The sequence below is a fragment of the Aliikangiella sp. G2MR2-5 genome, from assembly GCF_015687155.1.
Lineage (GTDB): Bacteria > Pseudomonadota > Gammaproteobacteria > Enterobacterales > Kangiellaceae > Aliikangiella.
This window is the reverse complement of the sequence record NZ_JADPQF010000002.1, coordinates 692,058-749,728: the sequence shown is the minus strand read 5'-3', so window position 1 is coordinate 749,728 and position 57,671 is coordinate 692,058. Positions and strand designations below refer to the sequence as shown.

General features: G+C 41.9%; 54 protein-coding genes (2 of these 54 cut by a window edge). 29 read left to right on the top strand and 25 right to left on the bottom strand.

Annotated elements, in window-relative coordinates:
- Window positions 1-979 carry the 3' portion of a sensor histidine kinase gene (locus IYN84_RS10575; RefSeq protein ID WP_196139162.1) on the top strand. It extends 74 nt beyond the left edge of the window, so the window shows 979 of its 1,053 coding nt (coding positions 75-1,053); its start codon lies beyond the left edge, outside the window; its stop codon occupies window positions 977-979.
- A gap of 110 nt (window positions 980-1,089) precedes the next feature.
- Window positions 1,090-1,815, top strand: a complete 726-nt coding sequence (locus tag IYN84_RS10570; protein ID WP_196139161.1) for a LytTR family DNA-binding domain-containing protein — start codon at window positions 1,090-1,092, stop codon at window positions 1,813-1,815.
- Window positions 1,816-1,913: 98 nt separating this feature from the next.
- On the opposite strand, the gene IYN84_RS10565 is transcribed toward IYN84_RS10570, so the two are convergent.
- The 6 genes from IYN84_RS10565 to IYN84_RS10540 form a co-directional block, all read right to left on the bottom strand.
- A complete protein-coding gene (locus IYN84_RS10565) occupies window positions 1,914-3,188 on the bottom strand; it encodes a heme biosynthesis HemY N-terminal domain-containing protein (protein WP_196139160.1) in 1,275 nt (424 codons plus the stop codon).
- Window positions 3,185-4,582: a uroporphyrinogen-III C-methyltransferase gene (locus IYN84_RS10560; protein WP_196139159.1), complete on the bottom strand. Its 1,398-nt coding sequence runs from the start codon at window positions 4,580-4,582 to the stop codon at window positions 3,185-3,187. The genes IYN84_RS10565 and IYN84_RS10560 overlap by 4 nt, the downstream gene beginning before the upstream one ends.
- Before the next feature lie 3 nt (window positions 4,583-4,585).
- Window positions 4,586-5,335: a uroporphyrinogen-III synthase gene (locus tag IYN84_RS10555; protein WP_196139158.1), complete on the bottom strand. Its 750-nt coding sequence runs from the start codon at window positions 5,333-5,335 to the stop codon at window positions 4,586-4,588.
- A 221-nt stretch (window positions 5,336-5,556) separates the two neighbouring features.
- Window positions 5,557-6,483, bottom strand: coding sequence for a hydroxymethylbilane synthase (gene hemC, locus IYN84_RS10550; protein WP_196139157.1), 927 nt, complete (start codon window positions 6,481-6,483; stop codon window positions 5,557-5,559).
- A 142-nt stretch (window positions 6,484-6,625) separates the two neighbouring features.
- Window positions 6,626-7,009: a DUF3135 domain-containing protein gene (locus IYN84_RS10545; protein ID WP_196139156.1), complete on the bottom strand. Its 384-nt coding sequence runs from the start codon at window positions 7,007-7,009 to the stop codon at window positions 6,626-6,628.
- Between the two features lie 391 nt (window positions 7,010-7,400).
- Window positions 7,401-8,717, bottom strand: a complete 1,317-nt coding sequence (locus tag IYN84_RS10540) for a short-chain fatty acid transporter (RefSeq protein WP_196139155.1) — start codon at window positions 8,715-8,717, stop codon at window positions 7,401-7,403.
- A gap of 205 nt (window positions 8,718-8,922) precedes the next feature.
- Between IYN84_RS10540 and IYN84_RS10535 the strand changes: the two genes are divergently transcribed.
- From IYN84_RS10535 to IYN84_RS10520, 4 genes are all read left to right on the top strand, one after another.
- A complete protein-coding gene (locus tag IYN84_RS10535; protein WP_196139154.1) occupies window positions 8,923-9,153 on the top strand; it encodes a YheV family putative zinc ribbon protein in 231 nt (76 codons plus the stop codon).
- A gap of 4 nt (window positions 9,154-9,157) precedes the next feature.
- On the top strand, window positions 9,158-9,724 hold the full coding sequence (locus IYN84_RS10530; protein ID WP_196139153.1) for a hypoxanthine-guanine phosphoribosyltransferase: 567 nt from the start codon (window positions 9,158-9,160) through the stop codon (window positions 9,722-9,724).
- A gap of 27 nt (window positions 9,725-9,751) precedes the next feature.
- Window positions 9,752-10,486 carry a hypothetical protein gene (locus tag IYN84_RS10525; RefSeq protein ID WP_196139152.1) on the top strand — a complete coding sequence of 245 codons (735 nt, stop codon included), beginning with the start codon at window positions 9,752-9,754 and terminating at the stop codon, window positions 10,484-10,486.
- 260 nt (window positions 10,487-10,746) lie between these two features.
- Window positions 10,747-11,508, top strand: a complete 762-nt coding sequence (locus IYN84_RS10520) for a hypothetical protein (protein WP_196139151.1) — start codon at window positions 10,747-10,749, stop codon at window positions 11,506-11,508.
- A 73-nt stretch (window positions 11,509-11,581) separates the two neighbouring features.
- Here IYN84_RS10520 and IYN84_RS10515 read toward each other — a convergent pair whose 3' ends face one another.
- The gene (locus tag IYN84_RS10515; protein WP_196139150.1) at window positions 11,582-13,486 is read right to left on the bottom strand and encodes an ATP-binding cassette domain-containing protein; all 1,905 of its coding nucleotides are present in this window, start codon (window positions 13,484-13,486) and stop codon (window positions 11,582-11,584) included.
- A 134-nt stretch (window positions 13,487-13,620) separates the two neighbouring features.
- Between IYN84_RS10515 and IYN84_RS10510 the strand changes: the two genes are divergently transcribed.
- On the top strand, window positions 13,621-14,568 hold the full coding sequence (locus IYN84_RS10510; protein WP_196139149.1) for an aldo/keto reductase: 948 nt from the start codon (window positions 13,621-13,623) through the stop codon (window positions 14,566-14,568).
- Between the two features lie 22 nt (window positions 14,569-14,590).
- Here IYN84_RS10510 and glsB read toward each other — a convergent pair whose 3' ends face one another.
- Window positions 14,591-15,556 (bottom strand): glutaminase B, encoded by a 966-nt coding sequence (glsB, locus tag IYN84_RS10505; protein ID WP_246722775.1) that lies wholly within the window; start codon window positions 15,554-15,556, stop codon window positions 14,591-14,593.
- Between the two features lie 127 nt (window positions 15,557-15,683).
- Complete coding sequence (locus tag IYN84_RS10500) at window positions 15,684-16,310, bottom strand: hypothetical protein (protein WP_196139148.1); 627 nt, start codon at window positions 16,308-16,310, stop codon at window positions 15,684-15,686.
- A 213-nt stretch (window positions 16,311-16,523) separates the two neighbouring features.
- On the opposite strand from IYN84_RS10500, the gene IYN84_RS10495 reads away from it, so the two are divergent.
- Together IYN84_RS10495 and IYN84_RS10490 are read left to right on the top strand one after the other, a co-directional pair.
- Window positions 16,524-17,060, top strand: coding sequence for a GrpB family protein (locus IYN84_RS10495; protein ID WP_210330378.1), 537 nt, complete (start codon window positions 16,524-16,526; stop codon window positions 17,058-17,060).
- Window positions 17,042-17,707, top strand: a complete 666-nt coding sequence (locus IYN84_RS10490) for a hypothetical protein (RefSeq protein WP_196139147.1) — start codon at window positions 17,042-17,044, stop codon at window positions 17,705-17,707. The genes IYN84_RS10495 and IYN84_RS10490 overlap by 19 nt, the downstream gene beginning before the upstream one ends.
- A gap of 134 nt (window positions 17,708-17,841) precedes the next feature.
- Here the strand turns inward: IYN84_RS10490 and IYN84_RS10485 are convergent, their stop codons facing one another.
- Together IYN84_RS10485 and IYN84_RS10480 are read right to left on the bottom strand one after the other, a co-directional pair.
- Window positions 17,842-18,552, bottom strand: a complete 711-nt coding sequence (locus IYN84_RS10485; RefSeq protein ID WP_196139146.1) for an alanyl-tRNA editing protein — start codon at window positions 18,550-18,552, stop codon at window positions 17,842-17,844.
- 87 nt (window positions 18,553-18,639) lie between these two features.
- Window positions 18,640-19,893: an acyltransferase family protein gene (locus IYN84_RS10480; protein WP_196139145.1), complete on the bottom strand. Its 1,254-nt coding sequence runs from the start codon at window positions 19,891-19,893 to the stop codon at window positions 18,640-18,642.
- Window positions 19,894-20,061: 168 nt separating this feature from the next.
- Here IYN84_RS10480 and IYN84_RS10475 point away from each other — a divergent pair, with 168 nt between their 5' ends.
- Window positions 20,062-20,910, top strand: a complete 849-nt coding sequence (locus IYN84_RS10475) for a LytTR family DNA-binding domain-containing protein (RefSeq protein ID WP_196139144.1) — start codon at window positions 20,062-20,064, stop codon at window positions 20,908-20,910.
- Here IYN84_RS10475 and IYN84_RS10470 read toward each other — a convergent pair.
- Complete coding sequence (locus IYN84_RS10470; protein WP_196139143.1) at window positions 20,907-22,376, bottom strand: M20 family peptidase; 1,470 nt, start codon at window positions 22,374-22,376, stop codon at window positions 20,907-20,909. The two genes, IYN84_RS10475 and IYN84_RS10470, sit on opposite strands and share 4 nt — an antisense overlap.
- A 277-nt stretch (window positions 22,377-22,653) precedes the next feature.
- Here IYN84_RS10470 and IYN84_RS10465 point away from each other — a divergent pair, with 277 nt between their 5' ends.
- Complete coding sequence (locus tag IYN84_RS10465) at window positions 22,654-25,032, top strand: response regulator (RefSeq protein ID WP_210330377.1); 2,379 nt, start codon at window positions 22,654-22,656, stop codon at window positions 25,030-25,032.
- A 77-nt stretch (window positions 25,033-25,109) separates the two neighbouring features.
- Here IYN84_RS10465 and IYN84_RS10460 read toward each other — a convergent pair whose 3' ends face one another.
- Both IYN84_RS10460 and IYN84_RS10455 read right to left on the bottom strand, forming a co-directional pair.
- Window positions 25,110-26,324 (bottom strand): pyridoxal phosphate-dependent aminotransferase, encoded by a 1,215-nt coding sequence (locus IYN84_RS10460; RefSeq protein WP_196139141.1) that lies wholly within the window; start codon window positions 26,322-26,324, stop codon window positions 25,110-25,112.
- 187 nt (window positions 26,325-26,511) lie between these two features.
- Window positions 26,512-28,020, bottom strand: coding sequence for a VCBS repeat-containing protein (locus IYN84_RS10455; protein ID WP_196139140.1), 1,509 nt, complete (start codon window positions 28,018-28,020; stop codon window positions 26,512-26,514).
- 268 nt (window positions 28,021-28,288) lie between these two features.
- On the opposite strand from IYN84_RS10455, the gene IYN84_RS10450 reads away from it, so the two are divergent.
- From IYN84_RS10450 to IYN84_RS10425, 6 genes are all read left to right on the top strand, one after another.
- Entirely contained in the window at window positions 28,289-28,711 is a 423-nt protein-coding gene (locus IYN84_RS10450) for a hypothetical protein (protein ID WP_196139139.1), read from the top strand.
- 175 nt (window positions 28,712-28,886) lie between these two features.
- Entirely contained in the window at window positions 28,887-29,693 is an 807-nt protein-coding gene (locus tag IYN84_RS10445) for a DsbA family protein (protein WP_196139138.1), read from the top strand.
- A 35-nt stretch (window positions 29,694-29,728) separates the two neighbouring features.
- The gene (locus IYN84_RS10440) at window positions 29,729-30,412 is read left to right on the top strand and encodes a DNA-3-methyladenine glycosylase I (RefSeq protein WP_196139137.1); all 684 of its coding nucleotides are present in this window, start codon (window positions 29,729-29,731) and stop codon (window positions 30,410-30,412) included.
- Between the two features lie 165 nt (window positions 30,413-30,577).
- Window positions 30,578-30,865, top strand: coding sequence for a PilZ domain-containing protein (locus tag IYN84_RS10435; protein WP_196139136.1), 288 nt, complete (start codon window positions 30,578-30,580; stop codon window positions 30,863-30,865).
- Window positions 30,866-30,937: 72 nt separating this feature from the next.
- Window positions 30,938-31,381 carry an N-acetyltransferase gene (locus IYN84_RS10430; RefSeq protein WP_196139135.1) on the top strand — a complete coding sequence of 148 codons (444 nt, stop codon included), beginning with the start codon at window positions 30,938-30,940 and terminating at the stop codon, window positions 31,379-31,381.
- A 90-nt stretch (window positions 31,382-31,471) separates the two neighbouring features.
- Complete coding sequence (locus tag IYN84_RS10425; RefSeq protein WP_196139134.1) at window positions 31,472-31,939, top strand: ASCH domain-containing protein; 468 nt, start codon at window positions 31,472-31,474, stop codon at window positions 31,937-31,939.
- Window positions 31,940-31,948: 9 nt separating this feature from the next.
- Here the strand turns inward: IYN84_RS10425 and IYN84_RS10420 are convergent, their stop codons facing one another.
- The 3 genes from IYN84_RS10420 to IYN84_RS10410 form a co-directional block, all read right to left on the bottom strand.
- Window positions 31,949-32,419 (bottom strand): GNAT family N-acetyltransferase, encoded by a 471-nt coding sequence (locus tag IYN84_RS10420; RefSeq protein ID WP_196139133.1) that lies wholly within the window; start codon window positions 32,417-32,419, stop codon window positions 31,949-31,951.
- 33 nt (window positions 32,420-32,452) lie between these two features.
- Window positions 32,453-32,974: an SRPBCC family protein gene (locus IYN84_RS10415; protein WP_196139132.1), complete on the bottom strand. Its 522-nt coding sequence runs from the start codon at window positions 32,972-32,974 to the stop codon at window positions 32,453-32,455.
- 73 nt (window positions 32,975-33,047) lie between these two features.
- Window positions 33,048-34,409, bottom strand: coding sequence for a Na+/H+ antiporter NhaC family protein (locus IYN84_RS10410; protein ID WP_196139131.1), 1,362 nt, complete (start codon window positions 34,407-34,409; stop codon window positions 33,048-33,050).
- 202 nt (window positions 34,410-34,611) lie between these two features.
- On the opposite strand from IYN84_RS10410, the gene IYN84_RS10405 reads away from it, so the two are divergent.
- Window positions 34,612-34,749, top strand: a complete 138-nt coding sequence (locus IYN84_RS10405) for a hypothetical protein (protein ID WP_196139130.1) — start codon at window positions 34,612-34,614, stop codon at window positions 34,747-34,749.
- 139 nt (window positions 34,750-34,888) lie between these two features.
- Here IYN84_RS10405 and bluB read toward each other — a convergent pair whose 3' ends face one another.
- Entirely contained in the window at window positions 34,889-35,533 is a 645-nt protein-coding gene (bluB, locus tag IYN84_RS10400) for a 5,6-dimethylbenzimidazole synthase (RefSeq protein ID WP_196139129.1), read from the bottom strand.
- A gap of 187 nt (window positions 35,534-35,720) precedes the next feature.
- Here bluB and purE point away from each other — a divergent pair, with 187 nt between their 5' ends.
- From purE to sseA, 5 genes are all read left to right on the top strand, one after another.
- Window positions 35,721-36,224, top strand: coding sequence for a 5-(carboxyamino)imidazole ribonucleotide mutase (gene purE, locus IYN84_RS10395; protein ID WP_196139128.1), 504 nt, complete (start codon window positions 35,721-35,723; stop codon window positions 36,222-36,224).
- A 20-nt stretch (window positions 36,225-36,244) separates the two neighbouring features.
- Window positions 36,245-36,799 carry an L-threonylcarbamoyladenylate synthase gene (locus IYN84_RS10390; RefSeq protein WP_196139127.1) on the top strand — a complete coding sequence of 185 codons (555 nt, stop codon included), beginning with the start codon at window positions 36,245-36,247 and terminating at the stop codon, window positions 36,797-36,799.
- 93 nt (window positions 36,800-36,892) lie between these two features.
- Window positions 36,893-37,798, top strand: coding sequence for an oxygen-dependent coproporphyrinogen oxidase (gene hemF / locus IYN84_RS10385; RefSeq protein ID WP_196139126.1), 906 nt, complete (start codon window positions 36,893-36,895; stop codon window positions 37,796-37,798).
- Window positions 37,799-37,882: 84 nt separating this feature from the next.
- On the top strand, window positions 37,883-38,893 hold the full coding sequence (gene hemB / locus IYN84_RS10380; RefSeq protein WP_196139125.1) for a porphobilinogen synthase: 1,011 nt from the start codon (window positions 37,883-37,885) through the stop codon (window positions 38,891-38,893).
- A gap of 56 nt (window positions 38,894-38,949) precedes the next feature.
- Window positions 38,950-39,792 carry a 3-mercaptopyruvate sulfurtransferase gene (gene sseA, locus IYN84_RS10375; protein ID WP_196139124.1) on the top strand — a complete coding sequence of 281 codons (843 nt, stop codon included), beginning with the start codon at window positions 38,950-38,952 and terminating at the stop codon, window positions 39,790-39,792.
- A 66-nt stretch (window positions 39,793-39,858) separates the two neighbouring features.
- Here sseA and IYN84_RS10370 read toward each other — a convergent pair whose 3' ends face one another.
- The 3 genes from IYN84_RS10370 to IYN84_RS10360 all read right to left on the bottom strand — a co-directional run bounded on the left by IYN84_RS10370 (window position 39,859) and on the right by IYN84_RS10360 (window position 42,997).
- Window positions 39,859-41,007, bottom strand: coding sequence for a hypothetical protein (locus tag IYN84_RS10370; protein WP_196139123.1), 1,149 nt, complete (start codon window positions 41,005-41,007; stop codon window positions 39,859-39,861).
- A gap of 242 nt (window positions 41,008-41,249) precedes the next feature.
- The gene (locus tag IYN84_RS10365) at window positions 41,250-41,783 is read right to left on the bottom strand and encodes a MerR family transcriptional regulator (protein WP_246722773.1); all 534 of its coding nucleotides are present in this window, start codon (window positions 41,781-41,783) and stop codon (window positions 41,250-41,252) included.
- A gap of 2 nt (window positions 41,784-41,785) precedes the next feature.
- Window positions 41,786-42,997 (bottom strand): hypothetical protein, encoded by a 1,212-nt coding sequence (locus IYN84_RS10360; RefSeq protein WP_196139122.1) that lies wholly within the window; start codon window positions 42,995-42,997, stop codon window positions 41,786-41,788.
- 296 nt (window positions 42,998-43,293) lie between these two features.
- On the opposite strand from IYN84_RS10360, the gene IYN84_RS10355 reads away from it, so the two are divergent.
- From IYN84_RS10355 to IYN84_RS10340, 4 genes are all read left to right on the top strand, one after another.
- Window positions 43,294-43,884: a carboxymuconolactone decarboxylase family protein gene (locus IYN84_RS10355; RefSeq protein WP_196139121.1), complete on the top strand. Its 591-nt coding sequence runs from the start codon at window positions 43,294-43,296 to the stop codon at window positions 43,882-43,884.
- A 177-nt stretch (window positions 43,885-44,061) separates the two neighbouring features.
- Window positions 44,062-45,141 carry a TRAP transporter substrate-binding protein gene (locus IYN84_RS10350; protein WP_196139120.1) on the top strand — a complete coding sequence of 360 codons (1,080 nt, stop codon included), beginning with the start codon at window positions 44,062-44,064 and terminating at the stop codon, window positions 45,139-45,141.
- A gap of 258 nt (window positions 45,142-45,399) precedes the next feature.
- On the top strand, window positions 45,400-46,527 hold the full coding sequence (locus tag IYN84_RS10345; protein ID WP_196139119.1) for a response regulator transcription factor: 1,128 nt from the start codon (window positions 45,400-45,402) through the stop codon (window positions 46,525-46,527).
- Window positions 46,528-46,607: 80 nt separating this feature from the next.
- Window positions 46,608-49,790: a PAS domain-containing protein gene (locus IYN84_RS10340; protein WP_196139118.1), complete on the top strand. Its 3,183-nt coding sequence runs from the start codon at window positions 46,608-46,610 to the stop codon at window positions 49,788-49,790.
- Window positions 49,791-49,832: 42 nt separating this feature from the next.
- Here IYN84_RS10340 and IYN84_RS21175 read toward each other — a convergent pair whose 3' ends face one another.
- From IYN84_RS21175 to IYN84_RS10325, 3 genes are all read right to left on the bottom strand, one after another.
- Window positions 49,833-50,768: a methyl-accepting chemotaxis protein gene (locus IYN84_RS21175; protein WP_256435605.1), complete on the bottom strand. Its 936-nt coding sequence runs from the start codon at window positions 50,766-50,768 to the stop codon at window positions 49,833-49,835.
- Window positions 50,769-51,110: 342 nt separating this feature from the next.
- A complete protein-coding gene (locus IYN84_RS10330) occupies window positions 51,111-52,469 on the bottom strand; it encodes a TRAP transporter large permease subunit (protein ID WP_196139117.1) in 1,359 nt (452 codons plus the stop codon).
- Complete coding sequence (locus tag IYN84_RS10325) at window positions 52,470-53,033, bottom strand: TRAP transporter small permease subunit (RefSeq protein WP_196139116.1); 564 nt, start codon at window positions 53,031-53,033, stop codon at window positions 52,470-52,472. It lies immediately after the preceding gene.
- A 513-nt stretch (window positions 53,034-53,546) separates the two neighbouring features.
- Between IYN84_RS10325 and polA the strand changes: the two genes are divergently transcribed.
- Together polA and IYN84_RS10315 are read left to right on the top strand one after the other, a co-directional pair.
- Window positions 53,547-56,339 (top strand): DNA polymerase I, encoded by a 2,793-nt coding sequence (polA, locus tag IYN84_RS10320; protein WP_196139115.1) that lies wholly within the window; start codon window positions 53,547-53,549, stop codon window positions 56,337-56,339.
- Between the two features lie 189 nt (window positions 56,340-56,528).
- Window positions 56,529-57,416 carry a DUF4382 domain-containing protein gene (locus IYN84_RS10315; protein ID WP_196139114.1) on the top strand — a complete coding sequence of 296 codons (888 nt, stop codon included), beginning with the start codon at window positions 56,529-56,531 and terminating at the stop codon, window positions 57,414-57,416.
- 79 nt (window positions 57,417-57,495) lie between these two features.
- On the opposite strand, the gene IYN84_RS10310 is transcribed toward IYN84_RS10315, so the two are convergent.
- A protein-coding gene (locus tag IYN84_RS10310; RefSeq protein WP_196139113.1) for a ribonucleotide-diphosphate reductase subunit beta crosses the window boundary here: on the bottom strand, window positions 57,496-57,671 show its end. Its footprint extends 961 nt past the window's final position; the window shows 176 of its 1,137 coding nt (coding positions 962-1,137); its start codon lies off the right edge, out of view — the gene reads right to left on this strand; it ends in the stop codon at window positions 57,496-57,498.

The window sequence follows — 57,671 nt, the reverse complement described above, 5'->3', positions numbered from 1 at the left end:
TATTCTTATTGCCGAACTGCTGGCTGTTGTTTTTACCTTGCTAAACTTTACTCCACAAGGATCGCTCTGGCAGTTACTTGGCGTCTATTCTATTTCAATACAACTTGTCTGTCTGTTTTCAACTGCTTCTCTTTGTCTTATTCGGCCTTACCTGGCGCGATTTGAAGACTGGGTTGCTGGCTTAATGGGATTGCTGGTAATAGTCATCATCACTTTGTTATTTAATATCATTGTGATTAAGTATTATTGGTTACAGTCGATTGATTTGGCGAATAAAGAACAAAGCTACTTTATTATTCAAAACCTTTTTATTTCAGGACTCATTGGTGCAGCGCTCTTACGCTATTTTTATTTGCAGGCGCAATATCGAAAACAATTACTGGCTGAGTCATCAGCAAGACTGCAAGCACTGCAAGCTAGAATTCGCCCTCATTTTCTGTTTAACAGCATGAATGTAATTGCTTCATTGACAAGAATTGATCCAGAAAAAGCCGAGGCTGCGATTGAAGACTTAAGCGATCTTTTTCGTGCCAGCCTAAATGTAAAAGAAGATTTAATTCCTTTTTCTCAGGAGCTAAAAAACGGAATGCGTTATCTGGCTATTGAGCAGTTAAGGCTGGGACAGCGGTTGAAGATTGAAGAAAAAATAGATCATGATTCACTCGATGTGCTTGTTCCACCTCTTACGATTCAACCTTTACTTGAAAACGCTGTCTATCACGGTATTCAGTGTTTGCCAGAGGGGGGAGTGGTCGTAGTTCAAAGTGCAGTGGATAAACATAATCTGGTGATCACAATTACCAATCCTGTAGTTGAAGGAAAAACCATCGAAAGTCAGCGAAAAAAAGGCAACGGAATGGCACTTGATAATATTCGAGAGCGACTACAGGTTATTTATAACGGTAAGGCCCAGTTTCATTGCGACCAGAGCAACGGCTGCTTTCAAGTCACTATGCTGATCCCTTGTCGTCGAGACTAGCAGAGAGTACCAGTTTTTTTGTATCGTGATTGATTCGTTGGAACCTGATAGGCAGAAGGGCCTAGAATATAAGATTAACTCAGCCAGATGTTCGGATAAGGAAAGATAAAATGAAGTTTCTCATTGTTGATGATGAACCATTGGCACAACAGCGTCTTAAGCAGCTTGTGGAAAAACTACCACAAACGGGGCAGGTATACCTGGCGAGTAATGGACTTCAGGCAATCGAACTATGTCAGCAGGAAAAACCAGACCTGGTATTGATGGACATAAGAATGCCGGGAATTGATGGACTGGAAGCAGCGCAGCATATTAGTCAGATGGAAAAAGCCCCAGCGATTATTTTTATTACTGCCTACGATGAGTATGCTCTCGACGCTTTTAAGGTTCACGCTGTTGATTATCTACTTAAGCCTGTCAGGGAAGAAAAGCTTGCAGAAGCAGTCGAGAGAGCTTGTCAGTTAAACAGAGCTCAGCTTAATGCGATTAAATCTAAACCTGACGCAAGAGCTAATATTACTGCCAAAATAAGTGGCAACATCAAGTTAATTCCTATTGAAGATGTCATATTTTTTCAGGCGGAACAAAAATATGTGACGGTGAAATATCTGGATGGTGAAACGATTATTGAAGATACTTTAAAGGAACTACAGGCTGAATTTGATCAGTCTTTTGTCAGGGTTCACCGGAATGCCCTGGTAGCTGTTCGTTATATTACTGGCATTCATAAATCGAATGATGGCAAGTCTTTTGTAACGCTTGCGGACTGTGACAAGGAACTGGAAATTAGCAGGCGCCATCTTTCTGCGGTGAAAAAGCTCATTTCCAAGCTCTGAATTAGCAAAGTAGAAAAGGAAAGCCTGGTTAACTAGTGCTTTCCTTTTTTATTTATATCAACGGAGTATTTCCAACAGGATATCTGATAAATTTCAAGTTATTGTGTTTTCTGAAATTTTGGTAAAAGATCCTGACTAACCAGATCCTCACTACCTTTAGGAAGGCTAATCGTTGTCTTTAACTGATTACCGGGAGCTGCAAAATTTAGCCCTTGTTGATAACAGGCTTGGGCTTGACCTTCTTCATGTAACTGTTCCAAAGTCCGTGCCATAAATAGATAAGCTTCCGCAGATGGTTTCAGGTGTAGTGCTTTCTCCAGATAGTGTCTGGCTTTTCCCCAAAGTTGGCAGCGAAAAGCTAGCTTACCCGCTGTCAGGTTAGCTTCTCGTGGAATTTCTTTGGCAGAAGACAGCCAGCTTTCAATAAAACTAAATTGCTTTTCAGGATTATTCGACTCAACTTGTGCATAGAGAGCCAAAACTTCAGCGTCAGCGGATTTTTTGATCAGAGGTCTGAGCAGGGCTTCTGCTTCTTCCATTTGGCCGAATTGAATCAGATATTTACAGTAGCAGCTAATATGTTTCGCTGATTTTCTAATGCTATTGCTCATACGAGACCAGCTTTCTTCCAGCCCCTCAACATTTCCCTCTTTTGCAAAGGATGAAAGTACTCCACAGACACTTTGCGATTCGATTAAAGAATATTCTTGCTCAGCAAATACTTTCTGTTTTTTTAGTTCTGGCAACAGATCGATTATTTTCTGCCAGTCGTGCAGTTCAACATAGAGTCTGCATAGGAGCTTTAAAACGTAAGGATGACTAGGACTGTCAGTGCGTAGCGTTTTTAAGCTGGCGAGGGCTTGTTCTAGCTGACCATGTTTTATCTGAAGCTGGGCCTGAGTGAGTCCTACGGCAATTTTGGCCTCTGGTTCTGCCTGATGCGCAAGTCGTAAATAAGCGTCGCGTCTTACCTCGGCATTTTGATGTTGTGCAGACTGAGCCGCAATCAGGTAGTTGATCAGCTTGGTGTCGGAATGTTTTGCCGCTTCAACCATAATATCTTCAGACATTTTCCAACGACCTTCGGTAAATGCGAGCATGCCTTGTAGTGTTCTACGTCGGGCCTTGCGTGCTTTTCTTCCTCCATGCCAGCCTCTTACTTTGCCTGCACCAGAAAGCAAAGAGCGTACAAATATGCCTATGAGCGAAAGAAGCGCAATAATAGCTACAATAAATACGATGGCAACCCAGAGGCGCATTTCATAACTTGTTTTCTCATAAGCGATAATGACAAAGCCCGGCAGGTTCTTGACCCAGGATCCGGCAATAGCACCAACAACTAGCGCGATAAAAAGCGTCAACTTCCATTTCATAGTTGGCTTTCCTCGCTTTTCTCCTGTGTTTCACCTGACAGCACCTCATCTAATTCGGATTGTGTTGAACCGGGTTGCTGCTCTAGCCAGTGGTAAAGTCGTTTTTGATTAATTATTTGAATGGCTTTTTTTGAGTCCAGCTGACGCGGTAAGTCCATGGCAACTCTCGCTTTCATGATTTCATCTATATTATTTTGAACGGTTTGCGCGGTTTCGTTGGCTACAAAAAATTCGTCTATCCAGTGCGATGCTCTCTGTAAGTTATTTCGAAATAACTCTCCTTCCCCTCGAACCAATGCAATTTGAGCTTGTTGCAGTGCTAACAAAATATTGGCATTCAGATTGCCTCTTTGTTCTGGCGTCATTAGCGGTCTTACCGGCTCACTATGATCTTTTATAGTGACGAAGTCATCCAGAAAGTTCTGATAAATTTTATTCCAGCTGAATGATTCACCTTCCTTGGTATCACTAGTCTGATCAACCTGTTCGGCTTTTTCAAACTCGAGTGCTTTAAGGTTAAGCGCTTCAATCTGGGAAGCTATCGCCTGCAAGCGAACAGCTATTCCTTCAATATCTGGTGAAACAACCAACTGAAGATTAGCGATATCCTGAGCAATAACCTGACGAAGTTCAATTAAGCTGGTATCGGCTATTTTAATGAGCCTTTCGTCAGCAGTTTTTAACAAGCCGATCGCGGTATCTTTATCCTTTTCCAGTGAGATTTTATATTCAGCTAATTTAATCAGATACTCTGCCTCAGCAAGTAACCAGTCTTGCTGCTGACGACCAGAAAGCTCTCGTACTCTCTGTTGGGTTGCCGTCAATGCCTGTTTTAACTGAGTAATCAATTGTGTTTGTTGATTGATAACTTGTTGATTCGTAGTCACTTGCTCGCGACTTAGCTCTGCTAACCTTCTGGCGTCTTGCGACATTTCGCCATTAGCGATACTTTGTCGACTCGATTCTTCCTGAAAGTCTTTCCACTGTTTGTTGATTAAGTATTGGTTATAGCTAGCCCAGCCGATGGCAATTAATGCGATTATCGAAAGGATAATAGCGACAGGCGCAAGCGGGCCTCTTTGATTTCTGGCTTTTTTCGGCTTATCCAATTTGGGAGCTGCCATCTTGTTAAATGTCGGGGCTCTGCTTTCAGCTTTGCTATCTTCAGGGGCGATATTGGCTGCGTTTTTGTCAGCAGTGACGGCTTCCTCTTCAATTTTTGTAGAAGTAGAGGAGAGTTGGGAAAGGGCTTCTGTTTTCTTGAGTTTAGAATTCTTACTGGATTTGCTATCTGGCATTGTAGAGTCAGACGCTTTTTTCTGACCGTTAGCGCCTTTTTTATTCGAGTTTTGGTCTGTGGAGAGTTTATCCTTGTCTTTCTTCTCGTCACTCATTTTTTACTTTTCCTGATTTGAGAGGAGCTTTTTTACACATTGTACCAGTTGTGATTCCGAAGCGCCCGCAGATTGCGCGATAATTGTGAAGCCTTTATTGCGTGCTGCCTGCTTTAATCGGTCACTACTGACAATTGCTGGTGTTGCGTGGCTGGGGTTGTCTGAAAGGGCTAGAATGCGGAACAGATGGTTCAGCGCCTGCTCGCTGGTTATCATCCAGACTAACTGGTTATTGTAGTTTGCTTCTCTTATTTGCTTCTGAGTGGCAAAGTCCGGGAGTCTGCGCCGATAAACAGAGATTGAATGAACAACTGCGCCTTTTTGTTGTAGTGACTCGGCGATTATAGGGCGGCCCTCGACTCCCTTAATAAGCCAGATGCTTTGTCCGCAAACTGACTCTAGCTGGGGAAGTGCAAGAAGTCCTTCGGCATTCATCTGTTGCGGGAAAGAAACCACGCCATTGAAGTAGGGTTTTAGCTTGTCCGCCGTATGTTCTCCCACGGCGAAAAGTTGAAGCTGATTGCTGTTTCGTCGGAGAAAGTCGTTTTCAGACTTCACAAAATGGTGAACTGCATTGCCACTGATAAAAATTAACTTGTCAGGCTTCTCCGGTGGAAGCTCAAATGCTTCAGGAGAGATATCAATGAGGGGCAAATGCAGAATATTTAAGTCTTCATTTAATTTTTTCAACTCGGCTATGAGCGAGTCAGCCTGGTTTGCCGGACGTGTTATCGCAAGAGAAAATGAGTTCATTCAAACTGACTATAAAGTGTTTGTTCAACAGTTTAGCAAAATTTTAAAAATTACAAAGCGCTTAGATCGACCAAAACAGGAGACTAACCCACTAAGTCGCTAGTGATTGGACTACCTTTAAACATCAAAAGCTTAAACACCAAAAAACAGGTACCAGAAGTTAGCAGTGCTATTGGCAGCGCTTCCTTGCCCAGGCTGCCAATTGAAGATTTTTGCATTTGCTAATGGGCACCGATTTTTGCCAGGATCTTATCAGCTCCGGCATCAAGAAGCTGTTTAGCAATCTTCACGCCCAAAGATTCAGCCTCATCCAGATTGCCCTTGATTTGGCGCTGGATAATTTCTCCGCCATCGAGTGCACCGACTAATGCATCAATAGTGATCTGGCCATCTGAAACAGTTGCGAAAGCGCCAATTGGTACCTGACAACCACCTTGCAAATGATTATTCACCGCTCGTTCTGCTTTCACGCGAATAGCTGTTTCTGCGTGATTCAGTGGCGCAAGCAGTTTCTTAGTTTCCTCGTCATCCGTTCGACATTCAATACCCACGGCTCCCTGGCCTCCGGCGGGCAGTAAAAAGTCTTCAGGTAGTTTTTGAGCTATCCTTTCTGGCATTTCCAGTCGAATTAAGCCTGCGGAAGCAAGAATGATAGCGTCAAATTGTCCTTCGTCTAGCTTTCCAAGCCTTGTGCCCAGATTGCCGCGTAAATCTTTAATTACCAGGTCCGGCCTTCTGGCTTTTAATTGACACTGGCGACGCAGGCTGGAAGTCCCCACCACGGCACCTTGCGGTAACGCATCAATTGACTGGTACTGATTAGATACAAATGCATCTCTGGGATCTTCTCGCTCGCAAATTACTTCCAGCCCCAAGCCTTCGGGAAACTCCATGGGTACATCTTTCATGGAGTGAACGGCAATATCGGCTCGGTTTTCCAACATGGCGACTTCAAGCTCTTTGACAAAAAGGCCTTTGCCCCCGATTTTTGCTAGTGGAGTATCAAGAATTTTGTCGCCCTTAGTGGACATGGGAACAAGTTCGACGGTTAAATCAGGGTGAAATTTTTCCAGCTCGGCTTTAACAAATTCTGCCTGCCATAAAGCTAGTGGGCTTTTTCGAGTAGCAATGCGTAGCGTACGGGACATATTCTAGTTGGCCTGTTTATCAATGGTATCCAGTTGGTTGCAAAGTGTATCACTGGTATTGCAAGGAAGAAATGATTGGGATCAAATAGCACTTGCTCCGAAAAGAATCGGGGGGGTAGTGCAAGGCTATTTGTGGGTAAAACTAATTTTGCGGAAAGGCCAGTATTTCAGCCGATTGAATTTTCCGGCGATTTTCCAGAAGTTCCGGGTTATGCATAAGGCACCCAAGATCTTCTAAAAAAACCTTAAGATCGGCAGTGCTCTGCCACATCATCTGTGAAATCAAAATGCAGGCTTGCAATGGATTTTTCGCTTGTTTTCGCTTCATGTCAACTTGAAACATAAGCCCTCTTAAGCGTTGCTGGTAGTCTTCTGGCGCTGCCTCGATAGTTTGGTTGATCCATTTGAGGCGTCGTTGCTCAAAAGCTTCCGGATCTTCTTCATTGAGTGTCATCCACTCTGTGAAATTAAACTCCGGCCAATGAAAGCTCTCCAGATTTTTTGCTTTGTCGTGCTTACTGCTCACAACAATTCCTCAATATCAACTAATTACATAGTCCATGATATCAAAGTCGATTTACGTCAAAAATTGAAAAAGTACCAATTTTTTAAGAAATTCAGGATTAAGCCTTATAAGTATAAGGAATATGTAGGCAGGTAGAATTGCTGGGGCATATTATGTTTTTGTTTTTTAATACTATTTATATTGCTTTTAGTTGGGAGTGGAAAAAATATTAATAGGAAAAAGTGATAACTTCTATATGATTTGGGGGCTAAATAATCTAAGAAACATGTGAAAATCTGAGTTCTTATCCCGAAAAGTAGGAAAAATATTGCTAAATAGACAATAAGCCAATAAAAAGCAGCCAACACCCAGGCTCCTGAGGTTTTCAGGAGCTCTCAACTGGTTACTTTTATTAGAAAAGAATAAAAATTAGCCCACCAATTAAAATTCCGCTCCAGATAAAGATCACGGTGCAAAAGCCCATAATTTGGCGAATATTGAGTCCCGCGATCCCGAGTAGTGGCAATGCCCAGAAAGGTTGGATCATATTTGTCCAGGCGTCACCCCAGGCAACAGACATTGCTGCATGTTTTAGAGGAACCGACAGTTCGTTGGCTGCTGGAATGACTATGGGCGCCTGTACTGCCCACTGGCCGCCGCCGGAAGGAACAAAAAAGTTAACAATTCCGGCGCTGATAAAGGTCAGCAGCGGAAAAGTTTCTCTGGTCGAAATCTGTACAAACCACTGGCTGATTGAATCTGCAAGTCCCGACTGAACCATCATACCCATAAGCCCCGCATAGATCGGGAACTGAAGAATAATACCGCTGGCTCCAGAAATGGCATTTTTCAGGGCCCTTAGATAGTTAAAAGGCGTCCAGTGAAGAATAAGACCGAGTGTGAGCAGACAAAGGTTGATGACATTGAGGTTCAATCCTTTGCCGGCGACAAAGTAGTTGATCAGAAAAATAAGACCGAGTGATGCCAGAGCCAGAGTGACTATTGGGCTATGTTCCAGCTTTTCTGCCGGAGTCAGCTCATCGCGATTCACCACTTCCAGTGACTCTTCCCGGTATTGCACTTCCAGAATGCGATCTTTCGGTAACATCATCAGGTTGAGTACGGGCAGGGAAGCGGCGAGTGCAAAAACGATGAGCAAGTTTTCAACGGAAAAAATGGTCTCTGAAACCGATATAACCTGTCCGTTAAGTAATGCATTGAGAGAATCCTGATTTTCCGAAGCAATTTTTAAGGGGATCGAGCCGGATAAACCTCCATGCCAGACCAGAAACCCACTGTAGGCAGCTGCTATAAGTAGCGGAAAATGAATGCCATTAACCCGGTTAGCCACTTCGCGCGCTACCAGCGCACCGACCACGAGGCCGAAGCCCCAATTGATCCAGGCTGCGAGGATAGATACCAGAGTCACAAGAATAACCGCTGCCGGAGGAGTTTTTGCCAGGCTTGCGACTTGGGCGAGTAGTTTCTGTACCGGCGTGCTCATAGCAAGTACATGACCGAAAACCAGGATCAAAACCATTTGCATCGAAAAGCTTAGGAGCTTCCAGAAGCCATTGCCCCAATGTTCGGCCATTTGTACTGGCGACTGCTCCTGGAAAAGAAGACCGCATACAAAAACCACCATTGAAAGAATAACTGCGAATAGAAATGCATCGGGTAGCCAGCGTTGCATAACTCGGCTAAAAAAATCGGCAGTAGATTTAATCATTGTTTTTATTCCGATTAGATAAATTTGAGCGTTAATCTAACACAATTTCTCTTTCTTATGGGTAGATGAGAGGACGGGAGGTGACTCCATTAATGGTCGGAGACGGAAAACAGATTTAGCGAAGCTCGCGATAGCGGTGTAGAATAAGCCTGTTCTTAAAGACCAACTCTCAAATGAACTGATTAGCAATTCGAGAATAACTGATATGAAGCCAACCCAACGTTTTGTCGCAGGTGCAGTATGTCCGCAATGTAACGAGCAGGACGCTCTGCTGATCGATAGTAAAGATCAGAGCATCGAATGCGTTGATTGTGGCTATACCCAGTCTGCTGAGCAAAGGGATACGAAAAAAGACGAATCTAAGCAAAGCAAAGTTTCCGGAGCTCAAAAGCACAAGCCGGAAAATCTTATCAACATTAAACAAATTGAAGAATAGCATCATGGAAATTGATCGAATTAACCTGGTTAAGAAAAATGCGACTTTGTTGCATGATAAAAATACGGTAGAGCAAGCCATAAAAAGTATGGCTGTAACAATTAGCAAAGACTATAAAGACAAAAATCCGATCTTTTTGGTGATAATGAACGGCGGGTTAATTTTTGCAGGAAAACTATTACCGCTTCTGGATATTCCGGCGGAAATTGACTATTGCCATGCAACTCGTTATCGCGGCGAAACCAGCGGCGGTGAACTGATCTGGAAAGCAACGCCGCAAACGAGCATCGAGGATCGTCATGTGGTATTGCTGGATGACATTCTGGATGAAGGCTATACCTTAAAATCGATTGTTGAAACCTGTGAAAAGATGGGGGCTGCATCCGTTAAAACAGCGGTGTTGATTGAGAAAGAGCATGACCGTAAAGCAGTTGAAGGGATGTGTGCCGACTATTGTGAACTGACAACGCCAGATCATTATATTTTTGGCTGTGGTATGGATATCGATCATTACTGGCGCAATACTGATGCTATCTATATCTACAATCCAGAGAAAGATATCGAGAAATAATTCGAGAAAGTAATCGAGTAACCTAGAATGATTAAAAAAATATCCATACTGATGGCAATGCAGCAGGAAGCACAGCCCATTATCGATTCGCTGGAAATGGTTGAAAAGCAAGATGCCATTCACCAGCAACTACCGATGCGCTGTTTTCAAAAGCAGGTGGGTGAGATACTGGTTTCACTTTTGGTTAGTGGAATTGATTCACGTCATCAGGTAGATAATATTGGAAGTGAAGCAGCCACTTTAATGGCGTATGAAGCCATTACTCAGTTAAAGCCTGACCTGCTGATTTCCGCAGGAACCGCTGGAGGTTTCGCCAAGCGTGGCGCACAAATTGGGACAATTTATGTCAGTGAAGAACACTTTATCTATCATGACAGGCATGTGCCTCTGCCTGGATTCGATCAATCAGCGATAGGTAAATATCCTGCGGTAAAAGCCAGCCGACTAGCTAAAAATCTGCACATCAAAAGTGGTGTTATTTCGACAGGGTCATCATTGGAGAAAAGCGACAAAGATGTGCTGATTATCGATAGTCATGATGCGGTAGCTAAAGAAATGGAAGCGGCCGGAATAGCCTGGGTTGCGATGCTTTTCAATATTCCGATGATGGCGTTAAAGTCGATCACCAATTTACTCGATGAAGATAATAAATCGGAAGAAGAGTTTGTAAATAATTTAAATATTGCTTCCAGGTCTTTACACGATAAGGTTTTGGAAATGATTGATTATTTGCAGAATAAGTCGGTTGCGGATATTGCCTAGCCAATAAAAAGGAATGCACTAGAAGTTTTATGTTTGGTTTTTTCAAAAAAAGCGCAAAGAAACCTCACTTTCAACGACTGGAGTTAGATGGCCATAGTGGAGTCTCAAGTGAAGGTTTCGAATTATCAAAATTGTTTTTAGATATAGAAAATTTTGTACGTATAAATAGAGATTACTATTTAGAGACTCTGACCAAATTTTCTAGCCAAAATGAACACTCAACAACTATTGACAGGCTTTTACCATGCTGGATTAGTAAAATGACATCGTCGCTTGGCGATAATTTTTTTGCTTATCGTTCGAAACATTTTTATCTGATTAGTCAACAAGATGAAAGATATGTCTCTAACTTTCTACGCTCTTTGGAAAATATATATTTCAGAGTAGCTAAGGTACTCGGCGACTTGCATTTGGAGGATAATCGTAGAATACCAATAATTATTTTTCCGGACGTTGAATGCTATTATGAATATATCGCATATTATTATCCAGAAGAAGGTGAGTTTGCGGAAAGTGGTGGAATATTTGTTAATGATCTAATTCCACATTTTGCATTTCCGTTGATAGAACAAAGCGCTGCAACCGCTGTTGCTGCTCATGAGTTGACGCACGCTCTGGTTTCTCATTTGCCGATACCAACATGGTTAAATGAAGGGCTTGCTGTAAATATAGAGTCTACAATTACGGGGATTAATCCTTTTCATCTTTCAAGAGAAAAGCATAACAAGCACCTTTCTTTCTGGGGGGAAGATGAAATCCAGGAATTTTGGTCTGGAGAATCATTTTTCAGAGTGGATGAAGCCAACTTGCTAAGTTATCAACTTGCACAGTTAATCACTCGGACATTGGCAGGAAATCAGCATTCTTTTCACGCATTTGTTGCGGATGCTCATTATGATGACGCTGGAGAGGCTGCGTTGAACAAACACTATGGTTTAAGTCTGGCGGATGTTATAGAAAATGTTTTTGGGGAGGGAGACTGGGTGCCTCAGCCCCAAAAATGGATTGATTCAACAAGATAGTTGTTAGGATGAGCCTTAGCCCATTATTTTTTGGTAATAGTGGGCTGTGTCATAAGTTTATTCAGGCAAATTATTAACTTTCAAATTCTTCCAATTGCTCGGTAACTTCCATCCATTCTTCTTCCAACACTTCCAGTTCTGCTTTTATTTCTGACGAACGATTCATGGTGTTAGTTAGTTTCGTTTTATTTTCTTCCTGATAAATAGTCGCATCAGCAAGTTCTGCCTCAAGCGTTTCATTTTCTTGCTGCAATTTTGCCATTTTTTCTTCAATACTTTTAAGCTTCTTGGTGAGCGGCGCTTTCTTTTGGCGAAGCTCTGCTTCCAGTCGTTTTTGCTCTTTACGAGAAACCGCAGAGTTTTCTTTCCTCTCATCGTTGACAGCGACTTCTCTAGCCGCACTTGACCATCGATTTTCATTCAACCATTTTTGGTAATCTGTCAAGTCACCAGTGAAGGGCTCTACCTTGCCAGAATTAACCAGCCAGAATTCATCAACAACACTTTCCATTAGATTTTTGTCATGGGCAACGAGTAATACCGCACCTTCAAAGTCCTGTAGCGCCAAAGATAGCGCTTCGCGCATTTCAATATCAAAATGGTTGGTTGGTTCATCAAGCAGAAGCAAGTTGGGTTTTTGCCAGGTAATCATGGCTAATACTAATCTTGCTTTTTCTCCTCCGGAAAATCCCTTAACTTTATCCAGTGTTTTATCACCATGAAAAGCAAAACCACCAAGAAAATTTCTCGCTTCCTGTTCACTAATGTTTTCGCCCAGAGATTGAATATGCCAGATTGGAGATTGATCAAGATTTAACTGTTCCACCTGGTGTTGAGCAAAATAACCCGCGTTAAAATGTTTATTGCGATTGACCTCGCCAGCTTGTGGATTTAATTCTGAGCAGATCAGCTTAATCAGTGTCGATTTACCTTCGCCGTTTCTACCGAGTAAACCTATCCGTTGACCGGCGAGAATGCGCATTTTTATATCGGACAGAATAGTGACATCGCCATAGCCGACTGAAGTATCTTCGATGTTAATTAATTCAGTCAGGTTTTTATTAATCGGCGCAAACTCAAAGCCAAACTTGGTTCTGATTTGAACTGCGCTGACTTTGTCCATTTTTTCCAGAGCCTTGACTCGGCTTTGTGCCTGGGTCGCCTTACTCGCTTTGGCTTTAAATCGGGTAATAAATTTTTCCAGATGCTCGATTTCTTTTTGCTGCTTTTCAAATTGAGCTTGTTGCAAAACTTCTCGTTCGTGTTTCTGTTTCTCGAAACTGGAGTAATTGCCAACGTATTGATTAATTTTCTGATTATCAAAGTGCAGAATGTGAGTTGAGAAACTATCCAGAAAATCCCTGTCATGGGAAATAGTCATCAACATTCCCTCGTAGTTTTTTAGAAAGCTTTGCAGCCAGAGTACCGCTTCGAGATCCAGGTGATTCGTGGGTTCATCAAGCAACATGATTTCTGCGGGCTGAATAAGCGCCTGTGCAAGATTTAAGCGCATTCGCCAGCCACCAGAAAGCGCTTTAACCGGTGCAGCCATTTGATCTTCACTAAAACTTAAACCGGTTAATAGCTTTGCTGCCTGAGAAGGTAAAGACCAACCATTAATAGCTTCCAGTTTACTATGAATATCGGCTATTTGATGGCCATCTTCTTTTTCTTCTGCCTGTTTTAGTTGGTTTGTGAGTTGATGATATTCTGTGTGTCCGGATAACACATAATCTACTGCAGTCAGGTCACTTGCTGGTGTTTCCTGTTTTGCCGAACTGATTCGCCACTTTGGGGGAAACTCCAGCTCACCCTGCTCGGGGGATAACTCATTCTTGATCAGTTGAAACAGGCTTGATTTACCACAGCCATTCTTGCCGACAATGCCGATCTTTTGATCGGGATAGAGCGTTAAGTCGACTTTATCCAGAAGCTGTTTATTGCCTTGAAAAAGGGTAAGCTGTTTTAAGCGAATCATCGTTGAATTTGAAAGTGGGATAAAAATAAAGGCAGCATTGTATCAAGGGCGAGGTTTAATTGCACTGCCAGCGGCTGTTGGCTATGATCCACTGCCATTAGACTGATCGGTCTAAATTGATAAGAGGAACTCGGATGCAATATCGTCGATTTGGGAAAACTGACCTTCAAATATCTGAAATTGGCTTTGGCTCCTGGGCAATTGGCGGGAACAGTTTTGGTAACGTTGAAAAATCAGATGCGTTAGCCGCTTTGGCTAGAGCTGAAGAGCTGGGTTGCAATTTTGTTGATACGGCTGCGGTATACGGTAATGCAGAATCGATATTGGGAGAGTTTCTGCAAGGAAGACGCCAAAAATGGGTGGTGGCAACTAAGTATTCCAGTCAGAAGCTGGATATGGAAACGACTATCAAACAACAGCTTGAGCGTCTTAAAACTGACTACATAGACTTTTATCAAATTCACTGGGCACCGTCGGACCATGAACTGTATGAAAAGCTCTATCGATTAAAAGAGTCAGGTCTGGTTCGCTACGTTGGTGTTTCTTTATCCAGCCGCAATGATATTGACTATGTTATTAACAAAACCGAGATCGATGGATTTCAAGTTCCTATGAGCTTAGTCCAGCCCAATCCGTTAATGAATAAAGTTAAGCAAATTGAAGCAAAAGGACTCGGTGTTATCGTCCGTTCCTGTTTGGCAAATGGTTTTCTTACAGGTAAATACAGTGAGCAGAGCCAGTTTAACGATCCCAATGATCAACGTAGTCACTACTCCACAGAAAAGATCGCTTCTTTAGTTAGTAATGCCAGAAATTTTGATTGCCTCACTAGTGAAAACCTGAGCCTGACTCAGACGGCCATTAACTACACACTAGCCATTGCGCAGGTTTCCAGCGTTATCTTAAGTACTAAAAATGACACTCAGGCCAGCGAAAACTTTTTAGCTTCTCAAGATCACGCATTGACCGATGAACAGCTGGCTAAGATTCATCAGATTCAGAAATCTATGGGCGTTCTGGATTATTCGCTAAAAGAGAATTTTCGTTATTGGCTTTCAGGTTTAAAGCAAAAACTGAAGTAGTGGAATTTTAAATAATCGGCTTTTAGTAAACTGAAATTTCCAGCATATCACTAAGCTGTTCCAGGGCGTACAAGCCTGCCAGAGAGTTACCTGCTTCATTGAGTGCTGGAGACCAGACACAGATTGTGTAGTTGTTGGGGTAAACTGCCAGAATACCTCCGCCAACACCGCTCTTGCCCGGTAAGCCAACTTTAAAGGCAAAGTCTCCAGCCTCATCATATAACCCGCAGGTTGCCAGCAATGCGTTGACTCGCTTAGTCTGTTTGGCTGTTAATAGCCTTTCCTGTGAAAGTGGCACACCCTTATTGGCCAGGAGGACCGCCGCTCGCGCCAGATCAACACAACTCATTTCAATCGCGCAGTGATGACTATAACTCTCAAGAACTTTTTCCACCGGATTTTCAAAATTATGAAATGCTTTCATCAAGTAAGCCATGGCCGCATTGCGAGAGCCATGATTTAATTCGGAACGTGCCACCTGCTGATTAACTTTAATCATATTATTTTGGGAAAGAGACTTTAACATTTCAAGTAACTGGTAATTGGGTGCAGATAAACGAGACTCCAGACGATCGCAAACCAGCAATGCTCCTGCATTGATAAAAGGATTTCTGGGAATTCCGTTTTCACTTTCTAGCTGTACCAGTGAGTTGAATCGTAATCCGGATGGTTCACGTCCAACCCATTGCCATAGTTGGTCGCCATAAGTCTTAATCGCTTGAATCAAGGTAAATAGTTTACTGATGCTCTGGATTGAAAAGGGTTTCTCTGCATCCCCGGCGGTATAAGTCTCGCCATTGATATTACAGATCGCAATACCAAACTGATTGGGTTTTACCCTGGCTAATGCGGGAATATAGTCGGCTATCTTACCTTTGCCTGATAAAGATTGTGCCTTCTCCGCAATCGTTTCGAGAATTTTGTTGAGCTTGAGATCTGAATACATAAAAGTAAGTAGTGTTTTTACTAATACTAAAGATGTTAGCATAGATAAGATTCTACGGAATGATCAACAAACCTTTAGTTATCACTAGACTCAGAAATTCTGAAATACAAAAAACAGGTGAATGAATACCGGTGAATGAAGAACAGACATTCGGTGGTGAGTTGTTGAACTATCTGCTAGTTAGCTGAATTGTCATCCAGTTTTCGCTGGAGGTATCTTTGGCTTCCTGAGGATAGAAAAGGTTTGCGCGACCAGAGTTCTGATGGTTGATACCGCCCACTCTTAGCATCACTCTCCAGGTATTTCCGGAAAATTTGCTGCGCAAAATTTGAAATTCTCGATGTGTACCCTTTAAGAACTCAATCTGTGTGCCCTTATCGGTTTCTTTTGAGCCTGAAAAAGGAACCCAGAATGCTGACCATTGCTGATGGTTCCACCAGTCAAAATCGGGCCATTGTTTTCCGTCAAATTCGCGCTCTCCAATTTGCGCTGAGGCGTGAAGGTTCCACAGCGACTTTGACTCCGGGTGTTCGATATAGATATCAGCCGTAGTATAGTCATTTTTTTTGCCTTTCATGCAAATATAGAATGACTCTGAGTCGTTCATCAGGAGTATCGAAACTTTGGCGGGTAACTGAAGCTTGTGTGCTGGTTGCCACTCTCGATCGTCACATTGTCCATCAAGCAAGGGTTTGGTAGTTGTTGATGGTACTTTGATAGCTTGATTTATCGGATATGAATGGGCTGCTAAAGATATTGTAAGGCCGCAGATTATACCTGCCAGGATTTTCTTCATGTCTGTTCCTCCTAACTGGGGATTTTATACGAGAACTCTATGCTGAAAACAATAACGAAAAGGCTAACTGAATAAAATTTGAGTTAAGTTGAATGTACTGCGCGTTAAGTCGACCGTGCGTAATATATAATTTGCGCTAGAGAGCAGGGTTGGTTAAGTGATAAAATCCGGCTAATCGTCAGGTATATTGTTGTTCACATTGTAGGAATTCAAGTGTTGATAAGTGAGTTGAAAGAAAGAGTGTTAGAGGTTGTTGATTATGATGACTCTTGGCGAATCAGATTTAAAGACGAGTGCGAACTATTGAAGAATGTTTTTGGACAAAATGCACTCAATATTGAACATATTGGAAGTACTGCGGTAAGTGGATTAGCGGCAAAACCAGTAATTGATATTTTGGTTGAAGTAGAGTCCCTTGAAAAGCTCGAAAACTGCCATGCCATGCTGGAGTCACATGGTTACAAAATAAAAGGTGAGAATGGAATTGAAGGTCGACGCTATTTTCAAAAAGGCGGAAATCAGCGAAGTCATCACGTACACGCTTTTAAGCAAGGAGATGAACATCTGGTCCGTCATCGAGCATTCAGGGATTATCTGATTGAGCACCCCAAAGTGGCAGAAGAATATGGTGATTTGAAAAAGCGGGCAGCAGAAAAATGTAATAATGATATTTATCACTATATGGAGCTGAAAAGCGATTATATTCAGAAGCACGAGCGGATCGCTTTGGCTTGGTACAAAATGAAATAAGATTTAATGAAGAAGTAGCTTTATACCAAGTATTTCGTTGCGGTTTTTTATTTGATTTTGAGTATCTGGAAATATTACTTAAAGAAAATGTTTTTGTTTGTCCGGTTATCAGGGAAGAAAAAATGAAGTTGTTATATATAGTGTTGAGTGGCCTATTCATAAATGTCTTAGCTGGATGTGTATCATCCCCAAAGTTAACACTCGATGACACGTATCTCTTAGCGCATAAGCAAATTAATGGAAATAATAAAAAATCGGGCATTAAAAACCTTCACTATTGTGCAGAGAAAGGTCATGGTGGATGTGCTGAGATATTAGGTTGGGAATATTATGACGGAGAATATTTGAAAACTGATGTTGACGCTGCAGTTTATTGGTTAAAAGTTGCAGCTGCCACAGAGTTAAAGTTCGGGTATGCTGGCTTTTCAGGTGCATTAAGCGTTGCAGAGATTCTCTGTGATGAAGCTCTGGCAGTGAGTGAAGACGAAATAGCGCGTTGGATCGAGTACGCATCCAACTTACTTACTGATGCTCGACTCTCTTTTTTACAGGAGGGGGACAGTGAGGTGGTAGAAGAAATTCTTTTGCGAATTGAAGTCATTGCTTCTAAAAACAAAAAACATCAATGCAAATTAGCTGAAAAATAGTTTACAAAAACTCAATAACGATAGGCTTGGCTGCAGCACTAGTCACAATAAAAATTTATAATTTCCATAAAGTTAATGTAAAAGCACAAGTTGAAAAAAATTTGCAAGCAAGCGCAGAGAAACGCCTTAAACTACTACCCAAATACTATATTGACCCGCCTATTTCTTTTTCCCTTATTTTCAATTTTGCTGACTTTTATCACACCAATTTCCTCAATGTTATTCACATGGGTTCCACCACAGGGCTGCAGATCAATATTCTCTCCAATTTTTACAAGTCGAACCTTCCCTGCGCCTTTAGGTGGTTGAACTGACATGGTGCGAACCAGTTCTGGCTGATTTTCCAGTTCTTCATCGGTTATCCAACGGAATTCAACTTTCTGTTTTTCAGCAATGATCCGATTCAGGTCTTCTGTAATTTGATCTTTATCCAGCGGTTTTTCGCCAACGTCAAAGTCGAGACGACTTTTTTCCTTTCCGATTTGCCCGCCGGTAACTCCACAAGGAACAACCGAGCAAAGAAGATGCAGTGCCGTGTGCATTCGCATGTGCAGGTAGCGGGTGTCCCAGTCTATTTCGGCTTTTACCATCTGTCCTACTTCAGGCAGGCTTTGACCGGCTTCCGGCACATGAACTATTTCACCTGATTCTCGATCTTTAACCGTGGTCGCGATTTTAATTTGGCTATTGCCAAAAGTTAAAGTACCGCTATCGCCAGGTTGTCCTCCACCAGTTGGATAGAAAATCGTTTGGTTCAATATGATACCGCCACGATCATTGATCGCTCTAACTTCGGCATCACAGGTATTCTGATAGGCATCTTGTTGAAACAGGGCAATAGTCATAGTTTATTCGTGTCTCTGTTCAGAAAGTACTAGTGAGCATTAGCCCTAAGATGCCGAAAATCAACCAAGAGTGCAACTATCTAATATTTAAACTTCACTGGTCGCGCTTTTGCTGAATGCTTCTCGTTGACTTGATCTATTTATAAGCTTCATGCCGAAAATAAACCGAGTGATATTATTTCGCTTGAGTAACTCATAGCCCAAAGCGCAGAAAAAAAAGGTCAGAAAGATAAGTGAAACTGGTTCAAGTATTGGGCCCAAAGCAAATTTTGCCAGCCATGCAGCGACAACAACCGTGACCGTTTGATGCAAAATATACCAGGGAAGAACAGCTTCATTCATGTAACTGAGAAAACGGTTTGACCGGGTTAAATAGCGGCCGGCATAACCGAGTAGCATAAACAGCCAACAGATAATATTCATAGCTTTGACACTATTAATCAGTAGAAACGTTTCAAAGTGACTTGCCAGCTCATTGACATCAAAGCCTGCTTCGGTCAATAAAACGTCCAGTCTTCCATTGTGAAAAATTAGCGTGGTGGCGTAGCCAAACAGCGCACCGAGTAAAAACTTTCGCCGATGGAGAATAATCTGTTGCCAGCCTATTCGGCATTTTGGTAACAGATAACCAAGCGCAAATATGGAAAAAGATACGGCATGATTATACCAGTCGCTCGTCAGGTTATGGGTGATTGGGTGATCTGGCTTGAGCCAGAAAATAGTTAAAGTAATCCAGACCGAAAACAGCACAAATAATACGCCCGCTCCAACTCGTTGATTGAATGCCACCCAATTTACTCGAGTCAGGAGAGGCCGCACTAGCAGATAAATTAGTGTGTAATGCCATAGGTAGGCCAGATACCAGAGATGATTCCAGGTCAATAACCCAAGAGGTCCGTGGTTGTATTTACGCAGTGCCGAAGTGTCAGGATCGATATAAAGTTGATAAAAGCTCCAGTAACCACCGCTGAAGTCGTTGTTTGCGACAATTTCCAGGTAGGTCTGAGGCGGCACAATAATGTACATACCGAGTACCAGAGGGACGAATACTCGAACAAATCTCAATTTCAGTAATTTACCGGGTCCTACTTTTGCTTCTACCAGTGAAAGGGCCATTCCGGAAATCAAAAATATAAGGGGCATACGCCAGCGATTGAGCAGGAGCATCAAGTTTTGCAGAAATTCGCTCTGGTAAGCACTTTTTATGTGCCAACCCCAGTCATACACATAAAACATTCCTATGTGATAAAAGATAAGCAGCAAAAAGGCCAGCACGCGAAGCCAGTCGATATCATACCTTCTTAAATTGGCTGCTGTTGTAATGCTTTGATTATGCGTCATTGAATGTTCCACTTTTTTCGAAGAGATGGTTAAAGTCTTAACATATTCGCCGCAGTGGGTACTGTGAAAATACTGAAAAGTGGTTAAAAAACAATGGATAGGGATAAGCGGTGGTATAATGTGATGAAATGAACACGAAAAATCAGCCGTCTGATTAGAATAGCCTGTATGAGTCGATTGAAGCATTATCAACAATATCACGTCTGGTACGAAATCCTGGCGATAGTCATTTTTTTTGCGATCAACAATACCATTCTGGCGACATCAGTCATTATGGAAGAGCATAGAGATGGTTCGAGTGACCTCGCTTTGTGGGAGCCCTTTGTCTGGGAATACTCGAGCGCTATCAGTACCATGTTATTAATTTGGCCGCTTGTTCGATTTTTGCGAAAGTGTCCATTTAATTGGACATCAGTTGGATATTCGTTGTTACTTTACTTTATTGCTTCGGTGATTTTTTCTTTGTCGCATATTGCCTTGATGGTGTTGATCCGAAAACTGGTTTATTGGTGGACCGGTGGCAATTATGATTTTGGCGATCTTGGTTATGAGCTGGTTTATGAATATCGCAAAGATCTATGGTCATTCGTTTTCCTCATATTTATTTATCACGGCTACGCCTATATTTCTTCCCAATTGCTTGGAGAGGCTAACCTGGTGCAAGATGGCGAAGAGCAAAAAGCGACACCTGATTGTGAAAGGTTGCTGGTTAAGAAGTTAGGCAAAGAATTTATTATCAAGGTGTCCGAGATTGAATGGTTAGAGTCATCCGGAAATTATGTCAATTTACATGTAGCAGGCCGTATTTACCCCATGCGCTCTACTCTGAATCGGCTGGTTGAGCAAATCGCTGAAAAGGGTTTTTATCGCATCCATCGCTCCTACGCAGTTAATCTTGATCAAATTGATTCGATCACACCGCTGGGGAGTGGTGATAGCGAAGTAAAGCTCAATAATGGCAAAGTACTTAACCTTTCCCGGCGCTATAAGGATGGTTTAAAGGAACTTCTTCATTAGAAACCCGCATCGAGAAAGACAGACTTATCTAGCAGTCGGTGGAAGTACTGGATAGCCTTCACATAGTCTTCAACTGCGATACTCTCGTTGATGCCGTGGACTGAATCGAGTGTATCTGGTGTTAACCTGACCATTAGAAAACGGTAGACATTATTTGAAAGATCATAGAAATGTTTGGCGTCAGTTCCTCCTAAAACAAGATAGGGGGCGACTAATATCTCTGGTGAAATTTCACGTATAGACTCTTCTATCAAGTGGTAGGGCTTTACATCAATTGGCGAGACCGGCGAAGGATTTTTCTGCATAAACATTTCGAGCTTTACTCTAGAGTCATCAATTGCTTTGGTAACATGAGCTAATACACTTTGAGTCGTTTCACCGGGAAAGATTCTAAAGTTTGCTACAGCTTGTGCTTGTGTGGGAAGAATGTTGGACTTACTACTTCCCTTTAGCATAGTGACTGCGGTGCTGGTACGAATGGCTGCAGCACTGCTTGGTGATTGTGCAAGTGTTGCTTTAACCAGCGGCTCAGTTAGCCAAAGATTAGACATAATGAGACGTGTTGTTAAATCGGCATAGTGTCCAATCTGTTTAAAGGTTAAACGAGTAAATTGAAGATCCGCCGGAAAAGGACTGGTTTCAAGTTTGACAATCGCCTGGGCTAATATTCCCGCTGCGGTATGATCCGGAGGCATTGAGGAGTGACCGCCAGCAGCATTGACAGTCATGCGAACATTAACAAATCCCTTTTCGCCGATTCCAATCAATGCAACGGGTTGTTTAAAACCTTTTACGACGTCCTGGACAACAGCGCCACCTTCATCGAGTACAAACTCAAATCGAATACCTTTTTTTCGAAAATATTCTGCACTGACTTTAGCTCCGTTTTCACCGCCAGTTTCTTCATCGTGACCAAAAGCAAAATAAACGCTTCTTACTGGTTTCTTACCTTCTGCCAGTTGAGCTTCCATGGCTTCCATTATTGCCATTACAGTCGATTTATCATCTAACGCACCGCGCCCCCAAATTTTGCCATTTGAGATTTTTCCAGAAAAGGGAGGGTGGGACCATTGGTCCAGAGTTGCTTCATCAACAGGTACAACATCCATGTGGCCCATGAATAATACGGGTGCTAGTAGAGTGTCGCTACCGGGAAAGTGGTATATCAGGCTGTACTGATTAATAACTTCCTTTTGGGCATGTTGGTGAACTAAAGGGAATTTTTCCATCAGTAGTTGATGGAATTGAATAAATGCGTCGCTTGTCGGCTCAGACTCATCCCGAGAAATCGTTTGGATTTGAATCGCCGAGCTAAGCCGCTCAGCGACTTTGGCGTTATCTACACTCAGCAATTTGGGCTGAGCCTTGGGATGATATTGACGATCAGGAAATTCAGTCGATAATTTATAGAGAGTAACGTAGCCAAGCAGGATTACAACTAGCAATAAAAATATCAGTTTTTTCATAGGTCGAAGTCGTTACTAATAAAGTCAGTATCAATGGCGTCGGTATTAATAATATTGGTATTAATCATACCTGAGCTCTTTAAAGATTCTCGAAAATAACATATTTCTTGTTTCTCCACAGTGGTTGATTCCGAATTTAATAGATTCCGTACTATAGGCGGGAGATTTTTCGATAACTATTGCGCCAAGAAGTCATGCTATCTTCGAAAAATAACAGAATGCTAACTATACTTTGAACAGTCCTCGCCCTGAAACTAGTGGATGGCTGATAGCCTATATGCTCAACAATCGCCTCATATTTGTATTTATTCTAATCGCTCTGGCGGGGGTAGGCGTCTATGCCGATTATATTAGTCGAGAAAATCATTATCAAAATCAACGGCAGGTCGTGGTCAATGAGCTCAATATTATCCGCGCAAAGCTGGAGGGCAATATCCAGAGTAATTTGCAGACCGTTCGCGGACTGGTGGGGCTTATCGCCAATGAACCTGAGCTCAATCAGGAAAGGTTTGCCAACTACACGCGGCCATTATTAGCAGGTCATGACCAAATAAGAAATGTTGGTGCAGCGCCTGATCTGATTATTAGTCTGATGTATCCATTAGAAGGGAATGAGAAAGCCATTGGGCTGGACTTTAATAAAAACGAAGCACAACGAGCGGCAGCTTATCGGGCCAGAGATACCAGGGATATTATTCTGGATGGGCCAGTAAACCTTGTTCAGGGAGGGGAAGCATTAATCGGTCGTATCCCGGTCTATCTCTACAATGAGTCTGGAGAAGAGGGACGATTCTGGGGATTAATCTCTACAGTGATTGACCTGCAGGAATTTTACCGTGCCAGTGGTTTAAAAGATGAGACATCACCGATAACTCTTGTGCTCGCCAAAAGTGAACTGGATCAAGCTGATAATGTATTTTTCGGTGATGATTCGATTCTTATGCAAAAACCGGTTTTTTCGGAAGTTATCTTCCCGAATGGGCGCTGGAAAATAGCTGCCGTCCCTAAAAATGGTTGGTCAAAAAACTCAGCCATCTCGTGGGTTATAAGAGCATTTTTCATATCTATACTCACATTGCTTATCTGGCAAATGATTATGATTAGCCAAAAGAACACTAGCCTTAATCTGGAGCGGCAGAGACTAAAGGCTCTATTCGATCTTTCTCCTATCGGTATTGCTCTGAATGATTTTGAAAGCGGCGACTTTATTGAGCTTAATGCAGCTCTTTATGAACCTGCAGGCTATTCCAAAGAAGAGTTTGCCAGCCTTTCTTACTGGGATATTACGCCAATTGAGTATCAGGAACAGGAAACAGAGCAACTTAATCTACTTAAAACACAAGGCAGATATGGACCTTATGAAAAAGAATATATCAAAAAAGACGGGACTCGCTACCCTGTATTACTTAACGGCGTGCTAGTAAAAGGTACCGATGGTAAGCAATATATCTGGTCATTGGTAGAAGATATCAGCGAACGTAAAAAGAATGAACAGCGCCTAATTGAAAGTGCTGAGGCGGCAAACCAGGCGGTAAAAGCCAAGTCGGAATTTCTCGCTACTATGAGTCATGAGATTCGTACTCCCATGAACGGCATTTTGGGTATGATTAATTTATTGGCCAAAAGCGAACTAAATGATGAGCAGTTACACAAAGTTGGGATTGCGCGTTGTAGCGCTGAATTCTTGCTCGGGATCATTAATGATATATTGGATTTTTCTCGCATTGATGCCGGAAAGCTGGCGCTAGACCATAAAGATTTTGATGTTTGCACTCTCCTTGAAAACTTGACCGAATCTTTCCGGATACAGTCAGAGGAACGAAACCTGACTTTGACCTTATCACCTTTACAGATTGAACAAACCCGATTGAGAGGTGATGCTTTTCGCATTCGCCAAATCATGACCAACTTGATAGGCAACGCGCTTAAATTCACCAAACGAGGTGGAATTGACATTAAGTACAAGGTTCAGGGCGATCTTGGACGATGGCGACTAAGTGTGAGCGTGAGTGACACAGGCATTGGTATCCCTCAGGAAAAGCTTGAGCAGCTGTTTACGCCATTTACTCAGGTGGACGCCAGTACCACTCGAAAGTATGGTGGCTCAGGTTTGGGGCTGGCTATTTCCAAGCGTCTTTGTCAGCTGATGAGTGGTGATATATATGCGGAGTCCAAGGAAAATGAAGGTAGCTGTTTCAGGTTCGAAGTACTACTTGAATCTCCCGAAAGTGAAGCTCAGGAAGTTAGCAAAACTGCAAATAACAGTAATGAAATAAAGTTGAAGCAATGTGAAATTTTGCTAGTCGAGGATAATCCGTTCAATCGTGAGGTTGCACTTTTGATGCTGGATGAACTTGGAATTAAGGCAGACGTGGCGGAGAATGGTGTTAAGGCACTCGAGACTCTCCAACATAAAAATTATGATTTGATATTAATGGATTGTCAGATGCCTGAAATGGATGGCTATGAAGCGACCAAACACATTCGTGAAGGTCTTGCTGGAAATAATAATAGCGATATTCCTATTATCGCCCTGACAGCTAATGCCATGTCAGGGGATAAGGAAAAGTGTTTATCGGCAGGAATGAATGATTACCTCTCCAAACCAATTGACGGCGATGAGCTGGGGCAACGAATTAGTCAACTGCTGTCCTAGAGATGGCGCGATTTCTTCATGCTTAACTAAACTCCGAAATATCTCTCAGTGTATCTAATGTTGGCTAACGAAGTAGATTATTGGCTATAGTTTTGCAAAAATTGGCCGAGTGCGTTAATCGCATCAATCAGATCTTCTTCATGAGGTAAAAACACTATTCTAAAATGATCTGGAGAATGCCAATTAAAAGCACTTCCATGTACCAGCAGCACCTGTTTCTCTCTCAAGAAATCTAATACAAACTGCTCATCATTGGTGATGCCAAATCGTTCTATATCTATTTTAGGAAAAAGATACATTGCCCCCTTTGGGCGAGTACAACTCAGTCCTGGAATGTTATTGATCATCTTGTGAGCACAATCCATTTGCTGATACAGTCTTCCACCGGGTTTAGTCAGATCGTTAATGCTCTGGTAGCCACCCAGTGCAGTCTGGATAGCATACTGCATCGGTACATTGGCGCAGAGACGCATTGATGAGAGCATATCGAGCCCGGCAATATAATCTTGTGCTATTCGTTTCGGGCCACTCAAGAGCATCCACCCTACGCGAAAGCCTGCTACCCGGTAGTTCTTTGAAAGACCACCAAAGGTAACGCAAAAAACATCATCACTTAATGTTGCCGTCGGAATATGACGCGCACCATCGAATAAAACCTTATCGTATATTTCATCACTATAGAGAATGAGCCCGTTTTCCTTTGCTAACCTGGTCAGTGCTTGTAAACATTCTTCAGGGTAAACCGCGCCCGTAGGATTATTGGGGTTGATAAGCACCAGTGCCCGCGTTTTACTCGTTATTTTAGAACTAATATCTTTAATATCAGGTAGCCAATCAGAAGCTTCATCACAAATGTAGTGCACCGGCTTTCCTCCAGCGAGCTTAACCGCAGCAGTCCATAAGGGGTAGTCAGGCGAGGGCACCAGTACTTCATCGCCATTATTAATTAAAGCTTGCATTGCCATCACGATTAGCTCACTGACACCATTTCCAATGTAAATATCGTCAACCGAAATATCGAGTAAGCCATAGGTCTGGTAGTATTGATGAACCGCGACTTTAGCTGAATAGATTCCGTTGGAGGAACCATAGCCCTGTGCTTTTGGAAGGTGATGGATGACATCCTTTAAAATATCTTCAGGAGCTTCAAAACCAAATGGGGCGGGATTACCAATGTTAAGTTTAAGGATTTTGTGTCCTTCTTCCTCTAAACGCCTGGCTTCTTCTAATACTGGTCCACGGATGTCATAACAGACACCGTTAAGTTTGTGGGAACGAGTAATCGGTTTCATTGCTGACTCGAACTAAAAGTGTTCTTAGTGATTATTATTGAGTAGTTTAATCTTAGTGGTGCGGCGAGCCAAGTTCAAATAGCTTTGAGTTGTTTAAAGTTTTGAGTCTGTATACCCAAAAGCTCGAACAAGCTTTCTTTTGGGTATACAGGTCGCGATCTAAGTGTCAGATTTGACAGTAAATAAGTTATATTGCCATAAAAAGAATGAGCTGGTTCACCAGTGATTGATCATCTTGGCGGCCATAGCGAATGAAAACATCCTCTTTACCATCTTTGTTAAAGTCGTGAATATCAACGAATGTTCCATCTTTAGGAATGGTAACGTTAAATCTTTTAGAGCGACGTTCAAATATTCTTGATTTATCGGTTCCCTGATAGATTTTCAGGCGCTTTTCACCTGATGAAAACAATAGGTCTTTTCTACCGTCACCATCGAAGTCAGCTAGTCGAACCACAGGATTACCACTTTTGCCTGAGGATAGGCTAAAGCGCATCTCAACTTCTTTATCTACGTTAGGAGACTCCGGATAGGCTCCGTCTTCTTTCATTTTAAAGATAAAAATATCCTGATCGATTGCTCCAGAAAGTAAAGCCCCAATGATTTGTGTAACTCCGATATCAAAACTGGAAACCAAAAGCTCTTGTATCTTATCGTTATCAATATCAATTGTTTTTAGTTCACCTATAGTTCCGTCTGCACGAATGATACTATCAGGAGTACTAGAGTATTGTGTTTTATTGCTAATTTTTTTACCCAGATAAATCTCGTAATCATTTTGCCGATCAAATACCCCATCACTTTTGCTAAATCGGACAAATAAATCGGCAACACCATCATTATTAATATCTTCTATTTTGTCGACTTTTTTATGAGCAAGTTTATTTTGGTCGATTTGCTGGCCATCTGATTCTCTTATTTCCCACCAGTTAAGGTCGCTAACATTTATTGGTAATTCGATTGCTAATGAATCAATCTTGAATTCACCACTTTCTAGTTGAGGAAATACCAGAAGACCTTTTTCTTTAACAATGATAATGTCAGTTCTTTTATCCAGGTTGAAGTCTGCAAAAAATAAGGGTCTTTCGTTGTAGGTAACTGACTCAGCATTGACTTGAACTTTTGGCTCTATCGGTAATTGCTGATGAACAAAATCGCCAGTTTTTGATTGCAGATAAATATGGACTCCCCTAAAGTCGGGAATAACAATATCTTCCAGATCGTCGTTATTTAAATCTCGAATGAAATCCTTACGCACTAGAAACTGAGCCTTGTGTCTTAAATAAATCGAGTCAATCTTTAAAAATGGTTTGAACAGGTTATCTTCCAAATCAAATTGAAGGAGTGAGTCTTTGGTTTTGAAAATGAGTTTTTGTTTAACACCATTTTGCAATATGTCATATGCAAGAAAGCTATCAGGAATAATTGCATGATTAATCTGTTTGAATATTCCATTGTCGGTAATTTCATAAATAGTGAGTACTCTTTCTCCTGTTTCGTATTCTCCAATTAGCGCGACCTGATTTTTCTCGCTGCCAACAAAGTGAGCAATTTCTGCAGGATGGGTAATTTTAAAATCTGTTTCAACTTTTATTTGTTTAAAATTGACCGCAGCACTAGCATTGTCCGAGATTAGCGAAACGGCAAGTAAGACAAGAGAGGCTAGAAAAGGAGTCAGTGTTGACCATCTGTTCATCTGTAAACATCCTTCAGTAAGGTTTGATTCGACTAGGGCTTGCTAAAACTAGAGATACTGCTAGGACAAGCCTTTCTTTCATAGGTTCAGCTTATTGAGGCCTACTCAAGTAAATTCCTGCTAATCCGATTAATATTACCTTGTTTTCAGAAAAGTCGATAATATGCTAATAGCTTTATGGGTATTTGTTCTAGCGTATGTCGGTTTTTAATCGTTACAAAGGATGACAAACGGTCGAATTCAATTTTTTATGAACAGCGAGTTATTTATGAATTTTGAACTAATGGAAGAACTACCGCTGATTGCTTCAGATTATTCAGAGTGGTTATATGTTGGCCAGTCTATTTCGGGAGAGTCTCATCATCTGCTTATTTACCCTGAGTCGAGAGATTTTCTTTCGACACCACTCTGTTTTGTAGTACTCAGGCTCTTGCCATTCAAAGATGGAAGACTTGGTGTATGTCAGGTTGCTGCTGAAGAGTACCAGAATGCGGAGGCTTCAATTAGTTTATCCCAGCCAGGGATTTATCGAGTAATTGGCACACAGGATGATTATTATCTGACAGTATTTACAGATATGCTGGTTGAAATAGACTGCGCTGGAATTGAACTATCTCGCAGGTTCTATCACTGCAAAAGCACAACTGACGCGCTAAATCACTATCTTAAAGAACAGTCGTTCATCGGTTGACGGTTTTTAATATTATGCAGTAAGGCTCTTTTGTGATACATCTGTCGAGTCGTAAAAATGTAACCGTTTAGTTCCTTGCCCTATTACTGTATGTCTATTGTTGATATGATTTGGGGCCAATAATTAGAGTTAACACCAATCCGACGCCTGAGCGGCGAAAATTTGGGGAGTATCCGTGAAAAAACTAATTGCACTACTAGTGATGACAGTCATACTTGCAGGTTGTCAGGCAGAAGAAAAGCCCACAGAAAAGAAGGCGGAAAATACGCAAGCAAAGGTAGAGGAAACTAAAGCAGAAAAAGAAACGATATCCGAAGAGCCGTCTCAGCCAGAGGATAAAAAAGCTGCGAATGATTCTGCACCAGATACCGCTGCGGAGGAGTCGCAAGCAGAAAATCATCAGGGACATGAGCACGCAGCTGCGCCCAGTGGTGAACGATATCAAAAGCTGGAGTCGGACGCAGCCTGCGAAGAGCCGGTTGTTATAGAGTTTTTTGCTTACCATTGTCCACATTGTTATGCACTAGAGCCATCGGCCGAAAAGTGGCGCGCGAAAAATGGCGGAAAGGTTAAGTTCCTGTCGGTTCCGACAACTTTAGGGCATGACCAGCTGGGATCATTACTCTTAGTCCATCATGCAGCCAAATTGTTGGGTGTTCTAGAGAAAACTCAACATGCGTTGTTCGAGCGCTTTCACAAAGAAAAGAAGCTATTTGCATCCGAAGATGAAGCAGCTGAATTTCTTGCTGCTCAGGGAGCAGACAAAGCGGAAGCGCTGGCAATGTTAAAGAATCAGGATGAGATGATGAAATCTATTAATGAAGATTTTGAGTTGCTGAAGCAATATCGCATTTCAAGTGTGCCTCAAGTGTTGATTAACCATCAGTATATGACCAATATCACTGCGGCCGGTGGTCATGATGAGGTTTTTGAGGTTGTTGATGAAACGCTGCAGTTAGCAAACAACTGTGGTACCAAGTAGGCGTATCTGGCTTATCTCAAGAGTAATCATTGAGCATGGAAAAGTTTGAAGTTATCTATAATCGAGCTGCGGAGAGGAAAGGAGGTGCTAAAGCCCTTGAAAAGTTGATGCCTTCTATCCGCTCGGTAAAACAACTAAAGTCAACTTCTGATCGGGACTATTTGTCAGCCATGGCTATGAAAATCTTTCAATCAGGTTTTGTTTGGAAGGTAGTAGAAAACAAGTGGCCAGGCTTTGAAGAAGTAATGTGGAATCTGGAGCCACAGAAGCTGGCCCTTGCCAGTGATGAACAAATTGAAAAGATGGCGCAAGACAAGCGAATTATTCGTAATCTGACTAAAGTAAAAGCGGTTAGAGAAAATGCCTACTTGATAAAAACGGTCGCTAAAAAATATGGTTCTTTTGGTAATTATATTGCTGACTGGCCGGTAGATAATATTGTCGGCTTATGGCTTGAGCTCAAGAAGCAGGGAGCTCGTCTCGGCGGGAATACTGGCCCTTATTTTTTACGTACCGTTGGCAAGGATACTTTTTTGTTGACTCGTGATGTATGTGCTTATCTGATTGGCCAGGGAGTTGTTACCAAGAACCCAACATCTCAGCGCGACCTGAAAGCCGTTCAACATGCCTTTAACGGACTACAGCAGGAATCAGGAAGGCATTTGAGCGAAATCAGCCGCATTATTTCCTGTTCTATTGGCGAAAATCACCTCAACTAGCTGATATCAATATAAGAAATGCCTAAATCTGGTCTGGATTTGGGTATTTCTACCGGATTAAACTACACTTAGCTTATCTTGTTTGAGATAATTTTCCGGTGGCATGTAGAAACTCAACTTGTGTTATTCGGTTGGTTTTGCTGGTATTTAGGTCGAGAATTAGTTATGAGCGAGTATAAAGAACAACGAGTTCATAAACGTCTTCCCCTGAGGACTCATGTATTTGTTGAAGGTGGGGGATTGAGTCGAATCAAGACTCAGACTATGGATTTTTCTGATGGTGGCCTGTTCATTGAAGGCCCACAGCTGGCCAAGCTCAAAATTGATACCATAATACAGGTTCAATCTGCAGAAGGATTTGAAAATCCGCCGGTATTAAATGCGAGAGTTGCCTGGACCAATCGCTATGGCGCTGGAATCCAGTATTTACTAGATGAAGAAAATTTCTCCTAGATTACCTTTCCCTTTTTCAGCTGACCTGTTATAAAACTTTCCCACTATTATCAATTAGAAGAATTAACTTAAATGGATTTTGAAACGAGGAAGGCGTTAGACACTGATATAGATTTTCTGGTTCGGCTGCGTGAGCTGACCATGAGTCAGTATCTTCAGGCTGTAGGCTGGCCAACTGACAGAGAATCGTTTTTAAGCCGCATTCACTATTGTTTTGAGGCAGCGCAAATAGTCGAGATAAATGGTCGACCGGCAGGTTTGTTCAAAGCCTGTTTTCTTGAAGAAAAAAAACAATGGTACATTTTTCAAATTCAGGTTCATCCTGATTATCAAGGATTGAAAATCGGTTCTCGGCTAATTGAAAAGCTAATTGAGCGAGCGACAAGAGACAAGGTCGATGTAGGGCTAAGTGTATTAAAAAGTAACCCTGCCAGAACATTATATTTGAGACTGGGATTTGAGCCTGTTGCCGATGTGGGAGAGGAAATTGAAATGTTCTATCGAACAGCGCAGTAAGCAGGTGAAGTGAGTTCCAATTTATAATGTGCTATTTAGGGTAAGTGTAAGAACCTTGGTTTTAAAAAAATAAAGGAGTAATCTGGAAACATGGAGTCTCAGCATAATTCAATTAGAGAAATTTCAAGAGCCTATTTCTCAGTACAAAATAAGCCTTTTAGAGAAATTCAAGCAATTCATTTTTGTGACAATGAGAAAGATGCAAATGAATGTTTGGATCTGGTTCTGGACGGAGTAAAGCGAGCGACCGCAACTGCCGTATGGGAATTTGAAATGCTTGATGAACCTTTGCCGCAAATCGGAGATCTTTATATCGTTACCGACTGGGATAAAGTTGGCCATTGTGTAATACAAACAACTAAAGTAACAACGCTTGCTTTTAATGAAATAAGTGACGAGCATGCCATGCTCGAAGGCGAGGGCGACAAAAGTTTGCAATATTGGCAAAAAGTACATAGAGCCTATTACGCACGACAATTTGAAAATACACACTTCAAACCGGATGATAATATGAAGATTGTATTTGAAGAGTTTGAGGTGGTTTTTGTTGCAAATTAGCGGATATCTTTAAACAACCTGACTTCTAAAATATTTCATTGGAAAATAAATAACACCGTTAACATCTTTCATTTCGTCGACCTTGATAAAGCCAAGTTTTTGGTAAAATTTGAGCGCATAGCGAGAAGCGTTAACAGAAATTTCTGTCGCATCTGACCACACTAGTGCTTCTTGCCAAAGCTGGGTTGCGATCCCTTTATTGTGTGATGATTCCTCGATAAAAAGATGAAACAGATAATCAGGAGACTTCATACCAACCACTCCGATAAGTTTTCTATCTCGTGAATCCTTTGCAAGAAAATAAGTAAAGCCTTGCTGAAGATTTTTTCTAATGCTGTCTTCTGTCATGGACGACAGCATTAGTTTGCGTCCCTGTGCAGTAAATTCATTGGTGATGAATTTGGACACACTTTCGATGATTAAATTTGATATATCTAGAGCATCTGACTCATGAGCTGGATAGATAGAAACCGGTTTCATAGTTGCCTTAAAATACTTCTATTTTTCCTGATGTTAGGTCTGCCTTTCCACCGCTTCTTTCAAACGGTCGAGCCCCAGTTGAAAACTATCACCAATTAAGGCATCCATGAGTTGAGCGAAATAGTTACCAATAACGATTGGACCCATTTCGCCCTGCATATACCAAGTCACAATGGTTGTGTCACCTTCTATGCGATAGCTCATTCCAGAAACATAAACTGTAGGATCGCCTTCAAAAGTTAAATCATAGACAATGCCTTTTTCTAGTGAAGATTGTGTAAACTTGAGCGCGCCTGAACCACTTTCGCCAGTCCAGTTTTGTGAAGCGCCGGTGCCACTCGTAATATCTCCAAAAGTTGTTTTTATCGACGGGTCGAGTACTTCCCAAGGACTCCATTGGGACCAATTCTTAAGATCATTGATGAAAGGGTGAATTTGCTGTGGTAAGGCCTTGATAGTAACTTCTCTTCTAACATCAATTTTATTGTCGAGAAAAAGCCCAGTTACAATAAAGATAATGATTAAGCCGAGAAGAATCTTAAGAAAGATTTTCATTGATTTGCTCCATTGTTTATCAATTTTTTCTATATTTGCGTGGGTATTAAAAGCTGAGTTTTACCTTAATAATCTAGTTTAACAGCCCGAACAGTAGAAATCCTGAAATACTCAGCACTCCAGCAGCCAAAGCATAAGGTAGTTGTGTCTTAACATGCTCTAAATGATCACAACCTGCCGCCAACGAGGAAACTATTGTTGTATCTGATATGGGAGAGCAATGATCACCAAAGACGCTTCCCCCTAGAATAGCTGCTAGTACCAATTCTACTGGAAGACCTCCAGCCAATGCTATTGGTACGCCAATAGGAATCAAGATACTGAAAGTACCCCAGGAAGTCCCTGTAGTAAAAGAAATCAGTGCGCCAGCAATGAATATTAGTGCCGGGACTGTCCATAATGGAATATTCTGGGTAACCATTTGAGAAACAAAATCTCCGGTCCCCAGAGCTTTCATACTATCGCCGAGCGCTAAAGCAAGCAAAACAGTTGTAACCAATGGCAAGAGATCGCTCATACCTTCAAAGCTCCAATTGATCAGAGTTTTAACAGGTTGTTCTGCTTTTGAAGTCTTTATCAATAGAACCGCCATTAGACAGGCCAGTCCTACAGCCCACAAAACAGAAGTTGAGCCGCTACCCTGCAAAATTTGTCCATCTCCGGTGTACCACATAAAGAAAATTATGCCGACAATTAAGGTTAATAAGGGTAAAACCATCAGGTGTGCGCTTGATGCTTTGTCATTTTCTTCAATATGGGTTGAAAGTGTTTCCAGCTGCTTTTCTGACTCTTTCATTGGACCAAAAACTTTGCCCGTCCATACTGTAAAAAAGACAAGAATCAAGGTGAACCAGGAGTAGAGATTGTATGGAACAGAATACGCCAGAGTCTGTGCGGGAGAGGGGAGGTCAAACCCACTGATTAAGCCAAGAATAGTCGCTCCCCAAGCATTAAATAAAATAATGACACAAATTGGGGCACAGGTAGAGTCAATGATATAGGCAAGGCGCGCTCGACTCATTTTAACTTTGTCGAATAGCTGTCTTGAAATGAAACCGGCGGTCAGTATGCTAAGGTTAGTCTCAATAAAGATCAGAATTCCGAGTAAGGTTGGTATTGCCGAAACCCGACGCTGACTTTTAGCCAGACCTTTGGAAGAGACCCATTGAACGAAAGCGCTGACTCCTCCGGATTTTCTCATGAGTGCAAGTAGCGCACCTATCATTAAGCTAAAAACCAGAACACGCGTGTTACCCGCGTCCGAAAAAACTTTGATAATTCTATCCAGCAGGCTTAAAAAGCCGAGGCCAATATTGAACTGGCTATGTAAAAACTCTGCGGTAAATAATGCTGACAATAAAGCAATAATGACATCTTTCTTCCAAACAGCCACAATAATAGCGATTGTTGGCGGCAGTAATGTTAACCATTCCAAGAGTAGGCCCCTAAATTATTAGTTATTTTCAATAATGGCTGAACAATTTGACCATTTAATTGCTCATTAAACCACTAGAGCACTATCAAGATCCAATTAAATTAATGTAATTCAAGTAGTTATGAGTTGGCCTATGGATTGCATATTTGCGGTAGGTCGTTAAGTGTGTGTCAGGTGGCTTTAACCTAACAGGAGAAACAATATGTTCGAATTGATAGTTGGCATTATTATCGGTGCTACTTTTGCCGAGTTTTGGCGTCACTTTTATCGCGTCGTTCGTCGTAAAATCAGCCAATGGATGGATGATCACAAGTCTTCGGATGCTAATGAGTATAAGTAAATAGTATAAATAAAATCCCTGTGTCTGCTTAGTTGACGCGATAGCAGACAAGCGCTTCTCGCTATCTGGTTACAGACGGCGAGTGTATTGAGTTGTTTGACTGGTCAGCTTTAATCGAAGGAAAATTGACTGCTACCGTTTAGTAGGATTCTTCGAGGATACAACTTCTGATGGATTTACGCCTTTCCCAGTTTAGTTTTTCCAATTCAGGTTGCTCCAAAAACTCGTTAACATAACCCAGACATAGATAGGCAACCAGCTCCGCATCTTTTGGGGCATTAAGTTGTTCTTTAACGAAAGCAGCTTCCAGTATGCTAACCCATCCCATACCAACATTAAGTGCTCGAGCCATGAGCCACATGTTCTGAATGGCGCAGACTACACTATATCGACCAGTTTCTTCCATCGATGACTGGCCTAGTACCGGTAGTCTGGAAGGACGATAAAAAACAGCAATATTAACAGGCGCTTCCATAATCCCTTCCAGCTTGAGAGCGGCATATTGTTCCTGCTTATCTTGGCTAAAAGCTTTTTGAGCCTGAGTGGAAACCTGATTAAAATTATCTACCAGGGCGCGCCGAGTCTTCATATTATTGACCACAACGAATTCCCAGGGTTGTGAAAAGCCGACTGACGGAGCCATTTCTGCCGCTGCAAATATTTGTGAAAGGATGTCGGCAGCGACAGGCTTGTCAATAAAACGGTTGCCGCGGACATCTCGCCGTGCGCCCATAATTGCCGCTAGCATATCTGCTGATTCTTGCTCGAAATGGTTTGGTTTCATGAATACTTCTGCTGACAGAGCGAAAAAACAGCGAGTCTAATCGATCTTATAGATTTTCTCTATTTTTGTTCCCTTCTCGATATTCCTTTTGCTAGAATACGCCTCCTAAAATTTTGGTTGAAAATTAGCCAGATTAAACTTTACTTAGTTTTCAACATTCATTTGATTAATCTTAAAAGGTAGCGAAATGAGCAATGCATTTGTTGCAATTTTGATGGGATCGGACTCTGATTGGCCGGTGATGGAAAATACTTACAATGTCCTGAAAGAGCTGGGTGTTACTTGCGAAGTGAAAGTAACTTCTGCTCACCGTACTCCAGCCGCGACTCACGAATTTGTGAAAGACGCCGAATCTCGTGGTTGTCAGGTTTTCATTTGTGCAGCTGGTCTTGCTGCTCATCTGGCTGGTGCAGTTGCTGGTTTGACGACTAAGCCGGTTATCGGTGTACCAATGGACGGTGGTCCATTGAAAGGTCAGGATGCACTGCTTTCTACAGTTATGATGCCTGCAGGCGTTCCTGTTGCAACTGTTGCAATCGGTAAAGCTGGCGCCAAAAACGCGGCTTATCTGGCTGCTCAAATGCTGGGGATCGCGGATCCTAAAATCGCTGAAACTGTAGCGAACGATCGTAAAGCAAATGCTGAAGCGGTTATCGCTAAAGACGCCAAGCTTCAAGAGAGCTTGCGCTAAGTTTTTGTCTGGCTTTTCCCTTGATTAGCCAAACACAGATAAATCACGCCGCTGACATTTTATCTGGTGGCGGCGTGATTGCCTATCCTACCGAGTCGAGCTTCGGTCTGGGTTGTGTTGCAGACAACCTCGACGCGCTCAATCGTATCCTGCAAATTAAAAAGCGTCCGCCTGAAAAAGGGTTAATCATTTTGGTGAGCGATATTGAACAGGCTAAACGCTACATTCAACCGCTAACTTCAACCGAGCTCAAGCAGATCACTCTACCACGAGAGCGGGCAACAACCTGGTTAATTCCAAAAACCGATAAGGTTCTTTTTGAACTGGGAGGAGAGCATCCCAAGCTTGCAGTACGTGTGACTCAGCACCCAGTCGCCAGGGCGTTGTGCGATGCAATTAATGCTCCACTGGTTTCAACCAGCTGTAATCGTGCTGGAGAGGAGGCCATGCTTGATGCCTGCGCGATAAAGGCAAAGATGGGCGATGAACTTGACTTAATCGTTGCGGGTAATGTCGGCGGGCAGTCTGCCTCGCAAATTATTGATCTTGAAAGTGGTCAGGTTTTACGTAGCTAATCACTGTATCACATGCTAATACAGCCCCCCTATCTCACTGTAAATCATGTAGAATAGCGGCAATTTCCCAAAAATTTTAATGACGAGCAATCTATGTCTGATAAGCAAGCTGTAAAATCCTATTTGCTTGATTTGCAATCCAACATTTGTGAAGCCCTTGCACAACTTGATGGTAAAGCTGATTTCATTACCGATGAATGGCAGCGACCACAAGGTGGTGGCGGTATCACCCGGGTGATAAGTGACGGTGCGGTATTTGAGAAAGGTGGGGTGAACTTTTCCCATGTGCAAGGAGATAAATTACCGGCTTCGGCGACTGCCGTACGTCCTGAGCTTGCCGGTCGAAGTTTTGAAGCCATGGGGGTTTCCCTGGTTATACATCCCAATAATCCCTATGTTCCGACTTCCCACATGAATGTTCGTTTTTTTATTGCAGAAAAAGAGGGTGAATCACCTGTCTGGTGGTTTGGAGGCGGATTCGATTTAACCCCTTACTATGGTTTTGAGGAAGATTGTGTTCACTGGCATGAGGTGTCCAAAGCTGCTTGCGAGCCTCTTGGCGAAGGGGCCTACGAAAAATATAAAAAATGGTGTGACGAGTATTTCTATATCAAGCACCGTGGTGAGCCCAGAGGCGTAGGTGGTCTTTTCTTTGATGATTTAAATGAGCCAGGTTTCGATAAATCGTTTGAATTTATGCAAAGTGTCGGTGATCACTATACCAAGGGTTATGCGCCAATTGTTGAAAAGCGCAAAGCTATTTCTTTTGGCGAGCGTGAAAAATCTTTCCAGAAAATGCGACGAGGTCGATATGTAGAGTTTAATCTGGTATATGACCGAGGCACCCTGTTTGGCTTGCAAACCGGTGGTCGAACTGAGTCGATTTTAATGTCGCTTCCGGCAGATGTCGGTTGGCACTACAATTGGCAACCGGAGCCAGGTAGTGAAGAAGAAAAGTTAACGAGCTACTATTTAACTGACAGAGACTGGTTGGCCTAGAGCTTGTTAAACTGACCATAATCAACATTAAAAGCGTTAACTTATTGAATAATATTGCCAGTTTAAATTGACTAAGGATTTCCAATGGCCAAGTATGCAACTCAAGGTAGCTATCCGTTTAAACGCCCTCGGCGAATGCGAGCAGACGATTTTTCACGTCGATTGATGGCCGAGAATAAAGTATCGGCGGACGATTTGATCTATCCGGTATTTGTACTGGAAGGGCAAGGTCGAATTGAGGCGGTGTCTTCAATGCCGGGTGTTGAGCGTAAATCGCTGGACCACCTTCTGATTGAGCTGGAGGAAGTGGTCGAATTGGGTATTCCTGCCATAGCCTTATTTCCGGTAATCGATTCGGCTAAAAAATCACTCAAAGCTGAAGAGGCTTATAATCCTGAAGGCCTGGTGCAACAGACTATCATTGCAGTCAAAGCTAAATTCCCACAATTAGGCGTGATTACCGATATCGCTCTCGATCCCTACACCAGCCATGGGCAGGACGGGATTATCGATGAAAATGGTTATGTAGTTAACGATGAAACCACCGAAGTTTTGGTCCAGCAGGCGATTAGCCATGCACAAGCGGGGGCCGATGTAGTGGCTCCTTCAGATATGATGGATGGTCGCATTGGAGCTATTCGTGAAGCGCTTGAAGTTGAAGGTTATGTGAATACACGCATTTTGGCTTACTCTGCAAAATATGCGTCTGCTTTCTACGGGCCATTTCGAGACGCGGTCGGCTCTGCTGGAAATCTGGGAAAAGCTGATAAGAAAACTTACCAGATGGACCCGGCAAACGGTGATGAAGCTTTCCATGAAGTCGCGCTGGATATTAATGAAGGTGCTGATATGGTTATGGTGAAGCCGGGAATGCCGTATCTTGATGTAATTTACAGGGTTAAACAAAACTTTAAGGTACCGGTTATGGCCTATCATGTAAGCGGTGAATATGCCATGTTAAAGGCCGCTTCTGCAAACGGCTGGATAGATGAAAAAAAGTGCGTTCTGGAAGCTATGGTTGGTTTCAAGCGGGCAGGTACCGATGCAATTCTGACATATTATGCAAAAGATGTTGCGCGCTGGCTAAAGGAGTAGTAAAAAGCAAATATTGTTATTTTTTAACCAAACCAGTTGCAGATAAAAGGACTTCAATGCCTACCCTAGAATCCAATTTTGTTTCGGTTAAGTGGTTATCGGAACACTTATCCGATCCTGATATTGTGGTACTCGATGCCACCATGAAAAAAATGCCAAATGGTCAGGCGATAGAAGCATCTCCCATTGTGATTCAGGGAGCAAAGGAGTTCAACTTTGATACAGAAATCTGTGATCAAACTACTGATCTTCCCCACATGTTACCCAGTGAAAAGGAATTTGAAGAGTCAGTAAAAAAGTTAGGCATTAATCAGGATTCAACAGTGATTATCTATGATGCCATGGGAGTTTTTTCCTCTCCCCGGGGTTGGTGGATGTTCAAAGTTTTTGGACATGATAATGTTGCGATCCTCGATGGCGGATTGCCCAAATGGGCTGCCGCCGGACTACCGGTTGATGAAGAGTTTTCGACCACGAAAACCAACGGAGATTTCAAAGCAACTTTCCAGCCGGAAAGAGTAAAATCTGCCGAGCAGGTACTGGAAGCGAGCAAAGACCTACAAATACAAATTGTTGATGCTCGTTCAGTCGGTCGTTTTAATGGGACCGAAACAGAACCGAGAAAGGGATTACGTGGCGGTCACATTCCTGGCTCCAAATGTTTACCTTTTACCAACTTACTCGAACATGGACTCTTTAAATCTAAAAAAGAAATGGGTGAAGCATTTCAACAGGTGATTTCAAAAGAACATGGTGAGATCATTTTTAGTTGTGGCTCTGGTGTGACCGCCAGTGTTTTGGCTATCGCTGCTGAAGAAGTTGGCTATAAAAATTTAAGTGTTTATGATGGTTCCTGGAGTGAATGGGGCGCAAGAGATGATTTGCCGATTGAGCGTTAGTTTCTTTTGGTTCGCTGGGTGGAGCTACTCACTCCCCCTATTAAAATGTAAGCTTCAATAACACTTTTAAAGTAAATATTTACAATAGGCGCCTGGAGTTCCTTTTTTTAGTGAACAAAGCTGCCCTTTTCTGGCAGTTTGAATATCTCTGACGATTACACGTTCCTTATTTTCAGTAATAATCTGTAAACCTGATTCATACTTCCTGTTTAAATTATTCTGAGTGTTGTTCTGTTGCTGATCTTCCAGGTCAAGCAATATCATTCTGGAAATTTCGGTGGCCGCTTCTTCCAAATATAGCTTAATCAGGTAGCCGTTATTTGAAGACCAGCGTTTCGATAGTTCCTCATTAGATTCATCCAGCAGATAGTTGTTTTCAAGATTACGTAGGTCTTTAATCAATTCTCGCTTTAGATAGCGTTTTTCAGGAATATTAATCGTATTCTCAATTTTTAACTGATAGGCTTCGCGGGTTTCTTGAATTGCCTGTTTAATTCTGGATTTTATTTCAGGAGCCTTGTTGAGTTTAGGTGAAATGTATTGGTAGCTATTTCTGAAATCTAGAGCTCCGCCGCGGGCTCTTTTATTTATTTGCTTATTATTCTTAACCTTACTTAATACGACAAAAGAGTATACCTGTAAGGCTGAAAAATCGCTGGTAAATATAGCCTGTGTACTGATACTAAATAAACGTTTTTCAGGCGAATTTGAAACTGATTTATATTCTTCATTGGTCAATATAAAATGGTTATTGAGTTGTTGAGAAGAGAGCACATTCTGATTTAGTTTTTTTAGAAAAATTTCGTTGAGATCAATGTTGGAAGCGACATTCCTAACGGGTTCTAAAAGCATATTCCCTTTCTGTTCAAGCTGTTTCGTTTCACTGGCTTCGATTGCAATATCGATTAAGCCAACAACTAGTCCAAAGTTTGCCATGACTTGTCCTGAATTTTTTTTCTCAAAAGGCAGATAAATCGATTCCCCGTTCGACTTTTCTTTTGTTGTTTGTGGCAAAGCTTCAAAGGGCTCCTTACGCGCAGTTATTTGGTTAATAAGACGGACTTGGAAATCAGGTGTCGTTAGTTGAGAATTAAAGTATATTGGCTCGTTACTATTAGCCAGATTGGTATTGTACGGAACTCGATATGCTGATGTGCCGCAGCCTAATAAAGAAGTAAGCATAATTCCAGCAAAAAAGGTACTAAGTTTTTTCACAATCATTTCCTTGTGATTTTGTCGCATAAATCGGTAATCTAAAGTCTTTGTTTGCTCTTAAAATTACATTACTTTTTGTTCGAGCAATAGTGCTAAGAAGGTTAATAGCTTTTTACGGATAATCTAAACCCATAAACGTTATACCTGCCATATCTAAATATTCAAAAAGTATTATGAGCTATTCTTTTATCCTGCTCTTCATGTGAGTCAAAATGAACCTTCGTGAGAATACAAGAATAATTTTACTTATTTATTTGATACCATCCTCTTATTTTTTTAATTTCATCGTGTTCAATCATTAACGATTCCAGAAATTCCTGATGCGCCTGTGGCGCATTCTTCTCAAACTGAATATGCCAGTTGACCATATCATCATCATCCATTCCCGAAGCACGCATGATTGCGGTCCATTTCTCCTTGGTCATTTCTTCCTTATCGCTGGATTCCCCAAGATAATGGATAATGGCTTCCTGTTGTTGACGGAGCGATTGTATTTGCGACTCGAGAGAGGCAAATTGTTCCTTCAATAGTTTTTGGATATTAGTTTCCCTGGTAGAGTTCAACATATTTTTGATCTGCGAAATGGGCAGTCCAAAATTACGGTAGTTAATAACAAGCGCCAGCTGCTCAACTTCTTTTTTTCCATACCATCGATAACCATTATCTGATCGTGAAGCTGGCAGCAATACTCCTTCTTTTTCGTAGTAAAGCAGAGTCGTCCGGGAAACGCTAAATTTCCGGGCTACTTTGGAAATGGTTAGCAGTTTCTCCGGCATAGCTAACAACCGATTACAGCTTTTGCGTTGTCAAAGTGTTTCTCCATTAAATCTTCAAACTTCGCATTCACTGATTTTTTCTCGTCGTCGTTGAGTAACTCAAGCCGTCTTTTAATAGATTTTTTCAACATGATATCCTTGGTCACAATATCTTGATTGGTACAACCAGAACGGATTAATTGTTGATTGTAGAGTGACCAGGCGATAGCGTCCTGGGCATGTCCACTTTTTTCCAAATCATTGATATAGGTACTGAGAGTTCCATGGTCACCAAGATAAGCCCCTTCGTTTATATAATGACGATACTCTTTCTCTCCAATCAAATCTTTACAGCTAGAGTCAAAATTACATTGCTTATTTCGTAAATAGTTTGTGTGGTCTTCTTTTGCCAACTGCAACAAGGTTGAAAACCCTTCCTTTTTCTCATTATCACCTTTTTTAATGATCTTCATCTCGGCTGCTATCTGTTGTTGCATCGTTGGAGTGAAATCCAGATTGAAAGCTTGTGATACTTCTTCAACCGGCGAATCAGCTTCATCGAGATTGTCCATCAAGCTTTGAAATGAATCTTGCTGAAATAATGATTGGAAACTGCTTTGGATGATTTGCTGATTATTTTGATGTAGATCGGTAATCTGATCGCATTCGCGAGTAATGTTTTCGGCAAATTCTTGTTGTGCCTGTGCAGCTCCTCGATAAAATTGCCTGTCTCCCTCTGTCACTGCAACTCCGGCTGATGAAATCACTTGCTCAATATCTTCGCCATGTGAGTTTTGACCAAACATCCCCAGAATATCGCAGCGGCTCTTAGTGATGTTTAAATAGAAATGAGATTCCGGGGACTCCAGATGGGCAAGCGCTTCAATATAGAGATCGTTAAACTTTCCATCTTTCAGGTACTCATTTAAAACTGAATCACTTTCAATTTGACTAGCAAAATCTGAAAAGAAGTTTTCTTTTGCGTTTATGAAGGCACGGTAGCCGCTGGCAAAAAAATCTTCTTTGCTGTTTTCAATCGATTGATCTGCGGCTTCTATGCCTTGTTCCAGTTTGACTGAGGCATATGGTTCAGTATCGCTATCAGGCTTTTCCTGAGTGGGGGTATCTGCGGCAGTTTCATCAGCGTAAGATACGACATCTGGTACCTGGTTAAAATAAAAATATCCACCAGTAACAACAAGCAGGCTTATGGCAAGCAGTTGGTTTCTATTCATTCAGTGATCCTGATTTTTAATTCGATTTTCTCTGGCTCTGTGTACAGGACTGACAACAACTCAGATAATTCGCAAAAACTGAAAGCTGTTGATCAAAGTCTGCCATGCGAAACTAGCCCTAATTAACACGGAAAGATTATCAATCATTGGTTGGCGTTTCCAGCTAAGTCTATCTAAGTTATATAGTAGCTGTCATCCAAATCACATGTTGCATATGCATTATAAATGATGTAATGTTGCATACGCAATAAATACGGATTTGTGAATTGAATCATAACTAATGAAAGGTAATCTAAATGGCCCATATGCAACCACTGGATAAATCAACAACGCCCGAGCTGGCGGATGATTTTGCTATCTTTGAAAGAATTTTGGGCTTTGTCCCAAATAGCCTGCTTACCATGCAGCGCAAACCTGAAATGGTAAGAGCTTTTGGAGTGCTAACAAAAGCAGTAATGTCGCCAGAAGGAGAGGTTGATCTCGGTTTTATGCGCTTGATAGCGCATTTTTGTAGTCGTGCTGCAGGTTGCCAATATTGTGAAGCTCATTCCTTAATTGCGGCTAACATTCACGGTATATCGCAGAAAAAAATCGATGCAATCTGGGAATATAAAACGAGCGAATATTATTCTGAAGCTGAGAGAGTGGCGCTGGATTTTGCACTTGCAGCTGGCTCGGTACCAAACGGAGTAACACCAGAGCTATTTGCTGATATGCGTGAATATTGGAGTGAGAACCAGATAGTTGAAATTTTGGGAGCTGTTTGCTTATATGGCTTCCTGAACCGCTGGAATGACTCTATGGCAACCGATCTGGAAGACTCTCCAAAAGCGATGGGTGATCGGGTGCTCAAGCAAGGGGGCTGGGACGGTGGAAAGCACGTCTGATACCTGAAACTGTATCAAATAAGGAGCCCTCTTCTTGAGGGCTTTTTTATTTCCATTTTTTTTTAAAAACAGTTTGCACCACGGGATACAACTTTTTAGTTAGAAACAGAGTATAGGGTGGGGTTATCACAGGAGATCGCGTAATATATGCGCAGCCAAAATTTTAAGGGATAAACAATGAAAAGAAGAAATTTTATTGCTGCAGCTGGCGCGGCGACACTGCTCGGCGCCTGTGGACAAAAACAGGATTGTACTAAAGGCACGCCTGAGGAAGCAAAGCCGCAAGAAGTGATTAAGTGGAATATGGTCACTACCTGGCCGCCGGGCTTTCAGGGGTTGGGGACTGGTGCCGAGTATCTGGCAGAGTTGATCGGAAAAATGAGCGGTGGCCGTTTACAGGTTAAAGTCTATGGTGCCGGAGAGTTAGTACCACCACTACAAGTTTTCGATGAGGTTTCTTCCGGGAGCGTGCAGATGGGGCATGGCGCAGCCTATTACTGGAAAGGCAAGTTGCCTGCGGCCTCATTCTTTTCATCAGTTCCTTTCGGTTTGAATGCTCAGGAAATGAACGGGTGGTTGCTTAAAGGGGGAGGTTTGGAGCTTTGGGAAGAACTTTACTCTCCATTTAATATTTTGCCGCTACCTGCTGGTAATACTGATACCCAGATGGCTGGTTGGTTTAATAAAGAAATCATCACTATTGAAGACCTGAAAGGTTTGAAAATGCGAATTCCGGGTTTGGGAGGAGAAGTGCTTAAACGTGCCGGTGGTACGCCTGAACTGATTGCCGGTGGAGAGATCTTTTCAGCACTCGAAATGGGAAGAATTGATGCCGCAGAGTTTGTTGGCCCATACAATGACCTGGCGTTTGGATTCTACAAAGCAGCCAAGTACTATTACTACCCTGGATGGCATGAGCCGGGTACAACGCTTGAAGCGATTATTAATAAAGAAGCTCTGGCTGGGCTCCCAGCAGACCTTCAGGAAATTGTTAAGGCTGCCTGTCTGACCGCCAACGCAGACATGCTGGCTGAATTTACAGAAAAAAACTCGCAGGCACTCAAAATCCTTGTTGAAGAACATGGAGTACAGGTGAAACCTTTGCCTGAGGCGGTATTGACGCACCTTTCTAAAATTGCAGAAGAAGTGGTCGCTGAACAGGGCGCAGTTAATCCACTGGCGAAAAAGATATTCAACTCTTATCAGGCCTTCAAAGCTAAGTCAGCCGAGTGGCGCAAAATAGCACAAAGTCTCTGATAGTTTTTATCTCTAGCTCATCCAGCCTACCTGGAGTAACAGAAGTCAATTAGTCAGATCGTTACTCTGGGGTGGCCTAAATCTATAAAAATTATTAAATTTAAGGAGTTACCAAGCAGGCACTATGTTTGTCAGGCGAGAAAAGACAACAAGGTCAATCTCTTATTGAGATTGCTGGGGACGCACTAAAAATTAGAAATCCACCGAATCTTTCCTATACTAAAGGTTATCAATTTTTTCTTAATAAAACAAAACATTATGAGTCTGCCCACAATCTGTTATCTGGATGACTGTGAGTCAAACCTGCTACTAATAAAAAAATCCCTTTCAGAAGATTATGATGTGGTAACACTCGATTCGCCGGAAAATGCGGTGGAAGAGCTGTTATCGATCAAACCAAGGCTCATATTACTCGATGTCAATATGCCTGACACCGACGGTTACCAGATCTGTCGAGAACTACGTAAGCAGCAGGAGCTTAGTAATACGCCGGTTATTTTTCTGACCTGCAGGAGCAGTCTTGAAGATCGACTGACCGGATTTGAAGCTGGGGGAGATGCATATATAACCAAACCTTACGAACTAGCAGAGTTAAAATATATTGTTCAATCACAACTCCTTCGACATCAAAATTTGATAGCAGCTGAAAATAAGGCTGATTTAGCCAACGAAATGGTTTTCGTTATGATGAAAAACAATAGCGAAATCGGGCAAGTTATTCAGTACGCCAGGGCACTTTCACAGACAAAAGAAGAAGTTGAATTACTCGACAACACCTTTTCAGTTCTTAATGATTTTGGGCTAAATAGCACAATACTTCTCAGGCTAACCGCAGGGGAGATTGTTGCCCGGTCTGATAAAAAGCCATTTACTCCGATAGAGGAACAACTTTTACAGTTAGCCAGAGATGGCCAGCGCATTGTATGTGTAGGGTGTAAATATGTTTTTACCGGAAATCATAGCGTCTTTCTAATTAAAAATATGCCGACAGACGATGCAGACCTGACTGGTAGATTAAGAGATCATTTAGCCATTATGCTTGAATCTTGTGATGCGTGTATTGAATTGATTAACTACAGGCATAAAGAAAAAATTGATAGAGAAAAAATTGCGAATAAAGCTGAATCCACAGTCATGCAGGAGTTTAACAAAATCATCTCTATCAATGAATCGCTAAATCAAAAGGCTCAGTTGGTCTTTGATCAACTGGCAACCAATATTGAAGAGTCTTTTATGTTTTTAGGGTTGACCGAAGAGCAGGAACTACAACTTACAGAATATATTGAAAGTGCTCGAAAAGAAATCAACCAATATATGGACGCAGGCTATTCTCTGCAAGAAGCTTTGTGTCGGGTTGCCGATTCTGTTCATGAGCTGACTCTTTAATATATAAACAGTACGTCAAATAGAGTAGTGACGTTATCCGCCGTTCTTTCAGGTGAAAATTAAATATCTTTTAAGTACGCATGCATACACCCGATCAAGAAAAACTGTATTCTATTCCTGTCAATTTCGATGAATTTTTCAAAGGGATGAATCGCCACGCGATTATTACTTTAACCGATATTCGAGGGACAATCATTTATGTCAATAAAAAATTTTGCGAAATAAGTGGATATAAAGAAAATGAACTAATCGGTCAAAATCATCGTATTTTGAAATCTGGTTGGCACTCCAATGATTTTTATCGTGATATGTGGCTAACAATATCGAAGGGAAATGTCTGGCAAGGTGTTATTTGTAATCGTGCAAAAGATAGTAATCTCTACTGGGTCGAGTCGACTATTTGTCGAGTTTTCGATGAAAATCAAAAGAAACAATTTTATCTATCCATCCGAACTGATGTAACACAGCTGGTTCAGCGGAAGCGTATCAATGAAATCTTTGCAGAAGTCAGTAGCCATATTTTTAGAGGATTTGAAAAATATTATGAAAAACTTGCTAGAGCTCTGCAGGAGGCGTTTAATGTTTCGGTTGGCTTTATTGTGGTTTTTAAAAAGAAGGAAAGCAAAACCAGTTATCACTCATTTTTCTATTCTGACAATATAGTAGTTAATGCGACCGACTTATTTACAGATGCCGGTTGTCACTGGATCTCACAAAATAAATCAATATTTATCGGAAATGATTTAGCGAAAGAACTTCCGGATTCTATCTTGGAAATTAAAAATGGTTTCAAGGCTTTGGCTACTGAAACTCTTATTGGACAAAATGGTGAAGTACTCGGTTTTATTGGTGTACTAGATGAACAAACTTTTACCAGAAGAGAATACATTTCCGATATTCTTAAAGTGCGAAGTGAAGTCATTGCATCAGAAGTGGAGAGATGGAATGCCGAAAATGCGCTTGATAAAAGCAATGAAAAACTGGGTTCGATAATTTCAAATCTGCCTGGAATGATCTATCGCATTGGTATGCACGGAGGTTTTGACTACTTTGTTAATATTGAACTTATTTGTGGTCATAATGAGCATGAAATATGTAACGAGTTAAAAAACTGGCATGCATTAATACATCCTGATGATCGTCTGAGTGTAGAGCAAGTCAATCACAAACTTTCCCAGCAGGAAGAACATGTCGCACAGGATTACAGGATCTTACATAAAAACGGCGAGTGGCGTTGGATAAGAGATCAAAAACGCTCTCTGTTTGATAGTTCAGGAACGTTGATTGGTATCGATGGAATTATATTGGATATTACTGAAAACAAACAGGCAAGAGCTTTAATAGAGTCGCAAAATGAGCGTTTCAGGCGTAGCCAAAATTACGCAAATTTCGGTACATGGGATCTTAACCTGCAGACTAACGAATTATATTGGACTGAACAGGTACCGGCTCTCTTTGGGTATAAAAAAGGTGAACTTGAGACAACGTATGAAAATTTTCTGGAAGCCGTTCATCCAGATGATCGTCAGTTTGTAATTAATTCAGTTGAAGAATGTATCAATGAAAATAAACCTTACAATATTGAACATCGAGTTGTCTGGCCTGACGGAAAGGTGTATTGGCTTTCCGAAAAGGGCGCGATAACTAGAGATCACAATGGAAAGCCTCTTCAAATGCTTGGCGTAGTTCAGGATATTAACGATAAAAAGATATTTGAAATTCGACTGAAAAAAAATAAGAGAGAGTTGGAAAAAGCGCAGAGACTAGCTCATATAGGAAGCTGGTCGGTTAATTATGGAGAGCAGAGTGTTTACTGGTCCGAAGAACTTTTCCGCATATTGGCGTTGGATAAAGACAGATTTATTCCTCGGCCAGACTCTCTACTCTCTTTTATTCATACAAGTGATAAGGATGATGTTGTTAAACAGCAAAAAGATGCGATTCGTAGTGGGGGTGTGTTAAGCGAGTATCGAATTATTAATGCCGTAGGTAAACTTAGACATATCAGAGAAGTTGTAGAATATAATTGTAACCAGAAAGGTGAATTAATTAGCGCGGTAGGAACTATACAGGATATTACGTTATATAAACTCGCTGAGTTCGAAGTCTTAAAGGCCAAGGATGATGCTGAGCAGGCCAATAGTGCCAAGTCAGAATTTCTGTCTCGTATGTCGCATGAATTGAGAACTCCGATGAATGCGATACTGGGATTTTCACAACTGCTTGAATATGATTCGACGCTATCGGAAGATCAAATGGAATCGGTGTTGGAAATTAGCAAAGCATCAAGGCATTTATTAGATCTAATTAATGAAGTCCTGGATCTCTCCAAAATTGAATCGGGCAAGTTAGATGTAGGACTAGAAAATATTGAAACAACAGTTCTTATTCAAGACTGCATGAGGATAGCTGCTAGTGAAGCAAAGAAAAAAAATATCGAAATTGAGTTCGTCAAACAAGAGGATAATTGGGTAATTGCGGATAGACTTCGCCTAAAACAAGTGATACTTAACCTGCTTAGCAATGCGATTAAATATAATCATCATGGCGGCAAGGTTACAATAAATTGTGGAGACTATAGCGAAGGCTGGCGAATGATTTCTGTAAAAGATTCGGGACGTGGAATTGCATCAGAAGATTTTCAGCATATCTTTAATCCGTTTGAGCGGCTAGGAGCAAAGAATAGCGAAATAGAAGGTGCTGGTATTGGATTGACAATATGTAAAAGAATTGTTGATTCAATGGCTGGAAAAATTCTGGTGGATAGTGAGTTAGGGAAAGGTAGTTGCTTTACATTACTTTTGAAACCAGCTGAGTTGAAAAATAATGAGAATACTAAACAGGAAACAATCGATGAAGAAGAGGCAGTTGTTTCTGAACGAAAAGCTCGAAATGACGTAAATCTGATTCTTTATATCGAAGACAACAGAGCTAATGCTAAGCTGGTTACCAGATTAATTGACCGGTTGCAAAATGTGACTCTAATTAACAGCCCGAGTGGTATAGAAGGGATTAAGATTGCAAAATCACTTAAGCCGTCGCTAATTTTGTTAGATATTTGTCTGCCTGATATAGACGGGTATGAAGTATTTTCACGGTTAAGTGCTGAGCCAGGTACTCGAGATATTCCAATAATAGCTATTAGCGCTAACGCGATGAAACATGATATTGAAAAAGCAAAAGATTTAGGTTTTAAGGATTATCTTTCTAAGCCTATAGAAATCGAGCATTTTTATGAAGTCATTCGACAAACAATGGGATAGAATAATATAAGTAAACCAGGCTGGTTTGTATTGAAATTGTAACTAGAAAAGTTCAATTTTATGAGAGATTTTGTTTGACTTTTGGTTGTTGAACTGAGTTGTTTCTAATTTTTTAGAGCCAACTTCGAAACTATGTTCTTTAATATTAATCTTAAAATTTTCAAATTCTTTTTGACGCTCGCTTTCTTCTAGTTTAGCTGCTTTTAGTAAAATGTTTTTAGCTTCTACAATGCTTGATTCTACACTTCTTAATTGTTGAGAAATCTGATCCTGGAATTGAAGCTCGACGATAACTTTAGATATTTCATTTTGCACCTGTAGGCCCATGTTGACCAGGAGTTTATCTGATTCTGCGAGTGTATAAGCAGTGAACTTATGTTGTGAAATAACCTCATGAATTACTTCTCCAGCCTTTTCTGCCATCTCTGTTTCAACGCTGGCGGAGGCACTAGCTGCCTCTAGTATTGAATCGACAGAGCCTCCGATAATATCAATTTTCTTACGAATATTTTCGCCCGTATTTTTTGACTGGTTGGCCAGGTTTCTGACTTCATCTGCGACAACTGCAAAGCCTCGTCCTTGATCGCCGGCGCGTGCAGCCTCTATTGCTGCATTTAAAGCTAACAGGTTGGTTTGTTCTGCCAGTGCCTCAACTTCCCCTGCCATTTTGGTTAGTTCGGCCATAAAAGAGGACAGTTTGTTAATTTCATCTAACGCAGTTTTTTCTACTTTGGATATTTCCAGCAGAGTATCTTTTAAGCTTTCGAGTTCGTTTCGAATCAGTTCTGAAGATTCTCTTACCGAGGATATTGATGAAAATCGCTTATTTTTATCTGAACTTGAACTAGTGATATCAACGGCCAGAGCAATATCTTTTGTAATACCGGAAAATTGACTGGCAAGATTGTTAATCGCATCGGTAGATTGTTTTATTGCAGCATCTATGTGTGACTCCCAGATGGGCAATAGTTCACACATAGCCTGACTGAGCTGGCTGTCGCCACTAGGTGGCGGAACTTCTTCATTTTTCTCAAGTGTAGTTGATTGTAATGGCGCTCTAAACGGACGCATCAATATTAGAAGTATTACCGAAATCGTAATGGTGGCAATTGCTAGCCAGTTTTTTTCAACAATGACTAAAAGTGTGGCGACAATCAAAAGCACCATACTGGCGTAGTAATAAAAGTATTCGTTGCTTTTCTGATCATCCATGACACGATTCACCATTAGAGGGACTCTTACAGCTTAACTAATAGTAGTAAAAAGAAAAAAATGCGAGAAAGAGTCTACTTTCTCGCTGTAAACTTTAATTTTTATCTATTATCCGTATATTTGAGATGGTAGCCAGGTGATCAGTGAAGGCCAGATGGCCAGAATAATTAGCATGAAAACTTGTATTAGAATAAAAGGAAGCACACCTCGGTATATCTGGCTGGTTGCGACTGACTCAGGTGTTACGCCACGTAGATAAAAAAGTGCAAAACCAAACGGCGGGGTTAAGAATGAGGTTTGCAAATTAATTGCAATCATAATTCCCAGCCATACAGGGTCTGCCCCCATGGCGAGCAATGCTGGTGCAGTTAAAGGAACAACTACAAAAACTATTTCTATAAAGTCCAGTATGAAGCCAAGTAAGAACATCGCCAACATGACTAGTATCATAGCTCCTGCTAATCCTCCAGGAAGGTTGTTCAAAAGGTCACGAATAGCGTCATCCCCACCGAAAGCACGAAATACTAATGAAAAGATCGATGCGCCTATCAGAATCATAAAAACCATACTGGAAGTTTTTGTGGTTGAGCGGGCGACTTCCCTGAGACGGTTAAATGAGAATTCGCGGTAAAATATCGCCAACAAGGTAGCTCCAATTGCGCCGAGCGCTGCTGCTTCACTGGGGGTGGCGACGCCGCCAAGAATGGAACCCAATACGAGTAAAATCAGAATTAAAGGCGGTAATAGAGAACTCCATTGGAAGGGCGCATTTTTACTCTCAACCTCGCTGGATATTTCAAGAGATGGTGCCTGTTCAGGTTTTACCTTCGCGTATACAAGAATATAGATAACATAAAGTAAAACCAGTACGACGCCTGGAAGCATGGCTCCGGCAAATAAATCCCCAACCGAAACTGGTTCTGCGCCAATTCCTGCATCTCGATTTGCACTGGCAATTACATCACCGAGTAAAACCAGAACAATCGATGGTGGAATAATCTGTCCAAGGGTTCCCGATGCGCAAATAACGCCGGTGGATAGTGGAGTCGCGTAGCCGTTTTTTAACATGACCGGTAGTGAAAGCAGCCCCATTGTTACTACAGTGGCGCCAACAATACCGGTACTTGCTGCCAGGAGCGCGCCAACAATAACCACTGATATTGCCAGACCTCCGGGAGCAGACGCAAATAGTCCAGTCATTCCGGTCAATAGCTTTTCCGCAATTTTGGCTTTTTCAAGCATGACTCCCATAAAGACGAATAGAGGAACGGCAATTAGAGTCGGGTTTTGCATAATTCCATATAGACGACTAAATGCGGACTTGAGTATTGCCGGGTGTATTTCGCCCAGGGCAACCCCTGCAAATGCAAACACCAGTGCAGTTCCTGCAAGAGAAAACGCAACCGGATAACCCGCCAGCAACACCACACAGACGCAGATAAACATTAACAGCGCTAAAATTTCCATCTAGTTCCCCTCCTTGTCACAGCTATTCTGTTGTGAGTTATTTGGAGAAGTTGTCGCTCCATTGGTAAGTCTTGCAAAATTTTTAATCAGCTGATTTACAGCTTCGATAATTAACAAAACAGGCATCACTATTAACAGGCTTTTTAGAAGGTAAAGAGCCGGCATTCCGCCTGCTTCAGCTGATACCTCACCAATTTTCCAGCTCATTGCGACATAAGACCAGCTGGCCCAAATAATAAAAGTTGTCACCGGTAAAAGTAAAAGAAGTGTACCGAGTAAATTGATCAGGGCTTGGCCACGCTCAGACATCTTTGCGTAGAAAATATCTACCCGCACGTGTTCATCTTTGTTCAGGGTATAAGCGGCAGCTAACAAAAAATTAGCGCTATGCATCCAGGTAACAGCTTCGCTGGCCAGTATCGAGCTCGATTGAAACAGCCAGCTGGATAGAACGTTTATTGATAGTAATACTACCATTCCAATCGTTAGCCAGCTGATTAAGCGTCCAGATAGCACACTGGTTTTCTCAAATATGTTTAGATTGTTGTTTTCCTGTTTATCCATTTCTTCCTATCCCTTATCGCAGGGGTTATTCACATGGTTGTACAACTTTTCCACAGCCTCTTTATTCCATGGGATTATAAAAAAAAATCCTCCTATCGTATTGTTTTTAATAGATAAAGAGTGATTTTTAGTTAATCTCTTTATGATATTTCGAGTGGTCGTGCTTGCCGATTACTCCAACTTTATTCACCAAGTTATCCACAGTTATTGTTTGGTGAGAATTTGTTCTTATTTATTAACTAGTTAGCGTTTTTTCTTATAAAACTGGATTAACTTGGAACATCCAGTGAAACCATTTTGACAGTTCTAATTTTCTGCAAAATATTTGTTGGCAAAATGCTTATTCGACTCGGCAGCTATCTGAATCTAGGATAGAATAGGCCGCTATCATCGAGGCGGCGAATACCATAACCAGTTGGTCGGTGACGGTCAAATGATATTCAAAACGCAGACCAGTTTAATAAAATTGCAACCTCGAAATTAACCGCCCAAACACAAAAACGAAATATTTCTATGCAGCATACGACGCCCTTGATCCTGGTTGACGGATCCTCCTATCTTTTTCGCGCCTATCACACTCTCAACAATGAGAAACTTGGACGTTACATGGCAACCTCTGAAGGAAAACCAAGTGGCGCAATCTATGGCGTAGTTAACATGCTGAAGAGCTTGTTTAAACAATACGCGCCAGAGCAAATCGCAGTAGTTTTCGACGCCAAAGGTAAGACTTTTCGGAATGATATGTATCCCGAATATAAAGCTCATCGGCCGCCGATGCCAGATGACCTGCGTTGTCAAATTGAACCGCTCCACCAGATTATTAAAGCCATGGGACTCCCGTTGATATCTATCGAAGGAGTTGAGGCTGATGATGTTATTGGAACTTTGGCGAGAATTGCTACTGAAGCCGGTCGAGAAACCATCATTTCTACCGGAGACAAGGATATGGCTCAGCTAGTTAATGAGCACGTGAGCCTGATTAATACCATGAAGAATGAATATCTGGATGTCGAAGGGGTTAAAGAAAAGTTTGGAATTCCGCCTGATTTAATCATCGACTTCTTGGCATTGATGGGAGATAGCGTGGATAACATTCCTGGTGTTGCGGGTGTAGGCAAGAAAACAGCGCTGGCTTTGCTTAACGGTCTAGGTAGTATCAAAGATATCTATGCGAACCTGGACAAGGTTGCAACTCTTGATTTCAGAGGCGCTAAAACTTTAGCTCAAAAGAAGCTTTTACCGCATCAGGCTGAAGCCGATCTTTCTTACGAACTAGCGACAATCAAACTGGATGTGTCACTCGACTTTGACCTATCCGACCTAAAAGTCGGTGAACCAGATCGAGCACAGCTTGAATCGCTTTTTTCCGAGTATCAATTTAGAACCTGGCTAAAAGAGGCTCAGGCTGGTAAACCTGTACTGGCAAGTCAGGCGGAAGGTGGCCTGGTTCCAAGTGGTGAATCCGCTGAAGATGAGTCAGTCGAGAGTCAGGTGGATACTTCCAATTACGAAACGATACTAACCCTGGCACAGCTTGAAGGCTGGATAGAAAAGCTCAATCAAGCCGAGTTATTTGCTCTGGATACTGAAACCACCAGTCTCAATATTATTGCAGCCGATCTGGTCGGTATTTCCTTTGCGACCGAGCCAGGTGTCGCTGCGTATTTGCCTCTGCGGCATAATTATCCCGGTGCTCCGGAGCAGATTAATTTTGAACAGGCTATCGAGCGACTCAAGCCGGTGCTTGAAAACTCTGAGATAAAGAAGATAGGACAGAATATCAAATATGATCAGAGCATTCTGGCTGCTGCCGGGATTGAGCTAAAAGGTGTCGCCTTCGATACTATGCTCGAATCCTACTGCCTGAACAGCGTTGCTAATCGCCACGATATGGATACCCTGGCCAAGAAATACCTGAATCATGAATGTGTTCACTATGAAGACATCGCCGGCAAAGGGAAAAAGCAGGTGACGTTTGATCAGATCGAAATTGAAGTCGCCGCCAAATATGCCGCCGAAGATGCCGATGTGACTCTCCAGCTTCACTCTGCTATCTGGCCAGAGCTTGAAAAAGATGAGGGACCGAAAAACATATTTACCGAAGTCGAAATGCCATTGGTCAAAGTGCTATCGGCTATGGAACAGCGCGGCGTTCTGATTGATAGTGATTTTTTACGTCAGAAAAGTAACGATTTTGGCAAGCGAATACTTGAGCTTGAACAAAAAGCCTACGAACTTGCCGGTCAGCCATTTAATCTAGGCTCACCTAAACAGCTTCAGGAAATTCTATTTGAAAAGCAAGGTTTGCCTGTACTGAAAAAGACCCCTAAAAAACAACCGTCTACCGCAGAAGAAGTCTTAGTTCAACTGGCGCTGGACTATCCATTACCCAAAGTCATCATGGAATATCGTGGGTTGACCAAACTCAAATCAACTTATACCGACAAGTTGCCCCTGATGGTTCAACCGCGGAGCGGTCGCTTACACACATCTTATAACCAGGCTGTGGCAGCGACAGGAAGACTTTCCTCCAATGAGCCAAACTTGCAAAATATTCCAGTAAAAACAGAGGAAGGGAGAAGGATTCGCGAGGCATTTATCGCGCCACAGGGCTATAAAGTGTTAGCGGCGGACTATTCGCAAATAGAGCTTCGAATCATGGCGCATTTGTCACAAGATCCTAACTTGCTGCAAGCTTTTTCAGAGAATCTGGATATCCATCGAGCGACTGCGGCAGAGGTATTCGGTGTTACTACTGATGCTGTTAGTGACGAACAAAGGCGACACGCTAAAGCTGTTAATTTTGGATTGATATATGGAATGTCGCGTTTTGGCCTGGCTAAACAGCTGGGTATCCCTAACGAAGAAGCAGCACATTATATCGATACTTATTTTTCCCGTTATCCGGGGGTGAGTGAGTATATGGACTCCACTAAAGCGAAAGCGAAAGAGCTGGGTTTTGTTGAAACCTTATTTGGTCGGCGCCTGTACTTACCGCAGATTAATGCTTCTAACGGCATGCTTCGCCAGGCTGCTGAAAGGACAGCAATTAATGCACCAATGCAGGGAAGTGCAGCTGATATTATTAAGCTGGCGATGCTTCAGGTACAGGACTGGTTAGAGAAGGAAAAGCCGGACTGTTATATGACTATGCAAGTACACGATGAACTGGTGTTTGAAGTTGCAGAAAGTAATGTAGTTGAATACTCCAATAAAATCAGAGAGTTAATGTCAAGTGCGGTTGAACTGAGTGTACCGCTGATAGTGGATGTAGGCGTTGGTGATAACTGGGAGCAGGCTCACTGACAAACCTTAAAAAGGGACCAGAGACTGATGGTGATAAAAAATACCAACTTAATGAGATACCGTTCTATTTTTTCTTTTCAAGGCAGCGTTATAATAAATGCAACTCGGCCGCCTGGGGCCGCAGATTATTACTATTGGAAAGTAGAGTAATTTCAATAAATGAAAAAAAGTAGTAGGAGAGGTGTATCCATGAAATTAAAAATAACATCTGCAGCAATCGCACTGGCGCTCGGAGTTTCTCTGGTTGCTTGTGGTGGAAGCGATTCAGACCAGACAGGTACTTTAGCCTTATCCGTTACCGATGCACCGATTGATGGTGCTACTGAAGTTGTGGTCACTTTTAATGGAGTAGAGATCAAACCACAGAATGGTGGTAGTACCATCATTAATTTTGATGAGCCGAAAACCATTGATTTGTTTGCTTTACAAAATGGTGAAACGGCGCCTCTGTTGCAAAATACGACATTGGATGCCGGTGAATATAACTGGATTCGTCTGGTTGTCGATGCTGATCAGGGAGAAATTGATTCTTATATCAGTTTTGAAGACGGTAGCACTCACTCTCTTTATATACCAAGCGGTTCGAATACCGGCTTGAAGTTAAATAGTGGCTTTACTATTGCTGCTGGAGCAACGGCTAATTTCACCATAGATTTTGACTTACGCAAATCTGTTCATAAGCCTGCGGCGGAAGGCCAGGATTATATGCTTAGACCAAGTCTTCGTATTCTTGATAATACCGAAGTAGGTGAGATAAGTGGCTTTATAGCGCCATCAGTAGTTGAGGATGCTTCCTGTGAAGATGGGCTTGCCGTTTATGCATACAGTGGCGCTGATGTAACTGCTGATGATGAAGGTAGTGCGACTCCACCAATTACTTCTGCCATGCCCGAATATGACGCAAATAATGACCGCTACAATTATACATTAAGTTTCCTGCTGGCAGGTGATTACACAGTTGCAGTGACTTGTGATGCTGATCTGGACGATCCTCAAAGCGATGATGACTGGACTTCGATTGCAGCAAGCAACGTAACAGTTACCGTGGATCAAACGACTGAGTTAAATTTTGAATAGTTAAAAAGTTGTTTAAAGTGTTAGTCAAAAGCCCGCTTTCACGCGGGCTTTTATTTGGACTAATTGACTTTAAGTGTGGTTAATCCCAGTTGAGTGCGCTTCCTGTTTGATATTCAGTTACACGGGTTTCAAAAAAATTCTTTTCCTTGCGCAAGTTTGATTGTTCATCCAACCAGCTGAGTGAACACTGTGCACCGGGAAATGGTTCGCTCAATCCCACGGATTTAGCACGACGGTTCGCCAGAAAACGAAACT

Excerpts from the sequence above, each read along its gene's own strand:
- IYN84_RS10530 (WP_196139153.1), top strand. The coding sequence starts at position 9,158 with ATGGAAATTGATCGAATTAACCTGGTTAAGAAAAATGCGACTTTGTTG.
- IYN84_RS10325 (WP_196139116.1), bottom strand. The coding sequence starts at position 53,033 with ATGGATAAACAGGAAAACAACAATCTAAACATATTTGAGAAAACCAGT.
- IYN84_RS10450 (WP_196139139.1), top strand. The coding sequence starts at position 28,289 with ATGAATTTTGAACTAATGGAAGAACTACCGCTGATTGCTTCAGATTAT.
- IYN84_RS10570 (WP_196139161.1), top strand. The coding sequence starts at position 1,090 with ATGAAGTTTCTCATTGTTGATGATGAACCATTGGCACAACAGCGTCTT.
- IYN84_RS10420 (WP_196139133.1), bottom strand. The coding sequence starts at position 32,419 with ATGAAACCGGTTTCTATCTATCCAGCTCATGAGTCAGATGCTCTAGAT.
- IYN84_RS10440 (WP_196139137.1), top strand. The coding sequence starts at position 29,729 with ATGGAAAAGTTTGAAGTTATCTATAATCGAGCTGCGGAGAGGAAAGGA.
- IYN84_RS10540 (WP_196139155.1), bottom strand. The coding sequence starts at position 8,717 with ATGATTAAATCTACTGCCGATTTTTTTAGCCGAGTTATGCAACGCTGG.
- IYN84_RS10405 (WP_196139130.1), top strand. The coding sequence starts at position 34,612 with ATGTTCGAATTGATAGTTGGCATTATTATCGGTGCTACTTTTGCCGAG.
- hemF (WP_196139126.1), top strand. The coding sequence starts at position 36,893 with ATGTCTGATAAGCAAGCTGTAAAATCCTATTTGCTTGATTTGCAATCC.
- IYN84_RS10535 (WP_196139154.1), top strand. The coding sequence starts at position 8,923 with ATGAAGCCAACCCAACGTTTTGTCGCAGGTGCAGTATGTCCGCAATGT.
- IYN84_RS10510 (WP_196139149.1), top strand. The coding sequence starts at position 13,621 with ATGCAATATCGTCGATTTGGGAAAACTGACCTTCAAATATCTGAAATT.
- IYN84_RS10315 (WP_196139114.1), top strand. The coding sequence starts at position 56,529 with ATGAAATTAAAAATAACATCTGCAGCAATCGCACTGGCGCTCGGAGTT.
- IYN84_RS10430 (WP_196139135.1), top strand. The coding sequence starts at position 30,938 with ATGGATTTTGAAACGAGGAAGGCGTTAGACACTGATATAGATTTTCTG.
- IYN84_RS10355 (WP_196139121.1), top strand. The coding sequence starts at position 43,294 with ATGGCCCATATGCAACCACTGGATAAATCAACAACGCCCGAGCTGGCG.
- IYN84_RS10425 (WP_196139134.1), top strand. The coding sequence starts at position 31,472 with ATGGAGTCTCAGCATAATTCAATTAGAGAAATTTCAAGAGCCTATTTC.
- IYN84_RS10555 (WP_196139158.1), bottom strand. The coding sequence starts at position 5,335 with ATGAACTCATTTTCTCTTGCGATAACACGTCCGGCAAACCAGGCTGAC.
- IYN84_RS10515 (WP_196139150.1), bottom strand. The coding sequence starts at position 13,486 with ATGATTCGCTTAAAACAGCTTACCCTTTTTCAAGGCAATAAACAGCTT.
- IYN84_RS10460 (WP_196139141.1), bottom strand. The coding sequence starts at position 26,324 with ATGAAACCGATTACTCGTTCCCACAAACTTAACGGTGTCTGTTATGAC.
- glsB (WP_246722775.1), bottom strand. The coding sequence starts at position 15,556 with ATGCTAACATCTTTAGTATTAGTAAAAACACTACTTACTTTTATGTAT.
- IYN84_RS10415 (WP_196139132.1), bottom strand. The coding sequence starts at position 32,974 with ATGAAAATCTTTCTTAAGATTCTTCTCGGCTTAATCATTATCTTTATT.
- hemC (WP_196139157.1), bottom strand. The coding sequence starts at position 6,483 with ATGTCCCGTACGCTACGCATTGCTACTCGAAAAAGCCCACTAGCTTTA.
- IYN84_RS10470 (WP_196139143.1), bottom strand. The coding sequence starts at position 22,376 with ATGAAAAAACTGATATTTTTATTGCTAGTTGTAATCCTGCTTGGCTAC.
- IYN84_RS10560 (WP_196139159.1), bottom strand. The coding sequence starts at position 4,582 with ATGAGTGACGAGAAGAAAGACAAGGATAAACTCTCCACAGACCAAAAC.
- IYN84_RS10485 (WP_196139146.1), bottom strand. The coding sequence starts at position 18,552 with ATGACTATTGCCCTGTTTCAACAAGATGCCTATCAGAATACCTGTGAT.
- hemB (WP_196139125.1), top strand. The coding sequence starts at position 37,883 with ATGGCCAAGTATGCAACTCAAGGTAGCTATCCGTTTAAACGCCCTCGG.
- IYN84_RS10455 (WP_196139140.1), bottom strand. The coding sequence starts at position 28,020 with ATGAACAGATGGTCAACACTGACTCCTTTTCTAGCCTCTCTTGTCTTA.
- IYN84_RS10330 (WP_196139117.1), bottom strand. The coding sequence starts at position 52,469 with ATGGAAATTTTAGCGCTGTTAATGTTTATCTGCGTCTGTGTGGTGTTG.
- IYN84_RS10340 (WP_196139118.1), top strand. The coding sequence starts at position 46,608 with ATGCATACACCCGATCAAGAAAAACTGTATTCTATTCCTGTCAATTTC.
- bluB (WP_196139129.1), bottom strand. The coding sequence starts at position 35,533 with ATGAAACCAAACCATTTCGAGCAAGAATCAGCAGATATGCTAGCGGCA.
- purE (WP_196139128.1), top strand. The coding sequence starts at position 35,721 with ATGAGCAATGCATTTGTTGCAATTTTGATGGGATCGGACTCTGATTGG.
- sseA (WP_196139124.1), top strand. The coding sequence starts at position 38,950 with ATGCCTACCCTAGAATCCAATTTTGTTTCGGTTAAGTGGTTATCGGAA.
- IYN84_RS10365 (WP_246722773.1), bottom strand. The coding sequence starts at position 41,783 with ATGCCGGAGAAACTGCTAACCATTTCCAAAGTAGCCCGGAAATTTAGC.
- IYN84_RS10520 (WP_196139151.1), top strand. The coding sequence starts at position 10,747 with ATGACATCGTCGCTTGGCGATAATTTTTTTGCTTATCGTTCGAAACAT.
- IYN84_RS10345 (WP_196139119.1), top strand. The coding sequence starts at position 45,400 with ATGAGTCTGCCCACAATCTGTTATCTGGATGACTGTGAGTCAAACCTG.
- IYN84_RS10480 (WP_196139145.1), bottom strand. The coding sequence starts at position 19,893 with ATGACGCATAATCAAAGCATTACAACAGCAGCCAATTTAAGAAGGTAT.
- IYN84_RS21175 (WP_256435605.1), bottom strand. The coding sequence starts at position 50,768 with ATGTGTGAACTATTGCCCATCTGGGAGTCACACATAGATGCTGCAATA.
- IYN84_RS10435 (WP_196139136.1), top strand. The coding sequence starts at position 30,578 with ATGAGCGAGTATAAAGAACAACGAGTTCATAAACGTCTTCCCCTGAGG.
- IYN84_RS10350 (WP_196139120.1), top strand. The coding sequence starts at position 44,062 with ATGAAAAGAAGAAATTTTATTGCTGCAGCTGGCGCGGCGACACTGCTC.
- IYN84_RS10465 (WP_210330377.1), top strand. The coding sequence starts at position 22,654 with ATGCTCAACAATCGCCTCATATTTGTATTTATTCTAATCGCTCTGGCG.
- IYN84_RS10525 (WP_196139152.1), top strand. The coding sequence starts at position 9,752 with ATGATTAAAAAAATATCCATACTGATGGCAATGCAGCAGGAAGCACAG.
- IYN84_RS10500 (WP_196139148.1), bottom strand. The coding sequence starts at position 16,310 with ATGAAGAAAATCCTGGCAGGTATAATCTGCGGCCTTACAATATCTTTA.
- polA (WP_196139115.1), top strand. The coding sequence starts at position 53,547 with ATGCAGCATACGACGCCCTTGATCCTGGTTGACGGATCCTCCTATCTT.
- IYN84_RS10360 (WP_196139122.1), bottom strand. The coding sequence starts at position 42,997 with ATGAATAGAAACCAACTGCTTGCCATAAGCCTGCTTGTTGTTACTGGT.
- IYN84_RS10565 (WP_196139160.1), bottom strand. The coding sequence starts at position 3,188 with ATGAAATGGAAGTTGACGCTTTTTATCGCGCTAGTTGTTGGTGCTATT.
- IYN84_RS10475 (WP_196139144.1), top strand. The coding sequence starts at position 20,062 with ATGAGTCGATTGAAGCATTATCAACAATATCACGTCTGGTACGAAATC.